The 57671-nt window shown below is 34.3% G+C and carries 56 protein-coding genes and 1 riboswitch (1 of these 57 running past the window's edge); of the genes, 18 read left to right on the forward strand and 38 right to left on the reverse strand.

Translation table 11 applies throughout. The features are described 5' to 3' along the window. Nucleotides 1-197: 197 nt before the first annotated feature. From CD041_RS04185 to CD041_RS04195, 3 genes are all read right to left on the reverse strand, one after another. On the reverse strand, nt 198-3644 hold the full coding sequence (locus CD041_RS04185; RefSeq protein WP_070815440.1) for a pyruvate carboxylase: 3447 nt from the start codon (nt 3642-3644) through the stop codon (nt 198-200). A gap of 550 nt (nt 3645-4194) precedes the next feature. Beyond that, the gene (gene ftsW / locus CD041_RS04190; protein WP_002478357.1) at nt 4195-5433 is read right to left on the reverse strand and encodes a cell division peptidoglycan polymerase FtsW; all 1239 of its coding nucleotides are present in this window, start codon (nt 5431-5433) and stop codon (nt 4195-4197) included. Nucleotides 5434-5733: 300 nt separating this feature from the next. Next, nucleotides 5734-6012 (reverse strand): Fpa/YlaN family protein, encoded by a 279-nt coding sequence (locus CD041_RS04195; protein WP_002459406.1) that lies wholly within the window; start codon nt 6010-6012, stop codon nt 5734-5736. A 143-nt stretch (nt 6013-6155) separates the two neighbouring features. On the opposite strand from CD041_RS04195, the gene CD041_RS04200 reads away from it, so the two are divergent. Both CD041_RS04200 and CD041_RS04205 read left to right on the forward strand, forming a co-directional pair. Beyond that, nucleotides 6156-6641, forward strand: a complete 486-nt coding sequence (locus tag CD041_RS04200; RefSeq protein WP_002459407.1) for a hypothetical protein — start codon at nt 6156-6158, stop codon at nt 6639-6641. A 1-nt stretch (nt 6642) separates the two neighbouring features. Next, entirely contained in the window at nt 6643-6879 is a 237-nt protein-coding gene (locus CD041_RS04205) for a DUF2197 domain-containing protein (protein WP_080606598.1), read from the forward strand. Between the two features lie 45 nt (nt 6880-6924). On the opposite strand, the gene typA is transcribed toward CD041_RS04205, so the two are convergent. Then, nucleotides 6925-8772 (reverse strand): translational GTPase TypA, encoded by a 1848-nt coding sequence (typA, locus tag CD041_RS04210; protein ID WP_002459409.1) that lies wholly within the window; start codon nt 8770-8772, stop codon nt 6925-6927. A gap of 98 nt (nt 8773-8870) precedes the next feature. On the opposite strand from typA, the gene CD041_RS04215 reads away from it, so the two are divergent. After that, nucleotides 8871-9068 carry a DUF5325 family protein gene (locus CD041_RS04215; protein WP_002478359.1) on the forward strand — a complete coding sequence of 66 codons (198 nt, stop codon included), beginning with the start codon at nt 8871-8873 and terminating at the stop codon, nt 9066-9068. 173 nt (nt 9069-9241) lie between these two features. Here CD041_RS04215 and CD041_RS04220 read toward each other — a convergent pair whose 3' ends face one another. Next, entirely contained in the window at nt 9242-10057 is an 816-nt protein-coding gene (locus tag CD041_RS04220) for an inositol monophosphatase family protein (protein ID WP_002459411.1), read from the reverse strand. A gap of 182 nt (nt 10058-10239) precedes the next feature. On the opposite strand from CD041_RS04220, the gene CD041_RS04225 reads away from it, so the two are divergent. Both CD041_RS04225 and CD041_RS04230 read left to right on the forward strand, forming a co-directional pair. Beyond that, nucleotides 10240-10851: a YktB family protein gene (locus tag CD041_RS04225; RefSeq protein WP_002493059.1), complete on the forward strand. Its 612-nt coding sequence runs from the start codon at nt 10240-10242 to the stop codon at nt 10849-10851. 260 nt (nt 10852-11111) lie between these two features. After that, entirely contained in the window at nt 11112-12464 is a 1353-nt protein-coding gene (locus tag CD041_RS04230; protein ID WP_002459413.1) for an Nramp family divalent metal transporter, read from the forward strand. Between the two features lie 262 nt (nt 12465-12726). Here the strand turns inward: CD041_RS04230 and CD041_RS04235 are convergent, their stop codons facing one another. From CD041_RS04235 to CD041_RS04295, 13 genes are all read right to left on the reverse strand, one after another. Further along, a complete protein-coding gene (locus tag CD041_RS04235; RefSeq protein WP_002478361.1) occupies nt 12727-13182 on the reverse strand; it encodes a DUF4064 domain-containing protein in 456 nt (151 codons plus the stop codon). 131 nt (nt 13183-13313) lie between these two features. Next, nucleotides 13314-14360 (reverse strand): lipoteichoic acid stability factor AuxB, encoded by a 1047-nt coding sequence (gene auxB, locus CD041_RS04240; RefSeq protein ID WP_002478362.1) that lies wholly within the window; start codon nt 14358-14360, stop codon nt 13314-13316. A gap of 72 nt (nt 14361-14432) precedes the next feature. After that, on the reverse strand, nt 14433-15506 hold the full coding sequence (locus CD041_RS04245) for an ABC transporter substrate-binding protein (RefSeq protein ID WP_070647962.1): 1074 nt from the start codon (nt 15504-15506) through the stop codon (nt 14433-14435). Continuing rightward, nucleotides 15503-16315: an ABC transporter permease gene (locus CD041_RS04250; RefSeq protein ID WP_002459417.1), complete on the reverse strand. Its 813-nt coding sequence runs from the start codon at nt 16313-16315 to the stop codon at nt 15503-15505. The genes CD041_RS04245 and CD041_RS04250 overlap by 4 nt, the downstream gene beginning before the upstream one ends. 5 nt (nt 16316-16320) lie before the next feature. After that, a complete protein-coding gene (locus CD041_RS04255) occupies nt 16321-17118 on the reverse strand; it encodes an ABC transporter permease (protein ID WP_002493062.1) in 798 nt (265 codons plus the stop codon). Next, on the reverse strand, nt 17111-18205 hold the full coding sequence (locus CD041_RS04260; protein ID WP_002478364.1) for an ABC transporter ATP-binding protein: 1095 nt from the start codon (nt 18203-18205) through the stop codon (nt 17111-17113). The genes CD041_RS04255 and CD041_RS04260 overlap by 8 nt, the downstream gene beginning before the upstream one ends. Before the next feature lie 14 nt (nt 18206-18219). Next, nucleotides 18220-18759 carry a helix-turn-helix domain-containing protein gene (locus CD041_RS04265; RefSeq protein WP_002478365.1) on the reverse strand — a complete coding sequence of 180 codons (540 nt, stop codon included), beginning with the start codon at nt 18757-18759 and terminating at the stop codon, nt 18220-18222. A gap of 328 nt (nt 18760-19087) precedes the next feature. Then, nucleotides 19088-19375 (reverse strand): UPF0223 family protein, encoded by a 288-nt coding sequence (locus tag CD041_RS04270; RefSeq protein WP_070647961.1) that lies wholly within the window; start codon nt 19373-19375, stop codon nt 19088-19090. Between the two features lie 203 nt (nt 19376-19578). Then, nucleotides 19579-20985 (reverse strand): dihydrolipoyl dehydrogenase, encoded by a 1407-nt coding sequence (gene lpdA / locus CD041_RS04275; protein WP_080606599.1) that lies wholly within the window; start codon nt 20983-20985, stop codon nt 19579-19581. 3 nt (nt 20986-20988) lie between these two features. After that, a complete protein-coding gene (locus CD041_RS04280; RefSeq protein ID WP_002478366.1) occupies nt 20989-22293 on the reverse strand; it encodes a dihydrolipoamide acetyltransferase family protein in 1305 nt (434 codons plus the stop codon). A gap of 212 nt (nt 22294-22505) precedes the next feature. Then, on the reverse strand, nt 22506-23483 hold the full coding sequence (locus CD041_RS04285; protein WP_002459424.1) for an alpha-ketoacid dehydrogenase subunit beta: 978 nt from the start codon (nt 23481-23483) through the stop codon (nt 22506-22508). A 3-nt stretch (nt 23484-23486) separates the two neighbouring features. Beyond that, on the reverse strand, nt 23487-24599 hold the full coding sequence (gene pdhA / locus CD041_RS04290; protein WP_002459425.1) for a pyruvate dehydrogenase (acetyl-transferring) E1 component subunit alpha: 1113 nt from the start codon (nt 24597-24599) through the stop codon (nt 23487-23489). A 166-nt stretch (nt 24600-24765) separates the two neighbouring features. Beyond that, on the reverse strand, nt 24766-25395 hold the full coding sequence (locus CD041_RS04295) for a YkyA family protein (protein WP_002459426.1): 630 nt from the start codon (nt 25393-25395) through the stop codon (nt 24766-24768). A gap of 137 nt (nt 25396-25532) precedes the next feature. Between CD041_RS04295 and def the strand changes: the two genes are divergently transcribed. The 3 genes from def to rnjA all read left to right on the forward strand — a co-directional run bounded on the left by def (nt 25533) and on the right by rnjA (nt 28416). Continuing rightward, on the forward strand, nt 25533-26084 hold the full coding sequence (def, locus tag CD041_RS04300; RefSeq protein ID WP_002478367.1) for a peptide deformylase: 552 nt from the start codon (nt 25533-25535) through the stop codon (nt 26082-26084). A 434-nt stretch (nt 26085-26518) separates the two neighbouring features. Continuing rightward, nucleotides 26519-26737, forward strand: coding sequence for a DNA-dependent RNA polymerase subunit epsilon (locus CD041_RS04305; RefSeq protein ID WP_002459428.1), 219 nt, complete (start codon nt 26519-26521; stop codon nt 26735-26737). Then, nucleotides 26737-28416 (forward strand): ribonuclease J1, encoded by a 1680-nt coding sequence (gene rnjA / locus CD041_RS04310; protein WP_002478368.1) that lies wholly within the window; start codon nt 26737-26739, stop codon nt 28414-28416. The genes CD041_RS04305 and rnjA overlap by 1 nt, the downstream gene beginning before the upstream one ends. A gap of 97 nt (nt 28417-28513) precedes the next feature. Here rnjA and CD041_RS12065 read toward each other — a convergent pair whose 3' ends face one another. The 3 genes from CD041_RS12065 to CD041_RS04320 all read right to left on the reverse strand — a co-directional run bounded on the left by CD041_RS12065 (nt 28514) and on the right by CD041_RS04320 (nt 30745). Further along, complete coding sequence (locus tag CD041_RS12065) at nt 28514-28687, reverse strand: transposase (RefSeq protein WP_142380824.1); 174 nt, start codon at nt 28685-28687, stop codon at nt 28514-28516. A 313-nt stretch (nt 28688-29000) separates the two neighbouring features. Next, nucleotides 29001-29660, reverse strand: a complete 660-nt coding sequence (locus CD041_RS04315; protein WP_002459431.1) for a potassium channel family protein — start codon at nt 29658-29660, stop codon at nt 29001-29003. A gap of 68 nt (nt 29661-29728) precedes the next feature. Beyond that, nucleotides 29729-30745 carry a cytochrome d ubiquinol oxidase subunit II gene (locus CD041_RS04320; protein ID WP_070647960.1) on the reverse strand — a complete coding sequence of 339 codons (1017 nt, stop codon included), beginning with the start codon at nt 30743-30745 and terminating at the stop codon, nt 29729-29731. 310 nt (nt 30746-31055) lie between these two features. Here CD041_RS04320 and CD041_RS04325 point away from each other — a divergent pair, with 310 nt between their 5' ends. After that, nucleotides 31056-31289, forward strand: coding sequence for a glutaredoxin family protein (locus CD041_RS04325; protein ID WP_062077479.1), 234 nt, complete (start codon nt 31056-31058; stop codon nt 31287-31289). A 95-nt stretch (nt 31290-31384) separates the two neighbouring features. Here the strand turns inward: CD041_RS04325 and ptsP are convergent, their stop codons facing one another. From ptsP to auxA, 5 genes are all read right to left on the reverse strand, one after another. Continuing rightward, nucleotides 31385-33100: a phosphoenolpyruvate--protein phosphotransferase gene (gene ptsP / locus CD041_RS04330; protein ID WP_002478372.1), complete on the reverse strand. Its 1716-nt coding sequence runs from the start codon at nt 33098-33100 to the stop codon at nt 31385-31387. A 2-nt stretch (nt 33101-33102) separates the two neighbouring features. After that, the gene (locus tag CD041_RS04335) at nt 33103-33369 is read right to left on the reverse strand and encodes a phosphocarrier protein HPr (RefSeq protein WP_002459436.1); all 267 of its coding nucleotides are present in this window, start codon (nt 33367-33369) and stop codon (nt 33103-33105) included. A 151-nt stretch (nt 33370-33520) separates the two neighbouring features. After that, nucleotides 33521-34063 (reverse strand): hypothetical protein, encoded by a 543-nt coding sequence (locus CD041_RS04340; protein ID WP_002478373.1) that lies wholly within the window; start codon nt 34061-34063, stop codon nt 33521-33523. 54 nt (nt 34064-34117) lie between these two features. After that, on the reverse strand, nt 34118-35290 hold the full coding sequence (locus CD041_RS04345; protein WP_070647959.1) for a class I SAM-dependent rRNA methyltransferase: 1173 nt from the start codon (nt 35288-35290) through the stop codon (nt 34118-34120). Nucleotides 35291-35992: 702 nt separating this feature from the next. Next, nucleotides 35993-37285, reverse strand: coding sequence for a lipoteichoic acid stability factor AuxA (auxA, locus tag CD041_RS04350; RefSeq protein ID WP_070647958.1), 1293 nt, complete (start codon nt 37283-37285; stop codon nt 35993-35995). A 145-nt stretch (nt 37286-37430) separates the two neighbouring features. Here auxA and graF point away from each other — a divergent pair, with 145 nt between their 5' ends. The 4 genes from graF to CD041_RS04365 all read left to right on the forward strand — a co-directional run bounded on the left by graF (nt 37431) and on the right by CD041_RS04365 (nt 40790). Then, nucleotides 37431-37565 (forward strand): glycopeptide resistance-associated protein GraF, encoded by a 135-nt coding sequence (graF, locus tag CD041_RS12195; protein ID WP_002459440.1) that lies wholly within the window; start codon nt 37431-37433, stop codon nt 37563-37565. Between the two features lie 252 nt (nt 37566-37817). Further along, nucleotides 37818-37917: riboswitch (TPP riboswitch) on the forward strand. A gap of 79 nt (nt 37918-37996) precedes the next feature. After that, a complete protein-coding gene (locus CD041_RS04355) occupies nt 37997-38572 on the forward strand; it encodes an ECF transporter S component (RefSeq protein WP_002459441.1) in 576 nt (191 codons plus the stop codon). Between the two features lie 12 nt (nt 38573-38584). After that, nucleotides 38585-39988: an ABC transporter ATP-binding protein gene (locus CD041_RS04360; protein WP_070647957.1), complete on the forward strand. Its 1404-nt coding sequence runs from the start codon at nt 38585-38587 to the stop codon at nt 39986-39988. Continuing rightward, nucleotides 39981-40790: an energy-coupling factor transporter transmembrane component T family protein gene (locus CD041_RS04365; RefSeq protein WP_070647956.1), complete on the forward strand. Its 810-nt coding sequence runs from the start codon at nt 39981-39983 to the stop codon at nt 40788-40790. The genes CD041_RS04360 and CD041_RS04365 overlap by 8 nt, the downstream gene beginning before the upstream one ends. 313 nt (nt 40791-41103) lie before the next feature. Here the strand turns inward: CD041_RS04365 and purD are convergent, their stop codons facing one another. The 11 genes from purD to purE are packed head-to-tail and all read right to left on the reverse strand — an operon-like array spanning nt 41104 to nt 52337. Further along, nucleotides 41104-42351: a phosphoribosylamine--glycine ligase gene (gene purD / locus CD041_RS04370; protein WP_080606600.1), complete on the reverse strand. Its 1248-nt coding sequence runs from the start codon at nt 42349-42351 to the stop codon at nt 41104-41106. A 22-nt stretch (nt 42352-42373) separates the two neighbouring features. Beyond that, nucleotides 42374-43852 (reverse strand): bifunctional phosphoribosylaminoimidazolecarboxamide formyltransferase/IMP cyclohydrolase, encoded by a 1479-nt coding sequence (gene purH / locus CD041_RS04375; RefSeq protein WP_070647955.1) that lies wholly within the window; start codon nt 43850-43852, stop codon nt 42374-42376. Nucleotides 43853-43867: 15 nt separating this feature from the next. After that, nucleotides 43868-44434, reverse strand: a complete 567-nt coding sequence (gene purN, locus CD041_RS04380; protein WP_037545988.1) for a phosphoribosylglycinamide formyltransferase — start codon at nt 44432-44434, stop codon at nt 43868-43870. After that, nucleotides 44434-45465 carry a phosphoribosylformylglycinamidine cyclo-ligase gene (gene purM / locus CD041_RS04385; protein ID WP_070647954.1) on the reverse strand — a complete coding sequence of 344 codons (1032 nt, stop codon included), beginning with the start codon at nt 45463-45465 and terminating at the stop codon, nt 44434-44436. The genes purN and purM overlap by 1 nt, the downstream gene beginning before the upstream one ends. Continuing rightward, nucleotides 45458-46942: an amidophosphoribosyltransferase gene (purF, locus tag CD041_RS04390; RefSeq protein WP_002459448.1), complete on the reverse strand. Its 1485-nt coding sequence runs from the start codon at nt 46940-46942 to the stop codon at nt 45458-45460. The genes purM and purF overlap by 8 nt, the downstream gene beginning before the upstream one ends. Beyond that, nucleotides 46921-49110 (reverse strand): phosphoribosylformylglycinamidine synthase subunit PurL, encoded by a 2190-nt coding sequence (gene purL, locus CD041_RS04395; protein ID WP_080606601.1) that lies wholly within the window; start codon nt 49108-49110, stop codon nt 46921-46923. The genes purF and purL overlap by 22 nt, the downstream gene beginning before the upstream one ends. Next, nucleotides 49103-49774: a phosphoribosylformylglycinamidine synthase I gene (gene purQ, locus CD041_RS04400; RefSeq protein WP_002478380.1), complete on the reverse strand. Its 672-nt coding sequence runs from the start codon at nt 49772-49774 to the stop codon at nt 49103-49105. Before purQ ends, purL begins: the two co-directional genes overlap by 8 nt. A gap of 1 nt (nt 49775) precedes the next feature. Beyond that, nucleotides 49776-50036 carry a phosphoribosylformylglycinamidine synthase subunit PurS gene (gene purS, locus CD041_RS04405; protein ID WP_002459451.1) on the reverse strand — a complete coding sequence of 87 codons (261 nt, stop codon included), beginning with the start codon at nt 50034-50036 and terminating at the stop codon, nt 49776-49778. Then, complete coding sequence (purC, locus tag CD041_RS04410; RefSeq protein ID WP_002478381.1) at nt 50036-50740, reverse strand: phosphoribosylaminoimidazolesuccinocarboxamide synthase; 705 nt, start codon at nt 50738-50740, stop codon at nt 50036-50038. Before purC ends, purS begins: the two co-directional genes overlap by 1 nt. Then, a complete protein-coding gene (purK, locus tag CD041_RS04415; RefSeq protein WP_002478382.1) occupies nt 50741-51868 on the reverse strand; it encodes a 5-(carboxyamino)imidazole ribonucleotide synthase in 1128 nt (375 codons plus the stop codon). Next, nucleotides 51855-52337, reverse strand: coding sequence for a 5-(carboxyamino)imidazole ribonucleotide mutase (gene purE, locus CD041_RS04420; RefSeq protein ID WP_002478383.1), 483 nt, complete (start codon nt 52335-52337; stop codon nt 51855-51857). Before purE ends, purK begins: the two co-directional genes overlap by 14 nt. A 210-nt stretch (nt 52338-52547) precedes the next feature. Between purE and folD the strand changes: the two genes are divergently transcribed. Beyond that, nucleotides 52548-53405 carry a bifunctional methylenetetrahydrofolate dehydrogenase/methenyltetrahydrofolate cyclohydrolase FolD gene (folD, locus tag CD041_RS04425; RefSeq protein WP_002478384.1) on the forward strand — a complete coding sequence of 286 codons (858 nt, stop codon included), beginning with the start codon at nt 52548-52550 and terminating at the stop codon, nt 53403-53405. Between the two features lie 81 nt (nt 53406-53486). Next, a complete protein-coding gene (locus CD041_RS12290; protein ID WP_225306461.1) occupies nt 53487-53708 on the forward strand; it encodes a hypothetical protein in 222 nt (73 codons plus the stop codon). Here CD041_RS12290 and CD041_RS04435 read toward each other — a convergent pair. Continuing rightward, the gene (locus CD041_RS04435) at nt 53691-54836 is read right to left on the reverse strand and encodes a globin domain-containing protein (RefSeq protein WP_002478385.1); all 1146 of its coding nucleotides are present in this window, start codon (nt 54834-54836) and stop codon (nt 53691-53693) included. The two genes, CD041_RS12290 and CD041_RS04435, sit on opposite strands and share 18 nt — an antisense overlap. A 258-nt stretch (nt 54837-55094) precedes the next feature. Here CD041_RS04435 and CD041_RS04440 point away from each other — a divergent pair, with 258 nt between their 5' ends. The 3 genes from CD041_RS04440 to qoxB form a co-directional block, all read left to right on the forward strand. Further along, complete coding sequence (locus CD041_RS04440) at nt 55095-55412, forward strand: DUF5011 domain-containing protein (RefSeq protein ID WP_002459457.1); 318 nt, start codon at nt 55095-55097, stop codon at nt 55410-55412. Nucleotides 55413-55713: 301 nt separating this feature from the next. After that, on the forward strand, nt 55714-56826 hold the full coding sequence (qoxA, locus tag CD041_RS04445; protein ID WP_002478386.1) for a cytochrome aa3 quinol oxidase subunit II: 1113 nt from the start codon (nt 55714-55716) through the stop codon (nt 56824-56826). Next, a protein-coding gene (gene qoxB, locus CD041_RS04450; RefSeq protein WP_002459459.1) for a cytochrome aa3 quinol oxidase subunit I crosses the window boundary here: on the forward strand, nt 56826-57671 show its start. Its footprint extends 1143 nt past the window's final position; only the first 846 of its 1989 coding nucleotides appear in the window; its start codon is at nt 56826-56828; the stop codon falls past the right edge of the window. The genes qoxA and qoxB overlap by 1 nt, the downstream gene beginning before the upstream one ends.

A 57671-nucleotide genomic window follows, 5' to 3' on the forward strand; every position in this document is an offset into this window, starting at 1 on the left:
GAGAGAAATACGAAAAGTATTTCGTCGATCAAAGCAAGTTGGGGTGGCTGAGACGGCACCCTAGGAAAGCGAAGCCATTCAATACGAAGTATTGTGAAAATAGAGAACAGCAGCAAGATATTTTCAATTTAAAAATATCTTGCTGCTGTTTTTCTGAGATGTATGTCCCAGACCCTTTTTGTGCCTTTATTATTATGTTATTTTTTTTCAATTTCGATAAGCAGATCACCAGTAGCGATGGCATCACCATTTGCCACAGTGACTTGCTTAATTATACCATTGAATGGTGCTTGTATTGTTGTTTCCATTTTCATAGCTTCAGTTATTAATAACGGTTGATTTACAGAAACTTCATCTCCTACAGCAACTTTAACTTCTGTCACAGATCCAGGCATTTGCGCACCAATATGACTTGGGTTCGTCTTGTCTGCTTTAGGTTTTACATTCACATTTGTTTTAACATTTTCATCTTTAATGTAGATACGTCGTGCTTGACCATTCATCACAAAATAGATTGTACGATTGCCATTTTCATCTGGCTCACTAATCGTTTCCAATTTAATAATCAAACGTTTACCAGTATCAATTTCAATTTCTACTGTTTCTCCATGACGCATTCCAAAGAAGAAAGTAGGTGTATCTAGTAATGATAAATTACCATATTGCTCTTTAGTCGCTATATATTGTTCGTATACTTTAGGGTACAATACATAACTAATTAAATCTTGATCAGTCACTTCTTCTTGTTGTTTATTAGCCAATTCTTTACGCACTGTATCAAAGTTTACATCATCCAGATATTCACCTGGTCGTGCGATTAACGGCTGCTGACCTTTTAAAATAACATCCCGCAATTGCTTATTAAAACCATTAACTGGTTGTCCAATTTCCCCTTTAAAGTAAGAAACTACTGATTCAGGAAAATCAAGTTTATGACCATCTCTAATCACGCTTTCTTCGTCCAAATCATTTTGAACCATATAAAGTGCCATATCCCCAACAACTTTTGATGAAGGCGTAACTTTAACGATATCACCAAATAAGAAGTTAACGCGGCGATACATATCTTTAACTTCGTCAAAGCGTTCTCCTAAACCTAAACTTTTAGCTTGTTGACTTAAATTTGAATATTGACCACCTGGCATTTCATGTTGGTAAATTTCAGTATTTGGAGATTTAATATCACTTTCAAAATCAATATAATAATCACGCACATGCCCCCAGTAATGACTCAACGTTTCAAGTCCAGCGATATCAGTACGCATATTACGATCAAAGCCATTTAAAGCATAATATAAAGAGTTCGCGCTTGGTTGACTTGTTAAACCACTCATTGATGCGACTGCTGTATCAATAATATCTACCCCAGCATCAATTGCCTCTTTGTATGTCAACAATCCGTTGCCACTTGTATCATGTGTATGCAAATGAATAGGCATATCAACAGCTGCGCGCAATTCGCCAATTAATTCATATGCTGCTTTAGGTTTCAACAAACCTGCCATATCTTTAATCGCTAATATATGGAAACCTTCACGTTCTAATTGTTTAGCTAAATTTACATAGTATTCTAACGTAAAGACATTAGAACGCTCCGGATTTAAAATATCACCTGTATAACAGATGGTACCTTCAGAAATCTTACCTGCTTCTTGCACCGCTTCATTGGCTACCTTCATTTGATCAACCCAATTTAATGAATCGAAAATTCTAAAGACATCTACCCCAGCTTTGGCGCTTTCAGCAACAAATTTCTTGATAACATTATCGGGGTAATTCTTATACCCCACCGCATTCGACGCACGCAACAACATTTGGAATAATACATTTGGAATTGCTTCACGAAGACGTTCTAATCGCTCCCATGGGTTTTCTTTAAGGAAATTATATGCAACATCAAAGGTTGCGCCACCCCACATTTCAAGTGAAAAACTATCTTTAAAGACTTCAGCTGTTTTTGAAGCAATATTCATTAAATCTTTTGTACGTACTCTCGTAGCTAAGAGAGATTGATGTGCATCTCTAAAAGTGGTATCAGTAATTAAGACATCATCTTGTTGACGCACCCATTGTGCAACATGATTTGGTCCATGCTGATCTAACAATTGTTTAGTACCAGACAAACTATTGATTTGTTTCTTTGCAATACGTGGTATAGAAGTCGTTTCATAATCTGGTTTAGGTCTTTGCTGAACATTTGGGAAGCCATTGATTGTAACATTGCCAATGTATTCAAGTGTTTTTGTTCCCCTATCCAGTGTCGGTTGTATATCAAATAATTCAGGTGTTTCCTCAATAAATTTAGTTGTATAATCACCGCTTCTAAATTTTTCATTTCTCATCACATTAATCAAAAATGGAATATTCGTTTTCACACCACGGATACGCATCTCACGTAATGATCGTTCCATTTTTTCTTCTGCTTGTTTAAAAGTCACGGCATGCGTTGATAATTTGACAAGCAATGAATCATAATAAGGTGAAATTTCAGCACCTTGGAATCCATCACCAGCATCCAATCTAACGCCAAAGCCACCACTTGAACGATAAGCAATGATTGTACCTGAGTCAGGCATAAAATCATTAGTAGGATCTTCTGTTGTAATGCGGCATTGAATTGCATATCCTAAAGTATGAATATCTTGTTGTTGTGGTAAACCAATTTCCTCACCAAATAAGCTTGCACCATCAGCCACTAATATTTGAGTTTTAACAATATCAATACCTGTAATCATTTCAGTGATCGTATGTTCTACTTGGACACGAGGATTGACTTCAATAAAATAAAAGTCTTCACCTGAAACTAAAAATTCCACCGTACCGGCGTTTACATATTTGATTTTAGTCATTAATTGTAAAGCTGCATTACAAATTTTCTCTCGCAATTCTTTTGACAAACCAACAGATGGCGCTACCTCAACAACTTTTTGATGGCGACGTTGTACTGAACAATCACGCTCATATAGATGCACAATATTGCCAAATTCATCTCCAATAACTTGTACTTCAATATGTTTAGGATTATCAATGTATCTTTCAATATATACTTCACTATTGCCAAAAGATTTTTCAGCTTCAGATTTAGCACGATGAAAGGCATCTTCTAATTCGTTCGCTTCCCTAACGATACGCATACCTTTACCGCCACCACCACTTGTGGCTTTAATCATTAACGGATAGCCCGCCTCATCCGCAAATGCACGAGCACTTTCAAAGTTTTCTATCGGTCCATCTGTCCCTGGTATAACAGGTAAATCCGCATTTATTGCAGTTGTTCTTGCTTTAACCTTATCCCCAAACATATCTAAATGATCTAGATGAGGTCCTATAAATTTAATGCCTTCTTCATGGCATCGATGTGCAAAATGTTCATTTTCACTTAAAAAACCATACCCTGGATGTATGGCATCTGCACCAGCTTCTTTAGCTACAGCTATAATGCGTTCGATGTTCAAATAACTTTCAGCTGGTCCCAAATCTTTACCAACTAAATAGGACTCATCAGCTTTATATCTATGTAAAGAACTTTTATCCTCATTAGAATAAATTGCGACCGTTTTAATATTTAATTCAGTTGCTGCTCTAAAAATTCTTATTGCTATTTCACCGCGGTTGGCAACCAGTAACTTTTTAATGTGTTTCAAAGCAGTGACACCCCTCTTATTATTTGAAAATTCTAACTAATTAGATAATAAAATTTTATCTTAATTTACGCTAAAAAGCCATTAATATTTTGTGAAAATATGCTAACAATACACAAACTAAAACTGACCATAAGCGAATAAGTAAAAGTTATTATATATCATAATTTAATTTTATCATCATTCAGTATTTGTTGCTATACTGTATCTAAAACTTAGTAAAATAATCATAAATGATTAAAACCAGCTAGGACATACATCTCTCCAAAATAGCATTAAAGGTAGTTTGACATATAAAGACAGACTTCAGCATCCCCAACTTGCGTTGTCTGTTGGCTTTCATTTCGAAAGCCTCTTTGTTGGGGCCCCACTTTTAAGTGTTTTGGTGAAGGGCTTCGTATTTTGTCTTAATGGTACTTTAATGATAGAAATAATGAAGAAGTCAATTTCTATTGAGTTTCAGTAGAAATTGACTTCTTCAACTTGTCAGAGGCTTCTATGTCGCAACATCTTGGATGATAAATGATTCAAATAGCTATAAAGATAGATGTTACTACATTATGCGTTTTGGCATACTTTTTTGACGTTGTTTGCGTAATTTATCTTCTTTCTTAATTTGTTTACCAATCATAAGCAATAAGCCAAGTGCAATGCTTAAACTAATCATTGACGAACCACCAAAACTAATAAATGGCAATGGCACACCTGTCAATGGAATGGTTGCAGAAATGCCTCCTAAATTAACAAATGTTTGACTGCCAATATAGCTTGCTACACCAACACATACAAGTTTATTGAAATATGATGTCGTTTTATTTGCAAGTATAAAAGCTCTATAGACAATAAAAAATAATAAGCCTATAACGAATAAACCACCGACTAATCCTAATTCTTCACAAATTATAGCAAAGATGAAATCGGTATGTGGTTCAGGTAAATAACCTAACTTCATCACACTGTTGCCTAGTCCTCGACCAAATAGACCTCCATTACCTATAGCTATAAGTGAGTTAGAAATGTGATAACCCGTTCCAGCCGATGATGCGAACGGATCAACTAATGTACTAAAACGCGCTTGTAAATAGCCAGGCAAATGTCCTGATAATGCCACTATAAGTAATACTATGAAAAAAGCTGCAGCAATAGCCGTTAAGATGATAAAGAACTTTCCTTTGAAAAACTTTTCAAAGCCTAAACCTGAATATAACAATATCGAACCAAATATAATAATAATCAATAATGTTTGCCCAACATCGCGCTGTAAAAAGACAAGCGCTAAACAGAATAAAACTAATCCCACAGGTGCAAATATTAAAGTAAAATCTTTTTTTACTCTAGGCATTTTTCTATCAATAATAAAAGGGATATACATAATAATGGCAATTTTAAGTAATTCTGACGCTTGTAAGTTCATAAATCCGAGGTTAATCCAACTTTTTGAACCATTAATGTTCTTCCCAATAATGAGCGTTAAAAGTAGTAATAGTATGATTGTTCCCATAATACCTACCTGCACTTGAGGGTTTTTCAAGATTTTGCCGTTTAGCAAAAATGCAATGACAAATACAATCGCAAAACTCAAAATAACATAGAGTAATTGTCGATCGTAAAAATACGTACCAGCTACCTCGACGCCACCAGTTAACGTTCCTTTAGTGGCAGCAACCATACTTGCACTATATACCATAACTAATCCAATCAGGCACAATATCACATAAGCTATTAATAATGGATAATCGATAAATTTAGATGTTTTACCAATCTTTCTCATTAAATTTTTAAAATTATTCATAAAGTTGATCATCCAATTCTAAATTTTAAACTAGTTATTCCATCTGAAAAATTTATATTTTAAAATTATGTAAAGAAATCTTTCTAAACTATTATATACTTCAAGCGAGCTATTTCTCAAATATTAACTGACTATAGCTCATAAACAAAATCAAACACAACATTCATCATACTTAACATAAAAGTGACTGAGAATATTAAGTTCAATTAATACTCCAGTCACTTGTCATCAACCCGCATGTATGTATCTTGTTAGTACGCAACACTTAATTATATATAAGTTATTAAAAACAACCATTTATTATTTAACATCTGTAAATGCTTCATGTAATTTTGAAAGTTCTTTCTCAAGTCTTAACATTAAATCTTTGCCATCTTCTTTATCAACAAGCCCAAGTTGAACAGCAAAATCAACTTCTTTTTGTAGGCCAAACATTTGAGTATCGAGAACTTCTTCATATAATGGGCAAGATGGTAACGTTAAATTATCTATTTGAACTTTGATAAGTTGTAATATTCTATCTGCATCTTTGTTTAATTGTTCATATGCCACACTTTTTAAATTAGTTTGGTTCGCCATCACATACTCCCCCTATCCTTAAATATCTTCATGTAAAAAGTTTATCTTACTACATACCAAAAAGCAAGTGAATTTCAGTAAAGGAAATTTTAAATTTATGCTAAAATGAAATCGTAGTTTAAATTTAGGGAGTGGAACATATAATGATACAGATAACAGGTGAAGTTAAATATCCGATTACATTGGATAGTACAACTTGGATTTTTGATGATCGTAAAGTCAGTATTTCTGACCTTGAACAAGGCGTTTTTGACGGATCTAAACCCATTGAATTTGATGATAATAGAGAATGGAATCGTGCCATACTTGAAGGTCAAACAAACCCACCAACACTTAATTCTGAGATTAAATATAAAAAACGTGCCGTCTTAGAGGACTCTTTCGTCATTAATATGACTCCGTTTTTCAAAAATGCTGAACCGCATAATAATGCAACAATGATTCGCTTAATTGATAAAAACCAAGATGCTATCGATGTTCCATTAGATTTACTCCCCTATTTATTTTTCCAATTCGCTAAAGATGGTAAACGTCTCTATGAAGACAATGCTGTTGATAGTTTTGTTTATATACAAAATAAAGGATATGATTACCAGTTTAAGCATATAACTCATATCGAGGTGATTTAATTTGCGTGAAGTGCAATGTATCATTTGTGATCGCAAAGTATTTATTGATGAAGCAACCGTTGAAGCTAAGCGATTACAAAATAATCCTATACGCACGTTTATGTGCGATGATTGTAAGAGTCGACTGGATAAACCTAAACAACGACCTTATACACAAGAGACTCAAAGAAATGCAACAGATAAACGCTGTCACAAACAGCCGAAAAAGTCGCTCAAGAAGAATAAAAAAACTGATTGAAGTCAATACTTCAATCAGCTTTTTTATATCACTTACTAATCTATTTTATTCGTTATCTTGCATCATTTGTTTTACACGTTTTGCTTCTTTTTCGCGTGCTGCTTTGTTTAAAATTTTCTTTCTCAAACGAATACTTTGCGGTGTTACCTCTACTAATTCATCATCATTAATATACTCTAACGCTTCTTCCAACGTTAAAATTCTAGGACGATTCATTGTTTGTGTTTGATCTTTTGTTGCAGATCGCACGTTTGTTTGGTGTTTTGCTTTTGTTATATTTACAGTTAAATCATTTTCACGATTGTGTTCTCCAACAATCATACCTTCATATACTTCAGTACCTGGTTCCATGAAGTTAACACCACGATCTTCTAAACCTATAATGGCATATGCTGTTGCTTGACCTTGATCCATTGAAATCAATGCACCATTACGACGACCACCAATTTGTGCTTTCACTCGCGGTCTAAACTCTTCAAATGTATGATTGATAATACCGTATCCACGTGTCATAGACATGAATTCAGTTGTGTAACCAATCATACCACGTGCTGGAACCATAAAGATTAAGCGCGTTAAACCATTATCCGTTGTTGTCATATCAACCATTTCGCCTTTACGTGCACCTAATGATTCAATCACAGCACCTGCATTTTCAGAAGGTACTTCACATTGAACACGTTCAAATGGTTCACTTAATACACCATCAATTTCTCTTAAAATAACTTGTGGTTTAGATACTTGAAGCTCGAACCCTTCACGTCTCATATTCTCAATTAAAATAGATAAATGTAATTCTCCACGACCAGCAACAATCCATGTATCAGGAGAGTCAGTTGGTGATACTTTTAAGGAAACATCTGTTTCAAGCTGTTGTTCTAGACGTTCTTGAATTTGACGTGCTGTCACAAAATCTCCTTCACGCCCAGCAAATGGTGAATTATTCACCTTAAATGTCATTTCTAATGTAGGCTCATCAATACGTAACACCGGTAATGCTTCTTGATTATCCGTTGGCGTAACCGTTTCACCTACGTTAATGTCCTCCATACCAGAAACAGCAATTAAATCACCGGCTTGCGCTTCTTCAATTTCCTCACGTTTTAAGCCGAAATAACCAAATATTTTAGTCACACGGAAATTTTTTACACTGCCATCTAATTTAATTAATGAAACATTATCACCTACATGCATTTTCCCTCTGAAAACTCGCCCAATACCAATACGGCCAACGTAATCATTATAATCCAATAATGCTACTTGGAATTGTAATGGTTCATCACTGTTATCAATTGGTGCTGGCACATAATCAATAATTGTTTCATATAGTGATTGCATATTTTCATCTTGTTTCTCAGCATCAAGACTCGCTGTACCATTTACAGCTGAAGCATAAACTACTGGGAAATCTAATTGCTCATCGTTAGCTTCTAATTCGATAAACAAATCTAGAACTTCATCTACTACACCTTCAGGTCTAGCAGATGGTTTGTCAATTTTATTAACAACCACAACTGGTTTTAAATTTTGTTCTAATGCTTTTTTCAATACAAAACGTGTCTGTGGCATCGTACCTTCATACGCATCTACTACTAAAACGACACCATCAACCATTTTCATGATACGCTCTACTTCACCGCCAAAATCAGCGTGTCCAGGTGTATCTAAGATGTTAATTCTTGTTCCTTTATAGTCGACTGCAGTATTTTTGGCAAGAATTGTAATACCACGTTCTCTCTCTAAATCATTAGAGTCCATCGCTCTCTCGTCAACATGTTCATTCTCTCTAAAAATACCCGACTGTTTAAGTAATTCATCTACTAATGTCGTTTTACCATGATCGACGTGAGCAATAATTGCGATATTACGTACATCTTCTCTTCTATTAGTCATATTATTATTTCCTTTCTTAGGTAAACTCCCACTTTTAATTACAACTTTTTTATTATATCATACTATTAAGAAATGATAAGCAAAAGGTGGGGTGGGGTATGCAAAATCAAAAACAAAAATCAAAATCTATATTTTGGATATTATCAATCTTAGCTGTTATATTTTTAGTGTTATTTAGCTTCAGTGTTGGTGCTGGAAGTGTTCCAATGATGATTTTAACACTTATATTACTCATTGCAATATTTGGTATAGGCTTTACACTTAAGAAAAAATATCGTAATAATCATTGGCTATAAACTTCAGATGAATATTAGAAGAGCCTGGAACATCATTCTTGTTCTGGGCTCTGAACTCTATATTGGCAGTAGTTGACTGGATTAAAGATACGCTTATACCAAGTTTTTTCAATCCTAGTCAACCATGCTGGGGCGGGACTTCGAATTTATAATGCATTCTGTTCCGCTCTCTTTTATTTGTAATATTTAGCATGTAATTCTGTTAAAGTTTGTTGATGTGGTAAAAAGAACTGTTGAAGAAGTTCTTCGTGAACTGTTTGATTAGCCATTAAAACAGAATCAGGATGTGTAATCTCTAAAGTTTCTCCTAACAAATTACTTCCCTTGCCACCAACTTCATTTAGTATAATTAACCCGCCAGCAAAGTCCCAAGGTTGCAATCTTGGTGTAATGTATGCTGCTAGTTGTCCTTTAGCTACAGCAATAATTTCAAGTGCAGCACTCCCGTATGCACGGGAACTTCTAGCACGATTTACAACTGGCTGAAAAATCGGCCCAATGATAGGCTTTGTTACCCAGTTAGGATTTATACCAATTAAACTTGATTTTAATTCTGATGTACCAATTGCTTCAAGACGATGATTATTTTCAAAGGCTCCCTCATGTACTTTTGCATGATATAAAGCATCTTTCATAACATCATAAACAAATCCTGCATAGGCTTCTCCGTTGTAATAAATACCAATAGAAATCGCAAAATTTTCACGTTGATGCACAAAATTAAGCGTGCCATCAATAGGATCGACAACCCATACTACTCCATCAATATTTCTGATGTTATGTCCATGTCCTTCTTCTCCAATCACCTTATGTTCAGGATAGTTGGAGTGAATTGCCTCATAAATATATGTTTCTGTTGCTTTATCAACATTAGTTACTAAATCATTCGGATTTGATTTCGTTTCAATACTTAACTTTTCTTTCATCATTAATCTAACATTATTGCCTGCTTCTAGTATTAAACTTTTCGCAAAATCATATAGTGCCACGGTACCATCTCCTATTATCTATCATTATACATGATTCCACCTACATTGTTATATACAATACAATTTTGTTTTCCTTTTCAATAGATCTTTAAACGTTATTTCTATAATCAACTTCGAAGTCGAATAGTGTGGACTTATGCTACAATAGTAACAACCTTATTCCATTATAAAGGAGTTAAACAATGACTAAGTATACGTTTAAACAAAAAGATTTTAAAGCATTTGATGTCGACGGTTTAGATGCACGCATGGAAGCTCTAGAAGCGCATGTTAGACCTCAATTACGTGCTTTAGGAGATTATTTTGCTGATTATTTTACATCTCAAACAGGTGAAACATTTTATTCACATGTAGCAAAGCATGCACGTCGCAGTGTTAATCCACCTAAAGACACATGGGTAGCATTTGCAACGAATAAACGTGGTTATAAAATGTTGCCTCATTTTCAAATTGGGCTATTTAAAGACCATCTGTTTATCATGTATGGCGTTATGCACGAAACTAAAGATAAAGCCCAACGTGTTAAGACATTTGATAAACACTTCGATACGTTAACACATTTACCTGAAGATTATCGCATTTGCCTTGATCACATGAAACCTGATAAACCACTTATCAAAGACTTATCCGTCGACGAATTACATGAAGCAATTGATAGAGTCAAAAATGTGAAAAAAGGCGAATTCTTTGTTGCACGTACACTTGCACCAAACGATAAACGCTTAAAAAGCGATCGAGCTTTCCTAAATTTTGTTGAAGAAACATTTAACGAATTTATTAAATTCTACGCATAATTTTAGCCATATAATTATTCTAACCTTGCCACTGACAATGAATCATTTCAAATGTCAGTGGCAGTTTTTTAATTGCGTTTTATTGTTTATGCATTCAACCGATATAGTTGATACTATAACTAGGTGTTATCGTACTGACCAAAAAAATATATATTTTCTTAAATAAGCATAATTTTTTTCTAATAATAAAAAAAGTTTAGGTTGACCTAATTTTTATTTTAGGTTAATATTTATACATCTACTATTAAGGAGTTTTATGAATGAATAAGAGAGACACTACACATCAACCTAAACATCTAAGCTTAGATGAAATTAATAATACGATTAAATTTGATTCAAATGGTACATCAAGCCAAAAATTTCTAGCATTTTTGGGCCCTGGCCTATTAGTTGCTGTTGGTTATATGGACCCCGGAAATTGGATTACTTCAATGCAAGGTGGAGCACAATTTGGATATACCTTATTATTTATTATCTTAATATCCAGTTTATCTGCTATGCTACTGCAAAGCATGACACTGCGTCTAGGGATTGCGACCAGTCATGATTTAGCTCAAATGACAAAACATTATCTTTCAAAACCAGTGGCAATTATTTTCTGGATTATTGCAGAACTTGCCATTATAGCAACAGATATTGCAGAAGTTATAGGTAGTGCCATCGCACTAAATTTGTTGTTAGGCATCCCATTGATTGTTGGCGCGATTATTACAGTCTGTGATGTATTTTTATTACTATTTATAATGAAATTTGGTTTTAGAAAAATCGAAGCCATTGTTGGAACATTAATTTTTACTGTATTAGCCATTTTTGTCTTTGAGGTATTTATCTCTTCTCCAAGTACAACAGCTATTTTAGAAGGATTTGTTCCTCATAAAGAAATCATTACAAATCATGGAATTTTATATATCGCGTTGGGTATTGTTGGAGCTACAATTATGCCACATAATTTGTATCTACATTCATCTATTGTCCAATCACGCCAATATGATAGACACTCTATAAAAGAAAAAGCACAGGCAATTAAGTATGCAACAATTGATTCTAATCTACAATTATCCGTTGCCTTTGTAGTTAATTGTTTATTATTAGTATTAGGTGCATCACTATTTTATGGCGTTAACCAAGATCAACTAGGTGGCTTTTATGATTTATACCATGCATTACGGACACAACCTATTCTTGGAGCTGCGTTAGGTGCTATCATGAGTACACTTTTTGCTGTTGCCTTGTTAGCTTCAGGTCAAAATTCGACCATTACAGGAACATTAGCAGGTCAAATTGTTATGGAAGGTTTTTTAAATATTTCATTACCTAACTGGTTAAGACGTCTTGTCACTCGAGCAATTGCTGTTATTCCAGTTATTATTTGCCTCATCATTTTTAAAGGTAATGAAGAGAAAATTGAACAATTACTAGTATTTTCACAAGTATTTTTAAGTATTGCCTTGCCGTTTTCACTTATACCGTTGCAGCTATCTACAAGTAACAAACAGCTAATGGGACCTTTCGTAAATAAATCATGGGTTAATTATTGCTCATGGATACTTATCATTGTTTTAAGTGTATTAAATGTTTATTTGATTATCGAAACATTTAAAGAATTTATATAAATGGCTCCTAATTTAAAATAAAACTCGATCTATAGGACATGCTAAAGACCGAGACTCGGTAAAAATTTTTCAAAGCGAAAGATTACAAACCCTTTCATTTGGGATTGGTTATGAACGTTCTTCTAGGAGAACCAAGCTATTCAATATGAAGTATCAAGATAAAAAAGCTCGTAGATGATTGTGAAAAATCATTTACGAGCTTTTATTTTATAAATTATGTCTTAAACGCTATTAATATACACGTAATGCTTCAACTTTTCATTTAATAGATATATGGATTTTCTTTCTTTTCTGCATGTTTATATTGTTCTGCATGCCAATCGGAATCATTTTTATATTGGTTTCTTTTAACAATCAACAACACAATAACGATTAACCATAAAATCATTGCAATGATGTTCATACTAAATAGTCCTATTAAAACTGCAGAAATAAATAGAAATATTGCAATAAGTGAACGATTTTTTATCAATGTTGTCGCAGCGATTCCCAATATAGTTGAAAATGCTAAAATGCCTATGAAAAACACCATAATAAAATGAATTAGCTCTGGGGTCACTGTAACGTTTTTACCAGCAAATTGTTTCGCCATTTGTTCATATTCTTTCACATTATTCTTTTCATCTGTTAAAAGCATGGATAAGATATTAAAAAGCAAAAAAATTAGACTTAGACCATTTGCTATCCATGCAATGACCAGCTCTTTCTTTGTCTTCAAATAGCAACTCTCCCTTATTGTACTCAATATCTATCATACTAAAAATATATGTTAAAAGCGAATACATTATAATAATAAAAAGCGGAACATCAGTCTTTATTGACTTGATGCTCCGCGCTTTACTTCATAGTTTATTTTGAATCATCAAGATGACTTTCTTGCTGATCTTTTGCACTATTTTCATGATTAAATATTTGTTTACGCTCTTCATAGTTCATACGTCGCTGATTTACTGCGCTTGGCTGATTTTTACGTTTTTCTTTCATACGCTGATTATAAGCTTTTCGTTTTTCACGTTTTCTTGCTTTAATTTCAGCTTTTTCTTGTTTGCGTTGCGCTTTTAACTCTTTTTTATCTAATACCGGTTCTTGTTGGACAACTGCTTCATTAAATGGGGCAGCTCCTTCATCGCTAAATTCATCTTGATATTTATTCTTATGATATTTTGCCTGTCTTGAGAGTACTTGTGGTGCTTCATCTTCATCGTCTGTTGATTGATAGTCACTCATAATCGCACGTTTAGGATATTGATCGTATTTATCATCTTCGTTAAATGATGAATTGCTCGTTTCTTGTGGCATGTGATATGCCATGTCGTCGTTAGGCTGATGACGTTCATAATCATCATATATCGGTGGCTGTTGTTGATAATCCGGCTCATTATAGCGATAATCAAAGTTATCATCATAACCAGGATAGCCATATGCAGGTACTATTTCTACCTTATTCTTTCTTGCAAACATCATAATAGCAATGATAAAGAAGAAAATAGGAATGATTAATGTCACAAATAAAAGTACGAGTGGTAGCGTAACAACAGATGCAACTAAAAATAATATTCCTGATAATATTCTAATATTCATTGAAATCAGTGCTAAAAATGAGATGAGCAAACAAATAATAAAATATACTATCACTGCCCAAATACCGTTTTGTAACCAAATTACAAACTGAGTTGTATTAAAACCATTATTACCTAATATTTGTTGAATTAAATCATTGTTATTTAATGTGGCTTCTAAATTCTGTATTGACGTATCATTACTGAATGAAACTAATGCAATAAACATAGTAATAATTGTCATTAGCAACAAGAAAATCCAGCTAAACCAACCAAGTATTTTTTCAGTTAAACGACTTACAGGCCGTTTGATTTGAGTATACTGTTCTCCTGACATTTATTACAACTCCCTTACCATCCTTATCAAATAATTATATCGAATTTTAACTTAAATAACTACAATTTTATGCTACTTTAACGACATTTTAAAATTCAAAAAGCTTTCATTATAATTCCCAAGTGTTCGCTGACCAAGATCTTTATATACTTCTAAGCGGGCTTGTTCTTGTTGTGTTGGATAGAAACGATAATCGTTTCTAATTTCATTAGGTAGTAACTGACGTGCTGCTTTATTTGGTGTCGCATAGCCTACCCATTCCGTATTTTTCTTGCTATTTTCCGCATCTAAAAGGAAGTTTATAAATTGATATGCGCCCTCTTTATTTTGAGCTGTCCTTGGTATCACCATATTGTCGAACCATAGATTGGAGCCTTCTTTAGGAACAACGTAATTATACTTATCGCTTCCTTGCACAAGTGGTGCAGCAACACCACTCCACACTACCGCGATGTTACCTTCATTTTGCTGCAACATCATTGTTACTTCATCACCAACAACGCCTCGAACTTGTGGCCCTAGCTTTTTCAAATCTTGTTCAGCTTGTCGTAAATGTTGTGAATTGGTGTCATTTAAACTATAACCTAATTTATTTAAACTTAATCCTATAATTTCTCGCGCCCCATCGACAAGTAATACATCATTACGATATCGTTCTTGATATAAATCAGACCAATGATTAAATGACGCGTCTGGATATGCTTGTTTATTGTATAATATACCCACTGTACCAAAAAAATATGGAATAGAATATTGATTTCCCTTATCATAAGACTTGTCTAAATAATCTGGGTCTAAATTTCGCATATTAGGTAATTTATGATGATTCAATGGCACAAGTAAGTTTGCACGCTTTAATTTTTGTACCGTATATTCACTTGGAAAAGCAACGTCATAGTGAGTACCACCATTTTTTATTTTGGCTTCCATCGCCTCGTTAGAATCAAACGTTTCATATATAACTTCTATCCCCGTTTGATTTTCAAATTGTTTAATCAATTCAGGATCAATGTATTCTCCCCAATTATAAACATATATTTTTTTGCCAGATTTTGCTTTTTCATGTCCACTAAAAAGATGACTTATCCCTAGACAAAGTAATCCAATAACCAGCGCGCCGCAAACTAATTGAAGAAACTGTTTCATCGTAGCATACCTCTTTTCAATCTAGGTTTACGCTTTAAGGAACGCTGGATACCATAATAACCAACTATACCAATGACGATAACAACAAATAACAGTGTTGAGATCGCATTTACTTCCATACTTATTCCTTTTCTAGCCATGGCATAGACTTCAACTGATAGGACACTAAAACCATTCCCAGTCACAAAAAAGCTAACCGTAAAATCGTCTAATGAATATGTTAAAGCCATAAAAAAACCACCTATAATCGCAGGCATTAAATTTGGAATAAGTACGCGACTTAAAATTTGTGATTCTGTTGCCCCTAAATCTCGTGCAGCATTTAATATATTGTGATTCATTTCATAAAGTTGTGGTAAAACAACAATAACTACAATTGGAATACAAAACGCAATATGCGATGCTAAAACAGTACCGAAACCTAATCCGATTCCCGTAAAATGTCCAAGCGCAGTAAACATAATTAAAAATGAAGCACCGATAACTACATCAGATGACACCATAAGTACATTGTTTAATGTCAATAATGTTACTTTAAGTTTCTTCTGTCTTAAATAGAAGAGTGCTATCGCACCAAATGTTCCTATAACAGTTGAAATTGATGCAGCCAATAGCGCTACTGCTATTGTATTAAAAATAATTGCCATGAGTTTGTCATTTTTAAATAAGCTTTGATAATGTTCGAACGTAAAATGCTCAAAATGTATCATATTTCCACCAGAATTAAATGAATAAAACATTAGAAAAAATATTGGGACATATAAGATGACCAATAAGATACTTATATATAATTTGCCATACCATTTCACATTGGTCACCTTCTTTCATCGTTAGATTTCGTAATGATAAGGATGAGTGCCATAAATACAATTAAGACGATTGCAATCGTAGCTCCCATACCATAATTTTGAATCACTAAAAACTGTTCTTCAATAGAAGTACCTATGTTGATTACTTTGTTACCTGCAATTAATCGCGTTATCATAAATAACGATAATGAGGGAATAAAAGTAACTTGTACCCCTGTCAAAACACCTTCTTTTGTTAGTGGCAATATCACTTTTCTAAATGTTGTAAATGGGTTTGCACCTAAATCACTAGATGCTTGAATTAGATTTACAGGTATTGATTTCATACTGTTGAAAATCGGCAATATCATAAAAGGAATATAAATATAACTAGCTACAACTAAAAAGGCAGCTGATGTAAATAGCATGTCTACTTTTGGAACATTTAATATTCCAAGTACTTTATTAATCAGCCCATCGTGACTAAGCAAACCAATAAAAGCATATGTTTTTAATAACAGATTAATCCAAGTTGGAATAATAAGTATTAATAACCAGAAATTAGGATTTTTAGCGTTTCTAATAAAATATGCAGTTGGGTAACTGATGAACAGCGTGATCATAGTAATTAATGCGGCATAAAGAATTGAGTCCCAAAACATTTCAAAATACTTATACTGAAATATTTGTTGATAATTAGTGAAACTAAAATGTCCATTTATATCGGTAAATGAAAAATATATTAACAATAATACAGGCAAAATTATGAAGATAATCATCCATAATATATAAGGCACTAATAGTATCTTTTTAATATTACTCATCATCAGTATCCTCATAGCTTTCAATACGTTTATCAAATTCCTCTTCAGTTTCTCCTGGAACCATGATATGAATAGATTCTGGTTCAAAATATAAACCAACTTCACTACCCACATCCGCCTTTTTAGTAGTTTGTATAACCCATTCATAGCCCTTTCGATCTACACAACAAATTTCATAATGCACACCTCTAAAGAGCAAAGAATCCACTGTAGCTTTAAACAAACCAGCTTCGGCTTCTATTAAAGAGATATCTTCTGGACGAATCACAACTTCAACCTTTTTACCAGAAGGAATCCCCATATCAACACAATCAAAATCCTGCCCATAAATATTAACTACATAATCTTTGACCATGGTGCCATTTACAATATTTGATTCGCCAATAAAATCAGCTACAAAACGATTCACAGGTTCATCATAAATATCTGTTGGTGTACCAAATTGTTGTATTTTTCCGTCTTTCATCACAAAAATGTAGTCACTTAATGCTAAGGCTTCTTCTTGATCATGCGTAACAAAAATAAATGTAATACCCAATCGTGATTGTAATTCTCTGAGCTCATATTGCATTTCAGTACGTAGTTTTAAGTCTAAGGCTGATAATGATTCATCTAACAATAATATTTCTGGCTCATTAACAATCGCTCGAGCTATAGCTACACGTTGTTTTTGACCACCACTCATATCATTAATACTGCGCTGTTCGTAACCTGATAACTTTACTAACTTCAAGGCATCTGTCACTTTTTGATCAATATCTTTTTTAGATAATTTCTTAAGCTTTAAACCAAAAGCAATATTATCATAAACATTGAGATGCGGGAATAACGCATAATCTTGAAAAACGGTATTGACCTTACGTTTATTAGCCGGTAAATTTTCGATAGAACGATTTTGATAAATAATCTCTCCACTGTCTGGTGTCTCGAACCCCGCAATAAGCTTTAAAATAGTCGTCTTACCACATCCTGATGGACCCAATAAAGTATAGAAATAGCCTGATTCAATATCTAAGTCCATATGGTCAAGAATATTTAAATCATCATAGCCTTTACTCACTGATTTAAATGATAATAATGGTTGCATAACGTCATAACTCCTTATAAATATGATGCAGTTGCTACAATCAATATCGTAACGTTCTGCTTGCTGTTATTGCATAATTGATGGACATCATTTGCCCTGAAATAAAGTGCGTCTTCTGCATTTGCACGATAAAGTTGGTTCCCGAGTGACAAAGTAATTTGCCCTTCTAAACAATAAATAAAGGTATCTGAATTAGAAGGCTGAAAATGTTTATATGATGCACCAGGCTTTAACGTAAGCATGAGTGGTTCCATGTCATACTCATTTGAATTTGTGACTAACCATTTTAAAATATAGCCCTTGTCATATTCATCATAAATTGTTTGATCTTCAGCTGTATAAAGCACCTTTTCTTTAGTTTTCTCCTGAAAAAAATCACTTGGCCGCGTACCTAAAACTTCTAATATATTTAGAAATGTCTCCATACTTGGAGACGCATGTTGACTCTCAATTTGAGAAATATATCCCTTCGTTAAGTCAGTACGTTCAGCTAATTCTTCCTGTGTTAAATTTTTGAGCATCCTTAAATTTTTCAATTTCATTCCAATATCCATCTATGTAACCACCTAAAAATAGCTGTATCATGTTTAGTAATATTAAACATTTTGTTTAATGCTTAATAAAAATAACAAAATACAGCTCATGTTGCAATACTTTTTATAATTATTTAATTATGAATGGAAAAAAATAATGCATAATAAGATTCTTAGTATTATCTCAGCTTGTTTTGCTTGTTGGATTTCTGACCGAACTTCTCCAAGTTGGGGCCACCCCAACTTGCTTTGTCCGTGGAAATGCTTGTTGCATTTCTTTTTGTTGGGGCCCCACCCCAACTTGCGTTGTTCGTTGGCTTTCGTTTTGAAAGCCTCTGTGTTGGGGCCCCTATGTTCTTGTGTTGTTTTTTTGTTGTATGTGTGTTGGTTTATTTTGTGTTGTTGCTTCTTTAATGACTTGGTAGCTGTTGTAACCGCTGTTTTGCTCGAATTCTTTAAATATTTGTTTTTCTTCTGCTTTTCCAGGTACAATTTGTTTAAAATTTCGATAGTGCGCTATAACTTGATTGGATAACACAGATGACTCATAATAGCGCTCTATTTGATTAAAAAAGGCAATCACCTTTAACATTTCATCATGTGTCCAGTCCATATCTAAAGGATATTGATATTCCATTAATTTACCTCCTTAAGTAATATAGCAAAAAAGAGAGCGGGACAGAGTTCATTTTGAATTCGTATTCCCGCCCTGGCAAGGTTGATTTAAATTGAAAAAACTTAGTATAAGCGTGTTTTCAATTCAGTCAACTGCCGCCAATATATAGCTTAGAGCCTAAAACATAATGATGTCTTAGGCTCTAAACGATTTATAAATCACTATTACATAGTGTGGATTGGTAATCCAATAGCTTTTTCAGCTGCTTCCATAGACATTTCACCTAATGTTGGGTGAGCATGTACTGTTAATGCGATATCTTCAGCGTTCATTCCTGCTTCAATAGCTAAACCTAATTCAGAAATGATATCAGAAGCACCATTACCAGCAACTTGTGCACCGATAAGTGTGTCATCTTCTTTTAATGTGATCAATTTAACGAAACCAGTAGTATCATCTAATGATAACGCACGGCCATTTGCTGCATAAGGGAATTTAGAAGCTTTGTATTCTAAACCTTCCTCTTTAGCTTGAGCTTCAGTGTAACCAACTTGAGCTAATTCTGGTTCAGTGAAGCATACAGCAGGCATACCAATATAATCAACTTCTGAAGCTTGTCCAGAGATAGCTTCAGCAGCTACTTTAGCTTCATAGCTTGCTTTATGAGCAAGTGGTAAACCAGGAACGATATCACCAATTGCATAAATATTGTCGATAGAAGTACGGCTTTGTTTGTCTACTTCTAATAATCCACGATCAGCAAATTTAAGACCTAATTCTTCTAAGCCTAATTCGTCTGTATTTGGACGACGGCCAACAGTTACTAATACGTAATCAGCTTCGATTGTTTGTTCTTCACCTTTAGCTTCATAAGTAACTTTAACGCCATTTTCAGTTTCTTCAGCATTTTTAGCCATTGCTTCAGTAATGATCTCAATACCTTTGTCTTTCATGCCTTTTTTAACAGGTTGTGTCATTTGTTTTTCAAATCCACCTAAGATGTCTTTCGCACCTTCAAGGATTGTAACTTCAGAACCGAAGTTAGCAAATGCAGTACCAAGTTCAGAACCAATATAACCGCCACCAACAACAACTAATTTACCTGGAACTTCTTGTAAGTTCAACGCACCAGTTGAGTCGATAACACGTTTACCAAATTCAAAGTTAGGAATTTCTATTGGTCTAGAACCAGTTGCGATAATAGCGTTTTTGAAGTTATAAGTTTGAGCACTTTTTTCATCCATAACACGTAAGCTATTGTTATCTACGAAGTAAGCTTCGCCTTTAACAATTTCCACTTTATTACTTTTTAATAAGCCTTCAACACCACCAGTTAATTTGTTTACAACTGATTGTTTGAATTCTTGAACTTTGTCAAATTTAAGTGATACGCTTTCAGCGATTACACCTAAGTTTTCAGAGTGTTGTGCTTCAACAAAGCGATGAGAAGCGTGTAATAATGCTTTTGAAGGAATACAACCAACGTTCAAGCATACGCCACCTAAGTTACCTTTTTCTACGATTGTAACTTTTTGTCCTAATTGTGCTGCGCGAATTGCTGCAACATAGCCACCTGGGCCTGCTCCAATAACAATAGTATCTGTTTCAATTGGGAAATCTCCAACTACCATGTTTTACCCCTCCATTAATAATAATTCTGGATTATTTAATAATCGTTTAATATGGTTCATTGCATTTTGTCCAGTTGCACCATCAATTTGTCTGTGGTCAAAGCTTAATGATAATGCTAATACAGGAGCTGCAACGATTTCGCCGTCTTTAACGATTGGTTTTTGTGCAATACGGCCAATACCTAAGATAGCTACTTCTGGGTGATTGATAACTGGAGTGAACCATTGTCCACCAGCAGAACCGATATTACTGATAGTACATGTAGCACCTTTCATTTCTTCAGAAGTTAATTTACCGTCGCGAGCTTTAACAGCTAATTCGTTAATTTCATCTGAAATTTGGAAGATAGATTTACGATCTGCATTTTTAACTACTGGCACTAATAAACCTCTGTCAGTGTCAGCTGCGATACCAATATTCCAATAATGTTTGTGAACAATTTCGCCAGCTTCTTCATTGAATGAAGTATTAAGTGCTGGATATTTTTTAAGTGCAGAAACAAGTGCTTTAACTACATATGGTAAGAATGTTAATTTAATACCTTGTTCAGCTGCAATTTCTTTGAATTTTTTACGGTGATCCCATAAGTCTTGAACATCAATTTCATCCATTAATGTTACGTGAGGTGCAGTGTGTTTAGAGTTAACCATTGCTTTAGCAATTGCTCTACGCATTGCAGGGATTTTTTCAGTTGTTTCAGGGAAGTCGCCTTCTGGAACCGATTGAGTTTGAGGTGCAGAAGTCTCTTCAGAAGTTGAAGCAGCTGCACTTTCATTAGAAGCAGATGCAGCTTGAGCACCGCCACCATTTAAGTGGTTGTCAATGTCTTCTTTTGTGATACGGCCATTTTTACCTGAACCAGCAACCGCTTTAATATTAACACCTTTTTCACGTGCATATTTACGAACTGAAGGCATTGCTTTAATTTTTCTGTTTTCGTCTACTTCTTCATCTTGTGAAGCTGATGCTGCTGGCGCTTCTTCAGTTTCAGCTTTAGCTTCTTCTTTAGCTGGCTCTTCTTTAGCTGATGAATCGTCATCATGACCTTTAAATTGCATTTCTTCAGCATCAGGTGCATCAATTTTAACGATGACGTCTCCTACTACTGCAACAGTTCCTTCGTCTACTACCACTTCTTCAATTGTACCGCTTACTGGAGAAGGGATTTCAACTACGGATTTATCGTTTTGAACTTCAGCTAACACATCATCTTCTTCAATAGTGTCTCCGGCTTTAACAAACCACTTTACAATTTCACCTTCGTGGATACCTTCACCAATGTCGGGTAATCTAAATTCAAATGCCACGTTCTTGTCCTCCTAATAATGTCATTTTCAATTATTTCATTAAATTTATAACATGAGGTTGAGACATCAGCTTAATATGCAACTAGAAAAGCTTTTTTAATGCGTTTTACCAGATGATACAAAACCCTTAGTTGTCCCGACCTCATAGTTCATTTTTACACATCTAAATCATTTATTCAAAAGTAAGTCTTGCAATTTTTTACAACAAATTATTAGAACTCTAATGTTGCTTTTGCTTGTTCAACAATATCATTTTTGTTTGGTAACCAAACATTTTCAGCTTGAGTGAATGGATAAACTGTATCAGCAGCAGCAACACGTGCAATTGGTGCTTCTAATGATAAAATTGCTCTTTCTTGTAATTCAGCAGCAACATTTGCGCCAACACCTGATTGACGTTGTGCTTCTTGAACAACAACAACGCGTCCTGTTTTTTCAACAGAAGCAACTAGCGTATCCATATCTAATGGCTGAACAGTACGTAAGTCAATCACTTCTACTGAATGACCATCTTTTTCAAGTTCTTCAGCAGCTTTAACGGATTCTTGAACCATTGCACCATAAGCGATTAAAGTGATATCTGTACCTTCTTTAACAACTTTAGCTTTGCCAATTTCAATTGTATATTCTTCTTCAGGTACCTCTTCACGGAATGAACGGTATAATTTCATATGTTCTAAATAAACAACTGGGTCATTAGATCTAATAGATGAAATTAATAAACCTTTTGCATCGTAAGGGCCTGAAGGAATAACCACTTTAATACCAGGTGATTGAGCTAAAATACCTTCCAAGTTATCAGCGTGTAACTCAGGCGTATGTACCCCACCACCAAATGGTGTACGAATAGTTACAGGAGCTGTTTTTGTACCACCTGAACGGAAACGAGTACGCGCGATTTGTCCAGCAACTTCGTCAAACACTTCAAAAACGAAGCCAAGGAATTGAATTTCCATAACTGGACGATATCCTTGAGTAGTTAAACCAAGAGCCAAACCACCAATACCTGATTCAGCTAATGGAGTATCGAATACACGGTCTTCACCGAATTCTTTTTGTAAACCTTCAGTAACACGGAATACACCGCCGTTAACACCAACGTCTTCACCGAAAATTAAAACATTTTCGTCATTTTGCAATTCAGTTTTAAGCGCATTGTTAATCGCTTGAACCATTGTCATTTGTGCCATGGCTTATTTCGACTCCTTCTCTTTGTAAATTTCATATTGTTCAGCTAAGTTTTGAGGCATTTCTTCATACATGATGTCCATTAAGTCAGTAACTTTTTGTTTTTCAACTTTGTCTGCCTCTTTGATTGCTTTTTTAATATCATCTTTAGCACGTTCGATTACTTCGTTTTCTTTATCTTCATTCCATAAACCTTTATTTTCAAGGAATTTTCTGAAACGTACTAATGGATCTTTTTTCTCCCATTCTGCATCTTCATCTGAAGTTCTGTAACGAGTTGGGTCGTCACCAGCCATTGTATGTGGTCCATAACGATATGTCATTGTTTCAATTAAAGTAGGACCTTCACCTGCAACTGCACGATCACGTGCTTCTTTAGTTGCTTGATAAACTGCTAATGGATCCATTCCATCAACTTGAATACCAGGAATACCTACAGAAATTGCTTTTTGAGCCAATGTAGTGGCAGCTGTTTGCTTACTACGTGGTGTAGAAATCGCGTAGTTATTATTTTGAATTACAAAAATTGCAGGCGCTTTATAAGCAGAAGCAAAGTTTATACCTTCATAGAAGTCACCTTGTGAAGATCCACCGTCACCTGTGTAAGTAATCGCTACTGCTTTTTTACCACGTTTTTTAATACCAAATGCGACACCAGCAGTTTGAATGTATTGCGCACCGATAATAATTTGTGGACTAAAGGCATTTACACCTTCAGGGAATTGATTTCCTTTGAAGTGACCTCTTGAGAATAAGAATGCTTCAGTTAACGGTAAACCGTGCCAAATAATTTGTGGTACATCACGGTAACCAGGTAAAATAAAGTCTTCTTTTTCTAAAGCATATTGTGAAGCTAATTGTGAAGCTTCTTGTCCTGCTGTAGGCGCATAGAAACCTAGACGTCCTTGTCTATTTAATGAAATAGAACGTTGGTCAAGAATTCGAGTCCATACCATTCTTTCCATCAATTCTACAAGTTGTTCATCTGTTAAATCAGGTACTAAGTCTTCATTTACGACATTACCATCTACATCCAAAATTTGAACCATTTCAAATTTCGATTGCGTCTCATTTAAAACTTTTACTGCATCGAATTGGGCTTGTAACTTAGGAGCCATTCAATTCACCATACCTTTCCCATATAATAGAAATTCATTTTATCCATTTGTATTGTATCATAAATAAATAGACCTGTTAATCAATTTGGAAAAGTTCTGTGTTACTAAAAAAGAATACAGATTGTCCATCTGTATTAGTCCATTTAGACAATCTGTATTAGTTAAATCATTCGCTTATTTTGTCAATATCTCCTTTTTCTTTATTGACCTTATTCAACGCTTTTATGTATGCTTCAAATTTTTGCTTAAATGTTTTTTGAGCCTTGTTAATTGCTTCTCCCTTTTCTTTTTCTTGTTGTTGCATAACCGTTTTTTGTTTCAACAATTTAAAGTATGATCGTTCTTTATCTAAAATATTACGATATGCTGCGGCATAATCATCGTGCTTTTTGTATTTATCTTTGAGTGCATCATCAAGTTCCTTGAGTTCTTTTCTTTTGGAATCATCTTTAATTTGATTAATATGCTTGCTTGCTTTTTTGAATTCTTTATTTGAAGCATTCATAGCTTTGACTTCTTTATTAAATTCTTTGCTTCTTTCATTGATATTACTAATCATCTTATCAGCAACTTTAACACGTGTGTCTGGATTATTAGTTACAATTTTTTTATAATACTGTTGCTTTTGCTTTTCTAAATCATTTAATTTTTGACCAGTTGAGTTTATAACTTGTTCATTGCTAGAGGCTTGTTGTATCGTATCTTCATAAGCTCTCACTTCTTTTCTATCCGTTGTACATCCGGCCAGCAAAAGAGTGGATGCAAGCAAGACACCCAAAGCTCGATATAATTTCATTTATAGTCCCTCCCGAGATATACTCACTGTAATGATTGTAATGATATAGAAAGTATTTTTATAAATCAAATCAAATAGCGTATAATAAATGCTATTCAATATAATAGATTATAATTAATAAAGGAAGGTGTATATTCATGTTAACTATGAAAGATATAATTAAAGACGGTCATCCAACATTACGTGCCGAAGCTCAAGATGTTGATTTTCCACTGTCTGATGAAGATAAACAAACTTTAAAATCTATGCGTGAATTTTTAATTAATAGTCAAGACGATGAAATTGCTAATCGATATGGCTTACGATCAGGTGTTGGCTTAGCAGCACCTCAAATAGATATTTCAAAGAAAATGATTGCTGTCTATTTACCTGATGATGGAAATGGTCGTTCTTACGATTTAATGTTAGTCAATCCTAAAGTGGTAAGCTATAGTGTTCAGTACGCGTATTTACCTACTGGCGAAGGTTGCCTAAGCGTTGATAAAAACATACCTGGTCTCGTTCATAGACACTACCGAGTAACAGTGAAAGCTAAAGACATTGATGGTAAAGATGTTAAACTTAGATTAAAAGGATATCCTGCTATTGTCGTTCAACATGAAATTGATCATTTAAACGGTATCATGTTCTATGATCATATTGATGCCGAACACCCTTTAACGCCACTACCTGATTCAATAGAAGTATAATTTAGGAACTGCTAAGCAGTATATTTACAATATTATATAGTCATCAATATATCATGGTAACATCATCACAGCTAGTATTTTTAAAACGAGATACTAGCTGTTCATTTTGGCCATAAAGCTTAGTTTTTTTATAATAATTATCAGTATATTATAAACTGCTTTATTTATTCCGTTACTTCATGTAAAATAATGAATAACTGGAATTTTAGTAAAGTACTTACTAATTTCAATACATGAACGACGAAATATACCCTAGAAAATATAACGGGCAGTAAGATTTTAATTTCAATTAAAAGGCTTGTATGTTGTGACATTTTATATCATTAATTAAAAAACGAGCAGGACATTGGTACTTAGTTTAGCTACCCTGTGTATGTACTAGGTTCTTATTTAAATTCATTTAAAAGTTAACGTATTAGGAGGAAATAGATAACATGGCAATATTTAAAGTATTTTATCAGCATAATAAAAACGAGGTTATCGTACGAGAAAACACTCAAACTATTTATGTTGAAGGCGAAACAGAAGAACAAGTTAGACGCTATTTAAAAGATCGTAATTATAACATCGAATTTATTACAAAATTAGAGGGCGCACATTTAGAATATGAAAAAGAACATTCTGAACATTTTAATGTGGAGAACGCTGAATAATGAAACAATTACATCAAAATGAAGTAGGTGTATATGCACTTGGCGGTCTTGGAGAGGTAGGTAAAAATACTTACGCCGTTGAGTACAAAGATGAAATTGTCATTATCGATGCTGGAATAAAATTTCCAGATGACAATTTATTGGGTATTGATTACGTTATTCCCGATTACACTTATTTAGAACAGAATCAAGACAAAATTGTCGGTCTGTTTATAACACATGGTCACGAAGACCATATAGGTGGTGTGCCCTACCTATTGAAGCAAATTAATGTGCCTATATATGGTGGCCCATTAGCTCTAGGCTTAATTAGAAATAAATTAGATGAACACAATTTATTAAGAAATGCGGAATTGATTGAAATTACAGAAGATAGTGTAATTAAATCTAAACATTTTGAAGTATCATTCTATCTAACAACACACAGTATTCCCGAAGCATATGGTGTTATTGTTGACACACCTGAAGGTAAAATTGTTCACACGGGAGACTTCAAATTTGACTTTACACCTGTAGGAGCGCCTGCAAATATCGCTAAGATGGCGCAACTTGGTAAAGAAGGCGTATTGTGTCTGTTATCAGACTCTACGAATGCGCTCGTCCCGGACTTCACATTAAGTGAACGTGAAGTTGGCCAAAATGTGGATAAGATTTTTAGAAATTGCAAAGGCCGTATTATCTTTGCAACATTCGCTTCAAATATTTATCGTGTCCAACAAGCGGTAGAAGCAGCAATTAAGTACAACCGTAAAATTGTGACATTTGGTCGTTCAATGGAAAATAATATTAAAATTGGTATGGAGTTAGGCTATATTAAAGCTCCACCTGAAACATTCGTTGAACCTAATAAAATTCATCATATTCCAAAACATGAATTATTGATTTTATGTACAGGTTCTCAAGGTGAACCAATGGCTGCATTATCAAGAATAGCTAATGGTACACACAAACAAATTAAAATCATCCCAGAAGATACAGTTGTATTTAGCTCCTCACCTATACCAGGTAATACTAAAAGTATTAATAGAACCATCAATGCATTATATAAAGCTGGTGCAGAGGTTATTCATAGTAAAATATCTAATATCCATACATCTGGACATGGTTCTCAAGGTGACCAACAATTAATGTTACGCTTAATACAACCCAAGTTCTTCTTACCTATTCATGGTGAGTACCGCATGTTAACAGCACATGGTCAAACTGGTGTGGATTGCGGTGTACCAGAAGAAAATGTCTTTATTTTTGACATTGGTGATGTACTTGCTTTAACGCATGATTCAGCACGTAAAGCTGGTCGCATTCCATCCGGTAACGTCTTGGTTGATGGTAGTGGTATTGGTGATATTGGCAATGTAGTTATTCGTGACCGTAAACTTCTTTCTGAAGAAGGTCTCGTGATTGTTGTTGTTAGCATTGATTTCAAAACAAACAAATTATTATCTGGACCAGATATTATCTCACGTGGCTTCGTCTACATGCGTGAATCTGGACAATTGATATACGATGCACAACGTCGCATCAAAACTGATGTTATTTCCAAATTAAATAGTAATAAAGACATTCAATGGCATCAAATTAAATCATCTATCATTGAAACATTGCAGCCTTATTTATACGAAAAAACAGCGCGCAAACCAATGATTTTACCTGTGATTATGAAAGTCAATGAAGAATGATGTTTAGACCATACTAAGGGTCTCAGACATTAAGTTCTTAAACAATGTAAAAAAGCCAATTTCTATTAAAATTATTTGATAGAAATTGGCTTTTCCCTTATGTATTAGATAATATACAGCTCGTTATCATTTTAGGGTGGTAAGATGTAGCCCCACGATGGTGTTTGAATTCATTATCTGGAATTATTTCAACAATTTCATTTACATATCGAGAAATATCATTTGTAGGAATAAGTATTGAAGTTTCCATTGGTAGTGTAAGTTGAGTCATGTTATATCTTCATACATAAGGCACCTCGTTAATTTAGTTTAGTGAAGTTTATTAAATGATACGAAAGTGCCTTATTTTTTTAAAGTATGTTGATGTAAAATTACATATAAATGCGACGTATTTTGGCGAGACTCTTGAGGAAACAGGACGAGCTGAAGACTACAGGCTGAAGCTGTCCCCTAAGAAAGCGAGCCAACAATACGAAGTATTGAATAAAAAGAAGCGCTCAGATGAGTTGAATTCAATTCATCTGAGCGCTATTTTTCTGAGATTTATATCCCAGCCTCTTTTTATGTTTAAAATAGATTATTTCTTAGCGAACAATTTTCTTTTCAAAGCGATTTAAATCATTATCATGTCCAATCATGATTAAAATATCGCCAATTTCAATATTGATATTTGGGTCTGGTGATACAATAATTTCTTTACCCCGCTTTATTGCAATGATATTGATTCCATATTGAGCTCGAATATCTAAATTGACAATGGACTGTCCAGCCATCTTTTCACTCGCCTTAAGTTCAACTAGTGAATGTTCATCAGATAACTCTAAATAATCAAGCACACTGGCACTTGCTACATTATGTGCAATACGTCGTCCCATATCCCGTTCTGGATGTACTACCGTATCTGCCCCAATTTTATTTAATATTTTAGCATGATAATCATTTTGGGCTTTAGCCGTTACTTTCTTAACACCTAGTTCCTTTAATATCAACGTTGTTAAAGTACTAGATTGAATATTTTCCCCTATGGCTACGATGACATGATCAAAGTTTCGAATACCTAAACTTTTCATTACTGCTTCATCCGTAGTGTCAGCAATGACCGCATGTGTTGCAATATCACTATATTCATTAACTCTAGCTTCATCGTGGTCAATCGCCATAACATCCATATCAAGTGCGTTTAGTTCTCTAACAATACTTCCCCCAAAACGTCCTAATCCAATCACAACGTACTCTTTATCCATAGTAAGTATACTCCTATCATGATAGAAATGAGGATAGGTATAATAAGAACCCAATCCTCACTCAATCTTTATTTCTGATTTTTGACAATCCCTTTATTGTCTGTTGCTAATCTCAATAATAATATTAACGATGGAATAAGTAAAAGTAAACCTAAAATAATAACAATCATAAGTGTTAATCCTGTAGCAACACTAACTGTAGTATCTGTTATTTTAACAAATGGATATACAATATAAGGTAACTTACTCAACCCGTAACCGAAAAAAGCAAAAAACAGTTGTAATATCATCATAAGCATTGCGATTCCATGGTATTTTTTTAACAAAGCTAGAGACATCGCAATGATAAAACATAGTAAACTTAAAGTAAACATCCACCAATAATTATATATCGCATTGGTAAAATGATTCGCATTTTGAATTCGTAATGATAGAAAAACAAATAATGAGACCATAATCATTGGCATACTCCAAAGCAACAGCCACTTTCTTACAGTTAAATATACGTGTGTATCTTTTAATTTTGCTGCAGAATATGTTAAAAAACCTGCTGAAATATACAACACTGTTATCACGGCTAAAAAGACTACTGACCAAGCAAACGGACTAATGACCAGTTGTACCCAATTCAAATCAAGGTGTGCGCCATCTTCTACAATATAACCGCCTTCTGATATAGTGAGAACAGATGCTAATGCAGCCGGAATTCCTAATCCAGACAAACAATATATCAACAGCCATGGTAGACTTATGTCAGCTCTTTTATTGATAAAAATATAACTGCAACCTCTGATGATTATACAGATAAGTGCTATTGAACCAGGAATTAAAATCATTGTATTCAAATAGTGAATTGCTGATGGAAATAAAGCAATCATACCTACATAACAAAACACGCAACATATATTAATTAAGCCCCAAATGGGATTTATCATATATTTATAAAGTACTTTTGACTTCTTCTCTTCACCAGACATGTGCATATAAAAAGCAAAGCAGCCTGTTCCAAAATAAATACCCGCAGCAATGACATAAAAAAATAAACAAATCCAAAGCACCAGCATACTTATCCCAGTGTATGCCATTACTGCTCACCTCTTTCCATTAGAACAGAATTAAATACATCATATGTAAAACTACAAGGACACTTACATGCCACTATAGTGTTTAATTCATTGTTATATGGTGCTAATAATACATATCTCTTTTTAACTAAATTCATGCTTAATATCACCCTCACGTTGATTTCATAGTATAAACAATTAGATATATAGTATATAAATATATGCACTATAAAAAAATCATTTTGTCCTATTTTCACATATTGTTCATAAGTTGATTTTTGAGCGTTATTTTTATATAGTAAATCCAGTATAAAAATGAAAGGATAACTTTATGGCACACATTACACTTTATACACAAGACGATTGTCCACCTTGTTCCTTTATTAAGAATTATTTACATGAACATCAAATTCCTTTTGAAGAAAAACATATAAAACATCAAGCTTATCGTGTGGAAATGTTAGATTATGATGCGTTTGCAACACCGTTTATATTGCTTAATGACGAACCAATGTATACTGTAGATATTGATAAAATTAATCACGCATTCAACATAACAGTATAATCAGTTAGACACTGACTATCGTTTTTATTTATAAAAAGATGAACCTTACTGACAATAATTGCCAATAAGGTTCTTCTTTATTGTGAAATTAAATTTTATCGAGCTATATTGTGAACTAATTCTTTTACTTGTTCTTGTGTTGAACAATTAATCGCTCTATTAGCTAATTCCGTCATTTCATTTTTACTTAATCCATTAATTTGACGTCTTGCTTTTAAGATAGATGTTGCACTCATAGAGAATTCATCTAAACCTAAACCAAGTAATAATGGAATTGCTGTTTCATCGCCAGCCATCTCGCCACACATACCAGTCCATTTACCTTCTTTATGAGAAGCTTCAATCACTTGTTTCACTAGACGTAAAATAGCTGGATTATATGGTTGATAAAGGTATGATACACGTTCTGACATGCGGTCAGCAGCCATTGTGTATTGAATCAAATCATTAGTACCGATACTGAAGAAATCAACTTCTTTAGCAAAGATATCAGCTAATGCAGCTGTTGATGGGATTTCTACCATTATTCCGAGCTCGATATCATCTGACACGTCATGTCCTTCATTTTTTAGATTTTCTTTTTCTTCTAAAAGAAGCGCTTTGGCATCTCTAAACTCATTAATAGTAGCAACCATTGGGAACATAATATTTAATTTTCCATATGCTGAAGCACGCAAAAGAGCGCGCAACTGTGGTCTGAAAATATCAGGTTGATCTAAGCACAATCGAATCGCACGGTAACCTAAGAATGGGTTCATTTCTTTAGGCAAATTAAGATAAGGTAGTTCTTTATCTCCACCAATATCTAATGTACGGACTACGACGCGTTTATCTTTCATCGTTTCAAGCACTTTTTTATATGCTTCAAATTGCTCATCTTCAGTTGGCATTTGATCTCTGCCCATATATAAAAATTCTGTTCTATATAAGCCAATGCCTTCAGCACCGTTTTCAATAACGCCATACAAGTCATCTGGCGTACCGATATTCGCTGCAAGTTCAGCATGAATACCATCTAAAGAAACCGTTTCAGCATCACGTAGTTTTTGAAGTTCTTTTTTATCTTCAAAGAAACGTTCACGTTTATGTTGATATGCGATCAGTTCATCTTCAGTTGGATCAATAATAACATCACCAGTTATACCATCAACAATAATCATATCTCCTTGTTTAACTTGGTGTGTGATTGATTTTGTACCAACGACAGCAGGGATTTCAAGTGAACGACTCATAATTGCTGAATGACTTGTTCTACCGCCAATGTTTGTCACAAATCCTTGAACAAAGTCTTTATTTAATTGTGCAGTATCTGAAGGTGTTAAGTCATTCCCCACAATAACGACACTTTCATCAATAATACTTGGGTTAGGTAATTCCACGCCTAGAATATGTGCAAGTAAACGTTTAGATACGTCTCTAATATCTGCAGCACGCTCTTTCATATATTCATTATCCATTGATTCAAAAATCGTAATGAATTGTGATGTCACTTCATTTAATGCTTGAGGTGCATTCACTTTCTCATTAGAGATTTTATCTTCAATTGGTTGAATTAATTCAGGATCATCTAGGACTAATAAATGCGCATCAAAAATAGCTGCTTTGTCAGCACCTAATTGTTTTTCTGCATTATTTCTAATTTTAGTCAATTCAATTTTAGATGCTTCTACAGCATTTTTAAATTTATTGATTTCAGCATCTATATCAGTGATTTTTTCATTGGTGAATGATAAATCTGGTTCAACAAGTAAATATGCTTTTGCAATAGCAACCCCATCTGAAGCTGCAATGCCGTTGATTAAGTTAGACATAATTATTCAGTTAAACCTTCTTTAGATAAGACATCACTGATTGATTGAATTGCATCCGCTTCATCGCTACCATCTGCATAAATAGTGATTTCTGCGTCTTTACCTACACCTAAGCTCATTACACCCATGATTGATTTTAAGTTAACTTTTTTACCGTTATATTCTAATTGAATATCTGAATCAAATTTAGAAGCAGTCTGAACTAACATTGTAGCTGGACGTGCATGAATTCCTGTTTCATCAATAATTACATATGATTTTTGTTCCATAGTAAAAGTCTCCTTCTTACAGTTAGAAAATTCATTTTTCAGTCATCTAACGTATTTTTATACAATAACACTACCAAATTATATTAATAAATTCAATTCGTATATAGTGAGATATTGTTGTATATGTTGATTATACTACATAAAGTTACATTTAAATAATATCCTTGATTACTTTTTCACATTTTTCAATATGATCTTGTCCCAATTTGTTCATAAAATAATAACTAATAGATGCTGAAATTGCTTGACCTACTAATGGAAACCATCGCGTTTGTTTGGCAGCTGCTCGCTTAGCCATGTCCTTAATAACAATTTTAAGCACAGCACTTGATACTTTTTTGCCGATGAATTGACTACCTTGAATAGCAGCCGCAGCAAAAATACGTTCTCTTAAATCATCTCCAAGTGTGTTTACTTGTTTATGATCTAATCCATATAGTTTGTTTACATCTTCAATAATATCGCGCATCAATTTAATATCTACACCAAAGTCCAATCCAGGAATAGGTACAACAGAAGCCGTTGAAGACATCAAAGATTTTCTTTTAACGATTGCCTCTGCCCTTTCACGACATCTAGCTAACTCATCCTGTGTCGTTGGCATGGCATTTTTTTCTTTAATATCCTCTATTTTAAATACTTTTTGACCTACTTTAGTCGTTATTCGATTACTTAAATTTTGTCTAATCCCCATGAAATATCACCTTTCATTTTGTGTCATGACGGTATTATACCCACTTCACTAAATTTAATTCTTGATTTGAATAAAAACTGCTTTCAAATATTTAGACGGTTTATAATGCGGATGCGTTTTAAAGTCCTTCGGCAAACCCATGACTTCTTTAATTTCATAATCTACATTCGCCTGTTCTAAAGTCGATTTAATGACAGATTTAAATGCTTTTAATGAGAAGATACTTGAGTTTGTGCATAATAACAATACACCATTTGGCGCTAGAACGCTTAATGCACCATTTATGAGCTCATCATAATTTTTTTGTACGGAAAAAGTTTTCTTTTTATTACGTGCAAAACTTGGCGGATCAATCACAATCGTATCATAAAAGCGATTGTGTCTATGCGCATATTTATAAAAATCAAATGTATCCATTACATAAATGAATTGTGTCTTAGGATCTATGCCGTTAAGACCAAAATTTTCTTCCGTTAAAGCTCTAGAACGATTAGCCAAATCAACACTTGTCGTTGATTGTGCATGATTAGCTGCAATAACTGAAAAAGCTCCTGTATAGCTGAATAAATTAAGGACATTTTTTTGTTCAGCATATTGATCACGTAACTTTTTACGCACTTCTTTTTGGTCTAAAAATATTCCTGTCATTAATCCATCATTTAAATCAACATTGTAAAATGTAAAATTCTCTTCAATAACTATCGGAAATTGTGGTGCTTCTCCTTTGACGAAACCACCTGAATAATCAGCATCTTTAAATCTCATTTTTTCGTAAATAGATTTGTAAGGGAAAACTGTTTCTATCGCTTGCAAAATTTCAAATTTAAATTTGTAGATACCTTTTGAATACCATTGAACAAGTAAATGACCGTTATAATTATCAATCGTTAAACCGCCAATTCCATCTCCTTCTGCATTAAACAAGCGAAATGCATTTGTACCATCAATATGAAAATAGTAGTCACGTTCAGCTAAAGCATCTGTGAATAATTGTGTGAAAAATGAAGTAGTAATCTCTTCACTTGGATTATAACTTAACACCCATCCTAATCCTTTATGTTGCCGTCCTACATATGCTGTGGCAATATAACGACCTTGATCAGTTGTTAACTGAAATAAATCGCCCTCTTTTAAATGATCCTGGCGAAAAATATCTTCTTCATCTACTAAAGGATAATGATTTAAATATTTTTGTTCTTTCCCTTTATTTATAATAGCAGTCTTCATAAACGTTCTCTGCCTTCCTTTATTAAAATATGTTAGGCTTTATCACTGTTTCTTTTATATTAACAAATTTATAGATATCATCATAAAAAAGAGATTGGCCTGTAAATCGTTTCTAATCAAAGAAAAATGGCAATTTCCATCCAAATCGTGGCAAAACTACCATTTTTATAATTGATACATTATATTTTAGTTTGTAAAGCGTTTATTCTTAATTATATTTAGCAATCATTTATTAAATTATACGTGAGTGTGTTATGTTTTAAAACTATTCTGGAGCAAGACAGCATTCATAATGAAATTTTAGTTCCACCCCGGCAAGATTGTGTAGGATTGAAAAAGCCTGGTATAAGCGTATTTTCAATCTGGTCAACTACTGCCAATATAGCGTTCATAACCTATAACATCAATGATATCCTAGACTCATTGATGACAAGGTTCTTGAAAGAATAAGCCAAGTTAAAAACTAGGATCCTATCAAAAAATTTCAAGCACTACCAGCTTGTGTAGACTCAAGCTGTACCTTAGAAAAATGGAGAAAATGGAGAAATATGATATTTAACATAAACTAAGCTCTAAGACAATTCTTCAATTTTGAAATCATCTTAGAGCTATGCCTTTGTATTTAAATACTGACCTTTATTATTTTAGCATTCATATTCCAGCCACTATCAGAACGACATTCGTTGGTCGATCATATATCATTTATGGCTCATCTCTAACTTGTAAACTAAATGCTACAATAACTGCTATCAACATAATGATTAATGTTGGCGTAATAAATACGGATAATAGTAATCCATGAATCATGATGTTGATAAATTCTGTAAGTAATTTAAAGAACAGAATACTAATCATAAACAGTTGCAAATAATAAAATTTACCGCGTAAATAGTGTGTCAACGTCGTTGCAATATACACAATAATAATAAATATTAGTATAAGCAATGTAACCCATTCAATGACATACTGTGTTTGAGATATTTTCCACTCACCAGAAACAAAAAGCGAATTTCTATTGTTAAATTCAATAAAGGTAAATAAGAAAATAATAATACCACAAAAGATTTCTACAAATACTGGCTTTACCCATTTTGGCTTACGCATCCAATTTGGAATATCATCTTCTTCAATATTAATGATATTTTTAACTTTGTTTTTGAATTTGTCTCTTTTCGTTCTAATTTTATCTAAATCGACACTTCTTCTAGTCTTACGTGCATATTCTGTTGTCTTATCTTGAAGTTGCTTTAAGTGAACTTTCGTTTGATTTGAAACATTGCCTTTTGATGTTCTAGATAAATCATATTCTTCACCTAACTCTTCTTTTGTTAATGGTAGCGCACGTCTTAAGAATAAAAAGTTCCAAATAGACATTTGCCCTAACAACCACATAATAATGAAGAAAGTATTTACACTTAAAATATCAATAGGTGCAATTTCATTAGCATCTACTTTGCCGTATAAAGAAATTTGTGTAATAAGGTAACTAATACCATATGACAATATAATCCACAAATAATGATTCTTTCTATTGTTTGGATTTAATTCATCTTTATATACAATATAACCAATATGAATGACAAATGGGAAAATAAAAATAATTGCCCAGAAACCATAAACTTGCGTCATTAATAAAATCGTAATGATAAAGAAAACGATTCCGAATATTAAATAAAAAATTGAAATATCATAATCATACTTCGTTGTTCTAAATAATGTGTAGCCAATAAAGATGACTAAGACACCAAAAAGGATAATGATTATAGCACTTATAATAGGAAAAGCGCCTATAAACCTACTCATCACTCTAATAATTTCACTAAAAAATGCATTCAGGAAGTCCCATACCGAAAAAATCTTTAAATCAACTTTTTCCTTTTGATTAAGTTCTTTAATTAAAGGCAAGTTAATCAAAATAATGAGACCTGTGAAAAGTGAAACGAAACCGATGATATAACTGAAAATAATCTCGGTGTGTTTCTTAAGAAAAGACATACTGTTCACCTCAAAAGTTATTATATATGAAGAAGCCCGACTTGTCTTTAATATTTCATTAAATACGACTATAGACTTAGCAAAAGTTTAACAATAAATGGTCAGGGTATACAACAAATATAATCACTATTAAGGAGTGTTATTTATGTCAAATGAAGAATTAAATAAAAAATCCGCAGAAAAAGCTAAAGAAGCTGAAGAAAAGCTTAAAAAGGAAAAAGAAAGTACAGAAGATAGCATAGAACAAACTAAAAAAGATGTTCAAGACACATTAGACTAAACGTAATATAATTTATTTCGCAGTGCACATTGCTTCTTATATTAAATTTAAATATGTTAAGTTAAATCTATGGGAGCGGGACAGAATTCATAATAACTTCTGTCTCGCTCCCAAATTTTCATTGTTAATCATTAATGATAGATGTGAAAGTGTATGTAAGATGCTTTTTTATTTCTTAACCACTTTTATTATAATTTATTGAAATTGCCTTGACATCAAGTACCAAAAAGCATACATTTAAATTAAATTACATAAACGCACTAGGGGTGTTTAAACTGAGATGAAGCCTTGCTTCAAACCCTTCGAACCTGATCTAGCTTGTACTAGCGTAGGAAAGTGACGATAAATTGCAATGCTTATCGTTTAAGCATTTATTTTTTAACGCACATCTTTCTACGTGAAGGTTGTGCGTTTTTTAGGAGGCAATTTTTATGTCAAAAGGTTTAAAATTATCTGAAATACTAGTTACAGTGTTAATCGCTGTTATTTTTGCCATCATTTATAACTTGTGGTGGTTTCCATATGAATTTGCAAAAGTTGCTGGTTTACACCTTGAACAACTGACTTATGGTGTATGGTTTATGGCCGCAATCGTGGCATACTTAATCATACCTAAACCAGGAATTGCAATCATCGCTGAATTTGCAGCTGGTGCTGGGGAAACAATTGTTATGGGTAAATTTGATATTCCTACTATTATTTATGCCATACTGCAAGGTGTTGCATGTGAAATTATTTTTGCTATCTTTAAATATCAATCTCGTAGCGCTGTAGTAGCTATGTTAGCCGGGTTACTTACTGCACTTATTTCATTCCCAGTTGATTACTTTTATGGCTATTTAAATGAAGTTGCTGGTTGGAACTTACTTCTATTTATCGTTTTCCGCGCCATTAGTGGTATCATCCTTGCTGGTTTATTATCTTACATCGTCGTCAAAGCGCTGGATCAAACCGGTGTTACAAAATTATTCCGCCCAGCATCTAAACAAGATTATGACAACCTATAAGGGGACATTGACGTGTTAAAAGTTACAAATTTACGTTTGAAATATCCAAACGGAGAACGCAAAATTTTTGATCATCTTAATATTGAAATTAAAGACAAAGAAAAAGTGCTTTTACTAGGTCCATCTGGATCTGGTAAAAGCACCTTGCTTAATGTATTAAGTGGTATCGTACCCAATTTGATTGATTTGCCAATGAAATATGATGAGCTTGAAATCGACCCTCATAGTGGTGTGATTTTTCAAGACCCTGATACACAATTTTGTATGCCTAAAGTTTATGAAGAACTAGCGTTTGTTTTAGAAAATAAGCAAGTACCGCAACATGAGATGAATGCTCAAATTGAAGCTGCTTTGAACTCTGTAGACTTGAAAGTAACAGATCAAACATTTGTCAATCACTTAAGTGGTGGTATGAAACAAAAGCTTGCGATCGTAGAAACAATCCTTCAAGATGCAAGTACACTATTTTTAGACGAACCAACTGCGATGCTCGATGTCGAAGCAACTGCAGAACTATGGAATAAACTTATTGAACTATGGGCAGATCAAACTGTACTTATTGTCGAACATAAAGTTGAACATATTTGGAATCATGTCGATAGAGTAATACTTATGGATTATGAGGGACATATTATTGCAGATAACACTCCGGACTATGTATTAACACATTGTGAGGATTTATTAACTGAATTTGGCGTGTGGCATCCAAAAGCCTGGGAACATGCACCAACTCGACAACTGATATCAACAGAAAAATCTGAGCCACGCTTTAATTACAAAAATGGAGAAATTATCCGAGGAAAGAAAACATTAATTCAAATCCCTGAAATATCTATTGGTACAGGCGAATGGATAACGATAACTGGGAAAAACGGCACAGGTAAAACCTCATTAATAGAATCGATTCTTCAATTAATAAAGTATAAAGGCCAAATGTATTATAATGGCACAGTCATTAGTAAGATTAAACAAGCAGCCCAACATATGTATTTGGTATACCAAAATCCTGAATTACAATTTATTACCAATTCTGTTTATGATGAGATACATATTCATTATAATCACCAAGATCCACAAGTTGCAGATGATAGAACAAATGAACTACTTACATTGTTAAATTTAGACGCCGTCAAACAGCAACACCCTTTCGAACTTTCCATGGGCCAAAAACGACGTTTAAGTGTAGCAACTGCATTAAGTTCTAAAGCGGATATCATTTTACTAGATGAGCCGACATTTGGATTGGATAGTCATAATACTTTCCAACTTATTGAACGCTTCCAGCAACGCGTGAAGCGTGGGCAAACGATCGTTATGGTTACACATGACCCAGAAATCATCAAACGTTATCCTACACGTCGTTTACATGTGGAAAATGGACAACTTCTTGAAATGGCAGGTGTTACACATGTTTGAACGATGGAAAAAACGCTATACCTTCATGGATGATGTGAATATTATCACTAAATTACTTTTAGGTATTACCCTGTTTTTCTTTGTTATTTTTATTCACAATTTTGATTACATGCTTTATATTTCAGCATTAATGTTCATCTTTTTAATGCTTTTTAATGGTACTGAGTTAAAAATTACACTTGCTTTCTTATTTGCTACAATCTTATTTGCACTCATGTCATCATTATTTATGATTTTATATGGCAATGGCGAACATTTTATTTTTAAACTAGGAATTATTCAAATAAGTACAGAAAGTATTGTCAGAGGACTTCATATTTCATTGCGTACTATTACAGTTTCAATGTTTGGTATTCTTATTGCACTAACCTCTCAAATCGTCATGATTTTTTACAGTTTAATGCAACATTTAAAAATAAAACCGAAAATCGCTTATGCGTTTATGGCAGCTATTCGTATGGTACCTCTGATTATCTCATCACTTATTCAATTACGCCGTTCGTTAAAGATGCGTTATCAAATGATAGATAAGTCGAACTATAAAGGTTTAAAACGCTTTAAGCATTTATTAATTCCGATACTCAGTCAAAACATCCGTCGTGCCCATCAACTTTCAGTAGCTATGGAAACGAAAGGATTTAAAGATGGTCCCAGAACATATTACTACAATGCGCCATTTTCCTATAAGGATGTCTTATTAGTGCTTTGTTTTGTAGGTATTATCCTATTATCATTTTATTTATCAGCACACTTCCCTATTACAGGCATTCAAGATGCTCGCGTATCCGGGAAGCTTAGCTAAATATTGTTTGAGCGCTGGGACACAAATCCCAAAATAATAGCACAAAGATGGTTTGACATAAATCATCTTTGTGCTTCTTTATATTCAAAACACCATATTATACGATTTCGCATTCCTAGAGTGTTGTCTCAAACTGTTTATTTTATGAGGGAGCGGAACAGCATTCATTATGAATTCTAGTCCTGCCTCGGCAAGGTTGACTAGGATTGAAACAAGCTTGGTATCAGCGTATTTTCAGTCAACTCTTGACAAAATATATAGTTCATAGCCTAAAACATAATGATGTCCCAAACTGAATTCACATTATTAATCATTAATTTTCTTTAGCAATTGCTTTATTACCGATATCACGTCGGTAAAATAGATTGTCACTTTTTATGTGCTTGACCTTTTGGTATGCTTCATGTTGTGCCTGCTGTATTGTCTGACCTTCACCAATGGCTAAAATGACACGTCCGCCTGATGTCACGAAATCCGCTTCATCCTTTGTTAAACCACTTACAAAATAAGAATTATCTAAAGTAAACCCAGAAACTTTGTGCCCTTTAACATAAGTACCAGGGTAACCTTGTGAAGCCAACATTACTCCAACAACGAAACCTGGTTTCCATTGAACATGAATCGGTTCCTTATTTGCTAAAGCGATAATTTGCGCCATTAAATCACTTTCTAAATGTGCAAGTAATACTTGTGCTTCAGGATCACCAAAACGCGCATTAAATTCAATCACTTTTGGACCTTCAGAAGTTAGTATTGCACCAATATAGAGTAAACCAAAGTAATGATAGCCTTCCAGTTTCATTGCTTTGGCTATAGGTTGCGCAATATCTTTGTTGGTTTGACTTAGTACCTCTTCAGAAATATGTGGTACTGGGCAATAGGCACCCATACCCCCTGTATTAGGTCCTTTATCATTATCATAAGCACGCTTATGATCTTGCGCAATGCAATCAAACGGTACAGCATAATCACCATTAATAAAGGTCATTAATGAAAATTCTTCACCTTCTAAAAACGCTTCAAAGATAACTTTACCTTGCGCTTTGGGATACAGTTCTTCTACTGCTGCAATAGCATCTTTTCTAGTTTCCGCAATAATGACACCTTTACCTGCTGCTAAACCGTCTTTTTTAATGACTATCGGTAACTCACAATCTTTTACGTAAGTTAATGCTTCACTTTTACTATTTACTTCTTTATATTCTGCTGTTGGTATATGATATTTCTCCATTAATTGCTTAGCAAATAATTTTGAACCTTCAATTTGTGCAGCATCCTGATTGGGACCAAACACCTTAAATCCATGTTGTCTTAGTAAATCTGACAAGCCATCTATCAATGGTTGTTCAGGACCTATAATGATCCATTCAATTTGATGTGCTTGAGCAAATTTTAAAATTTGCTGGTGGTCACTTTCTGCAATATCTTTATGAATATCAGCAATTTGACTCATCGCATCATTTCCAGGTATCACATCTATATGATTGACAAGTGGTGACGTATTGAGCTTTGAGACTAATGCATGCTCTCTTCCGCCCGAACCAATAACTAGAATGTTCATATATTTCTCCCTTCCTATTAGTTTAATGTCTGAAATGACGAGTTCCTGTCATTACCATCGCTATACCATATTTGTTTGCCATGTCGATAGAATCTTGGTCTTTAATTGAACCACCTGGTTGTATTATTGCTTTAATGCCATGTTGCGCTGCTAATTCTACTGTATCTTCCATTGGAAAGAACCCATCTGATACCATCACCACATTATCATTGATTTCAATTGCACGTTCTAAAGCAATCTTTGCAGCACCTACACGATTCATTTGTCCAGCACCAATACCAACTGTTTGTTTGGAATTACTTAAGATGACCGCGTTACTTTTTACGGAAGGAATGACTTTCCAACCTAGCAGCATGGCATCCCATTGATCATCAGTAGGTACTGCATGCGTTACAACTTTCATATCCTCTTTTGTAATTTCATCATTATCTTTGTCTTGCACTAAGTAACCACCTGAAACAGAGACAAATTCTTCTTCACGTTTATCAATTGTCATAGCAATTTCTAATAACCGTATATTTTTCTTTTTTGTCAAAATATCTAAGGCTTCATCTGTAAATCTTGGCGCAATGACTACTTCTAAAAAGATAGCATGCAATGTCTCAGCTAATTCTGCAGTGACCGTTCTATTTAAAGCAATAATCCCTCCGAAAATGGATTGATTATCTGCATCGTAAGCATTTTTAAATGCGATTTCTATATTTTCACCAATTCCTACGCCACATGGGTTCATATGTTTAACAGCAACAGCAGCTGGCTCTTTAAATTTCTTTACTAATGATAAAGCAGAATCTGCATCTTTAATATTATTGAAACTTAATGCTTTACCATGTAACTGTTTCGCACCAGCAATGGTATGTTTACTACTTGATGTACGTACAAAACGTGCAGATTGTTGAGGATTTTCACCATATCTTAATTGTTCACTGGCTCCTTTAAAGAAACTAACAATCGCATGATCATATTCATTTGTATGAGCAAACACTTTTATCATTAATGCTTTACGAAAATTTTCGTCTAAACGATGCGCTTTAATACGCTCAATAACTTCATTGTAATCTGATGGATGAACAATCGTTGTTACATGTTTAAAGTTTTTTGCTGCGGCGCGTAACATGGTTGGCCCACCAATATCTATGTTTTCAATCGCTTCCTCTTCTGTAACATCTGGACGAGCTACGGTATTTTGAAAAGGATATAAATTAACAACAACCATATCGATTAAATCAATGTGCTGAGCTGCTAATTGTTCAAGATGTTCAGGTTTATCCCGATCGGCCAAGATACCTCCATGCACAGCAGGATGTAATGTTTTAACTCGTCCATCCATAATTTCAGGAAATTGAGTTAAATCAGAAACTGAGTTAACTTGAACGTTTGCTTCTTCTAGTACACGTTTAGTTCCACCGGTTGAATATAATTCATAGTCTAAATCACTTAATGCTTTAGCAAATTCCACAATGCCACTTTTATTTGAAACACTTAAAATTGCTTTTTTCATGATTAACTTAACTCCTTATTTAATAACCTTAGCTATAACACTAGGATAAAGTTCATATTCTAATTGTTTGACACGTTCTTCCAAATTTTCTTTGGTATCATCCGGTTTGATCTCGCATTGTTTTTGTTCAATAATTTCTCCCGTATCCATGCCACTATCGACATAATGAACTGTTGATCCTGTAACATTATCACCACTATTAAAAGCCTGACCAATAGCATCTTTCCCCTTATATTTTGGCAATAATGATGGATGAATATTTAAAATCTTACCTTCGTATGCGTCTAACAAATCAGGACCAATTAGCCTCATATAACCTGCGAGAATAATCCATTCAACTTCTTCACGCTCTAGTATACGAATCAAATGGTGTTCATAGGCAGATTTTGAGTCAAAATCTTTTGGTTCGTTGATATTAACTGCTACCTTTAACTGTTTTGCGCGTTCAATACAATACGCATCGTGATGATCAGTATAAAGTGAAGTAATTTCTATATTGTTGAGTTCTCCTTTATCCACTTTTAAAACAATATTTTCGAAATTACTGCCCGATCCAGAGGCAAAAATAGCTACCTTAGTCACTATTCTACCCCCTTGAGATAAATAGGCACATGTGCATCTTCTATAACATTGCCTATGTGATAAGCAGGGACATCGTGTTTTTTTAGGACATCTAGTGCTTTAGCAATGTCATCTTGACTAACGATGACCGTATACCCTATTCCCATATTAAAAATGTTATACATTTCATCCGTAGAAATTTGTCCTTGTTGTTGTAACCAGTCAAAAATAGGAGGTGTTGGGAATGTATTCACATCAATTTGCGCAGCTAAACCATCAGGTAACACTCTAGGAATATTTTCATAAAATCCACCACCAGTGATATGATTCATCCCCATGATTGTTACTTTATCTTTTAAATCAAGTATCGGTTTCACATAGAGTCGCGTAGGTGTTAAGAATGTATCTAAATATGTTTGACCATTGAAGTCATCGTATAAATCAATGTCAGTCTGTTTAATTAATTTACGTACTAAGCTATAACCATTTGAATGTATCCCACTAGAAGCTAAACCAATAATTGCATGACCTGCTTTTATATTTGAGCCATCAATGTATTCTGCTTTTTCAACAGCACCGACAGCAAAGCCAGCTAAGTCATACTCACCTTCATGATACATTTCTCCCATCTCCGCGGTTTCACCACCAATCAGTGCGGTATTTGTTTGTTGACATCCTTCGCTGACTCCTTTTACAATCTGCTCAATAACTTCTGGAACAACTTTATTTGCCGCAATATAATCTAAAAAATATAATGGTTCTGCTCCAGTTGTAAGAATGTCATTCACACACATGGCTACGGCATCAATTCCAATGGTGTCATGTCTGTCATAATCGATAGCTAACTTTAACTTTGTTCCTACACCGTCTGTACCTGACACAAGCATAGGCGCTGTCATCTGCAATTGTGATAAGTCAAATGTCGCACCAAAACCACCTAAGCCACCTAAGACTTCTTTTCGTAGTGTTCGCTTTACATGTGCTGACATTCTTTCTACTGCTTCATATCCTGCTTCTATATCTACTCCAGATTGTTCATAAGCTTTAGACATTTTTATTTCCCTCTCGATCATAATAGTGTTGGTGATTCTCGATATATGCTTTTTGTCGTGGGCTCAAGTGCTTAAAATAATTTTCTTCATAATCATACAAACCAGCTGGATAATCACCTGTAAAACTTTCTAAACATAGACCACTATATGGCGCATCATAGTCTAAGCCAATAGCTTCTATTAAACCATCAACGCTTAAATAGGCTAATGAGTCGGCACCTATATGGTCACAAATTTCTTCAGGTGATTTACTCGCTGAAATCAACTCAGCAGTAGTTGAAACATCAATACCATAAAAGCTTGGAAACATAAATTCTGGTGATGCGATCCTTACATGTACTTCTTTAGCACCGGAATCTTTGAGCATTTTGACTATACGTTTAATAGTTGTGCCACGTACAATTGAGTCATCGACTAAAATAATTTTTTTACCTTCTACAATGTCTTTGACAGCTGATAGTTTGACACGTACCCCTTGTTCTCTCAATTCTTGAGTTGGTTGGATGAACGTTCTAGCGACATATTGATTTTTAACTAATCCCATTTCATAAGGCAGCTGGCTTTCTTCAGCATAGCCACTAGCTGCTGATAATGATGAATTAGGTACACCAATAACCATATCTGCTTCTACAGGATTTTCTTGAGCTAATTTCTTTCCAGAAGCTTTACGAACTGCATGCACATTCTTACCAGCTATTGTAGAGTCTGGACGCGCAAAATAAATATATTCCATTGCTGAAATCGCAGTACTTGTGTGTTTTGTATATGATTTTATTTTTATACCTTCGTCATTGATAACGACATATTCTCCTGCGTGAACATCTTGGATAAATTCTCCACCTAAAACATCAATAGCGCATGTTTCACTTGCTAATATATAAGTTCCATCTTGCATTTTACCGACCGCTAATGGTCTAATGGCATTAGGATCAACTGCACCATATAAAGCATCCTTCGTCAAAATCGTAAAGGTAAAACCACCTTTAATTTGGCGTAGACTTTCTTTTAGTGCTTCTTCAAATGTTGGTGCTTTACTTCTACGAATTAAATGCATAATCACTTCAGTATCTGAAGACGAATGAAATATTGCCCCATGCTTTTCTAAGTATTGTCGTAATGATTGTGCGTTGATCAAATTTCCGTTATGACATACTGCAACGCTCATATCATAAAAATGATAGAGAAATGGTTGAATATTCTCGATACCTTTATTGCCTGATGTTGCATAACGTACATGACCTATAGCGTTACGACCTGTTTTTAATTGTTCCATTTGCACTTCTTTGATTGCTTCAGTTAACAGCCCTACACCACGTTCACCTTTTAATGTGTTACCATCTGTGACAACAATTCCAGCGCCTTCTTGACCGCGATGTTGTAAACTATGCAATCCCATATATGTCAATTGAGCTGCCTCTGCATGGTTCCAAATTCCAAATACGCCACACTCTTCGTTTAATCCACTGTAGTTAAACATTGCGCAATAGCTCCTTCCCATTGTGCTTTTATATCAGAAGCTCTCTTAGAAATTGATGTATGAGCAGCTGCAACATTAAATTCATCCGTATCTGTAAGTTGACCTATTTCAATTGCATGCTCAATATTTAATTCTTGTCCTGCTTTAACAGCAATCACATAACGTCCTTGCGTTTCACTGAATAACTGTGCATCTGAAAGATTTACTTTAGCTTTTAATCCAAGACTATAATGCGCACTGATTCTAGCGAGAGTAATTAACAATCCACCTTTGCCAACAGTCTGTACGTGTGAAGCCACACCATTTCTAATTGCCTTTTTAACGGCTTCACCCTTTGTCACTTCATCGCTTAAATCAATCGCTTCAAATTCATGATTCACTTTGCCGTATAACAATTTTTCAATTTGACTGCCACCGAAATCATCCCTAGTATCTCCAACTAAGTACAATTTATGTCCTGCTTGAGGATGGAAATCATTTAAATATTCGATATTTTCAATTAGCCCTACCACACCAACAACTGGTGTTGGAAAAATAGATGTACCACGTGTTTCGTTATAAAGCGAAACATTACCAGATACTACTGGTGTTTTTAAAATTTCACATGCTTCTGACATCCCTTTTGTTGAATCTATTAATTGTTGATAGATTTCTTTTTTCTCAGGAGAACCATAATTTAAGCAATCTGTCATTGCAAGTGGCGTGGCACCAACAGCAATTAAATTGCGATAGGCTTCTGCCACTACCATTTTTCCACCTTCATATGGTTGATTAAAGACATAACGTGCTTCGCCATCAATGGTAGAAGCAATCGCTTTTTGGGTACCTTCAACACGAACAACTGAAGCCTGTAAACCTGGTTTAATGATTGTATTGGCACCCACTTGTTGATCATATTGTTCATATAAATAATGTTTTGATGCAATTGTTGGATGTGTGAGTAACTGGTCAAATACCTCTTGAACATTGATAGAATTATAATCATTTTTAGAAGTATTATATGCCTTTTCTTCGCCTTCAAGCACATAAACAGGTGCTTCATCAGCTAGTGATTGCACTGGAATATCTGCAAATACTTCATCCTCATATTTAAGTATAAAACGGTCTGTATTTGTTACTTCACCAATAACAGCACTATCTAATTCATGTTTATCAAATAAATCTAAGAATTTTTGTTCCGTACCCTTTTCAACAACAAGTAACATTCTTTCTTGTGTTTCAGAAAGCATCATTTCATAAGGAGATATGCCAGGTTCTCTAGTCGGCACTTGGTCTAAATTTAATATTAAGCCACTGCCACCTTTAGCTGCCATTTCAGACGATGACGATGTTAATCCGGCTGCTCCCATATCTTGAATACCTACGAGCTCTTTGTATGTAATTGCTTCTAGGGTAGCTTCCATTAATTTCTTACCTACAAAAGGGTCGCCAATTTGAACTGAAGGACGTTTACTTTCACTTTCTTCCGTCAATTCTTCAGACGCAAACGTTGCACCATGAATACCATCACGACCTGTTTTCAAACCAACATATATAACTGAATTTCCTTCGCCTTTAGCCGTCCCTTTTTGAATCATATCATGGTCAATAATACCTACACACATCGCATTAACTAATGGATTGCCATCATAACGATCATCAAATTCAATTTCACCTGCAGTAGTAGGAATACCGATACAGTTACCATAGCCACCTATACCGCGAACGACCCCTTTTAGTAGTCGTTGATTTTGTTTCACTGATAATTCACCAAAACGCAAACTGTTTAATAAATTAATAGGTCGTGCACCTATTGACACAATGTCACGAATAATCCCACCTACGCCAGTTGCTGCACCTTGATATGGTTCAATTGCTGAAGGGTGATTATGTGATTCAACTTTAAAAACGACCGCTTGGTTATCACCAATATCAACTACACCAGCACCTTCACCTGGTCCCATCAATATACGCTCACCTGTAGTGGGAAATTGTTTTAAAAATGGTTTAGAATGTTTATATGAACAATGTTCACTCCACATAACAGAAAATATACCTACTTCAGTAAAGTTTGGTTCTCTACCTAGAACATCACAAACTTTAGTGTACTCAGCATCACTTAAACCCATATCTTGATATAATTTTTCAACTTTAATTTCTTCAATACTAGGTTCAATAAACTTAGACATGTTGTTCCCTCCAACTATTAACCATTGCTTCGAATAATTTTACGCCACTATCAGTACCAAGAATTGTTTCAAGTGCACGTTCTGGATGAGGCATCATACCACACACATTCCCTTCTTTATTCACGATGCCAGCAATATCTTTATATGAGCCATTAGGATTGTCTTGATACGTTAATATGATTTGGTTATTGGTTACTAATTCTTCATATATGTCATCAGTGCAATAATAGTGCCCTTCACCATGTGCTACTGGATATACTACGAGATCATTGTTTTCATATAAGTTAGTAAAAGGCGTTTGATTATTAACAATTTTTAAGGTTTCATTTCTACTAATAAATAAATGGGAATCGTTATGAAGTAAAGCTCCTGGTAATAAGCCAATTTCAGTTAAAATTTGAAAACCATTGCATACACCTAATACTGGTTTACCTTCACTTGCTAAACGTTTAACTTCATCAATTACTGGGGCTACGCTAGCCATGGCGCCTGAGCGCAAATAATCTCCAAATGAAAATCCTCCTGGTATAAGTACACCATCAAAACCTTCAAGTGATGTCTCACGATAATCTACATATTCAGCTTCAGCACCTGTTTTAATCGCCGCGTTATACATATCTCTATCACAATTAGAACCAGGGAATACGAGAACTGCAAATTTCATATCATGCATTCTCCTTTTCATCAACGATTTTATAGCTGTATTCTTCAATGACTGTATTGGCAAATAACTTTTCACTAAGCGTTGTAATGATGTTATCAACTGCTTCATCCGTAGCTTCATCAACAGACATATATAATACTTTGCCGACGCGGATATCATTGACTTGCGTATAACCTAAGTCATGTACAGCACGATTTAATGCTTGACCTTGAGTATCTAATACTTGTGGTTGTAAAGTAATATGAAGTTCAATCGTTTTCATTATTTAACTTCCTCCAATTTATTTAAAAATGTTTGATATGTGTCAATCAGTGAGCCTGTTTCATTTCTGTATACATCTTTGTCAAAATTCGTACCTGAATCCTTGTCCCATATACGACAAGTGTCTGGTGAAATTTCATCTGCTAATAAAATTTTTCCATCTTGTGTTTTTCCAAATTCTATTTTGAAATCCACAAGCTGTAAATCCATTTCATCCATAAGTTGTATCAGTACATGATTGATATCCTTAGCCATTTGTTTTAATGTTTGTATTTCTTCATCGTTGGCAATGTTTAATAGTTTGACATGGTCATCAGTAATTAGCGGATCATTTAAGTCATCATTTTTATAAAAAAATTCAACTAGTGGTTCGTTAAATTGATATCCTTTATCTAAACCTAAGCGTTTCGTGATGGAGCCCGCTGCAACGTTACGAACAACAACTTCTAATGGAATAATCTTTACTTCTTTAACTAATTGTTCTGTCTCAGATAATTGTTTAATAAAATGACTCTCTATACCTTTATGGCTTAAATAATCAAATATAATAGATGTAATTTGATTGTTTAAGCGACCTTTGCCTTTCATGGTATCTTTTTTCGCACCATTGCCAGCCGTTACTTCATCTTTATACTCAACACGCAATTGATTTTCTACTTCAGTAGAAAATACTCTTTTTGCTTTACCTTCATATAATAATGCCATTTATAACTCTCTCCCTTCGAATTGTTTAAGCATGGTAGCTTCAGTGGCATTTACATCATCTGTTAGTATCGTCATGTGACCCATCTTGCGATCTGGTTTACGTTCAGCTTTGCCATAAATATGAACATGCCATTCTGGATGTTGACCAAAATCGTCTTCTAATAAATCTAAATCTCGACCAAGTAAATTCATCATAACGGCAGGCTTTAGCAGTTCTATAGTCTGAGGTAATGTCTGACCAGTTATCGCAAGAATATGCGTATCGAATTGAGAATAATCACATGCTTCAATAGAATAGTGACCTGAATTATGTGGCCTTGGTGCAATTTCATTAACATATAATTGATTTTGTTTATCGATAAAGAATTCCACTGTAAACGTGCCAACAAAATGTACAGTATCGATGATTTTGTTTACTTCTATTCTTGCTAGTTGTTCTTTGTCACTGCGTGCTGGAACAATTGTTTTAAATAATATTTGATTGCGATGTTCATTTTCTTGTAATGGGAAATACGTCGTTTGTTTTTGATTACCGATTGTGACAGTTAATGATACTTCGCGTTCAATGTCGAGGTATTGCTCAGCTACACATTCTTGTTGCGCAATAAGCTGTTTGGCTTCTTCTATCGCCGTATGATCTTTAACTAAAATTTGTCCTTTCCCGTCGTAACCACCAAATCGTGTTTTGATGATAAAAGGATAGCCTAACTCTTCTATGGCATTGTATAAATCATCTATATTGTTTATTGATAAAAATGGAACAATATGAGCCCCGGCTCGCTCTAATGTTTGTTTTTCGGTTAGTCGATCTTGAAGTAATTCTATTGCTTGGTAACCTTGAGGAATATTAAATTGTTCAGATAACGTCTTTAATTGTTGTGCTGAGATATTTTCAAATTCATACGTAATGACATCTGATTTTTCACCAAGTTCTTGTAAAGCTTGTGTATCATCATAGGCAGCAGTGATAAACTCATTAGCAATATGATGGCATGGGCAATCTGTATTTGGATCTAAACAAATAACTTTAAAACCCATTTTTTGAGCAGATTGGGTCATCATTTTTCCTAACTGTCCACCACCAATAATGCCTATAGTGTCGCCAAACTTTAACTTATTGAAGCTCATGCTGCATGTCCCCTACTTTCTTAACGAGTGTTTTTTCATAATTTTCTAACTTTTCAAGTACTGACTTGTGACTGATACTTAGAATTCTCGCAGCTAAAATACCCGCATTTTTAGCACCAGATTTCCCTATAGCTGTTGTAGCAACAGGAATACCTCCTGGCATTTGAACAATTGACAATAGCGAATCTAGTCCTTTTAAGCTTTTTGATTCGATTGGCACACCAATCACCGGTAAGGTTGTCATTGATGCTACCATACCCGGTAAATGCGCTGCACCACCAGCTCCCGCAATAATGATATCGTAATCATTAGCGCGCGCTTGGTTTGCGAAATCGTACATTAATTTTGGTGTACGATGTGCCGAAACAACTTTCTTATCAAACGGAATACCAAATTCTTCTAACATCGCACAACTTTCTTGCATAATCTTCCAATCTGAAGAACTACCCATAATGACTGCTACTTTCAATTTGTACACCCTTTCAAAAGTTTGAAATATAGAGACGATTAGTTGTATATTACAGATATAGCATAACAATCATTGAAGTCTTTTTCAATCAAAAATCGAACTTTAATTCGATTTTTACAATTAATTTACGTCTTTTGGCACAAAAACGACGTGATTAATCGTTTAAAGTTAAGCTATAACTATGTTTGAGTAAACAAGGAGGAATTTTTTGTGGTTGCAAAAATTTTAGATGGGAAACAAATTGCTAAAGATTACAGACAAGGCTTGAAAGATCAAGTTGAGCAATTAAAAGAGCAAGGTTATACTCCAAAACTATCTGTGATTTTAGTAGGTAATGACGGTGCAAGCCAAAGTTATGTTAATTCAAAAAAGAAAGCTGCCGAAAAAATTGGTATGATTTCTGAAATCGTACATTTAGCTGAAGATACGTCTGAAGAAGATGTATTAAAAGAACTTGACCGTTTAAATAATGATGATTCAGTCAGTGGCATTCTTGTCCAAGTGCCGCTTCCAAAACAAGTAAGCGAACAAAAAGTATTAGAAGCAATCAATCCTGATAAAGATGTTGATGGTTTCCACCCGTCAAATATAGGCAAACTATATATTGATGAGCAAACTTTTGTACCTTGTACACCACTGGGCATTATGGAAATCTTAAAACATGCCGATATAGATTTAGAAGGCAAAAATGCTGTAGTGATTGGCCGCAGCCATATTGTAGGACAACCGGTATCTAAGCTATTATTACAAGCGAACGCAACAGTAACTATTCTACATTCTCGTACTAAAGATATGCATGCACACCTTAAAGAAGCAGATGTCATTGTCAGTGCAGTCGGAAAGCCAGGACTCGTCACAAAAGAAGATGTTAAAGAAGGTGCTGTCATTGTTGATGTCGGTAATACTCCTGATGAAAACGGTAAACTTAAGGGAGATGTCGACTATGAAGCTGTAAAAGAAGTTGCAGGAGCGATAACACCTGTTCCTGGAGGCGTAGGCCCATTAACAATTACAATGGTATTAAATAATACATTATTAGCCGAAAAACTTCGTCGTGGCATTCAATAATTAGTACTCAAATTATAGAAAAGGCTGGGACATAAATCTCAGAAAAATAGCACTCAGATGAATTGAATTCAACTCATCTGAGTGTTTCTTTTTATTCAATACTTCGTATTGTTGGCTCGCTTTCTTAGGGGACAGCTTCAGCCACCCCAACAAAGAGAAATGCTTTTCGCATTTCTCTTTGTTGGGGCCCCTGTCTTCAGCTTGTCCTGTTCCCTCAAGAGTCTCGCCAAAATACGTCATATTTATATCTTAGCAAGGCGTTTTCTAGATCGTTTTTATCCAATATTATACTTCAACACTTAATTTAGGCACAAATGTTTCAAAATGAATCTGACTTTCATTTACACCCATTTCTCTTAACATACTAATCATTGATTGTAAAAATTTAGTACCTCCACAAACATATACTGCAGTTTGTTCATCAATATGTTGTACTAAATCAGCTTGTTTTAAATATCCTTGCACTGAGCGATCATATAATTCATAGCTTGCATCTGTAGCATTATCACTATACTGAGATAATATATTAACAAATGGCGTATCATCAGTATCTGCAGTTACTTGAATAAAATGTGATTGTTTATCATTATCGATTACTTGTTTAAACATTGGAACGAGCGGTGTTACACCAATACCTGCACCTAAAAACAAATGTTTGTCTCTGTTATTATCTACTTTAAATGGTCCCACCGGCGCGGAGAGATTAATATCGTCCCCTTCATGCAGTTCATCATGCAAAATAGTAGACACTTCACCTTCATGGTGGGTAGAAACATCTCTTTTAACTGCAAAGGTTAAATGCTGTGGTGTTCCAGCTACAATTGAATAATGACGTTTAGCTCGGTAAGGCATTTTATCACTTGAGACATCGACCGTAATATATTCACCAGGTTCAAAGCGACTTAAATCATATTGCGATGATTCAACAGTAAATGCTTTAATATCGGAAGATAATTCTTCAATTTTAACAATTTTAAATGGTTGAAAGCCTTCCCATAACATATGACTGTATATCTCTTGCTCTACATCAATAAATACTTGTGCTATTTCTCGATAAGCATTTTTCCATGTTTGTATGATTGGACTACTATCATCAAGTCCGACAACATCTTTAATAGCAGCAATTAAATTTTCTCCTACAATATCATATCCTGCTGGTGGTACTTGTAAAGCACAATGTTTATAAGCAATTTCTTTTACCACTGGCATAATCCGTTCTAAATGTTCTATATTAATAGCTGCTGCTAATACACTTTGTGCTAACGCTGTGGATTGAAATCCTTTTTGTTGATTGGTTTGGTTAAACATATTTTTTAACTCTGGATGTTGCTTAAACATTCTGTTATAAAAGTTTGATGTAATTTCTGTTCCTTTTTCTTGCAATACGGGTACTGTTTGTTGAACAATATCCATTTCTTTCTCAGTTAACATAACTTCAACTCCCTTAATGATACAAACTTATTTCCACTTTTTATTCTAAACCTTAGATTGGACCTAATTCACTATTATGCAAAATAATTCACAAATTAGTCATTTTACAAAACCTTAATAAATATTTTTCTAGATGTTTATTTAATTTAAATTTTATTTATTGTATATTAGGACTATAGTACGATGAATTATAAAAACTAAACGTGTATAGTGAAGATAAATAGATAGACGACTTAATGACTCGGAGGTAAACAAAATATGAATAAACTAATACAGTCACTTTCAGCGCTTGGTGTCTCCGCTACCCTTGTTACCCCAAATTTAAGTGCAGAAGCAACTACTAACCACGCACCCGAATTAAAGGGAGTAAATGATATAGTTATTGAAAAAGGACAACAATACCATCCTTTGAAAGGTATACGCGCGTATGATAAAGAGGATGGAGATTTAACACATAAAATTCAAGTTGACGGCCATGTTGACACAACAAAAGCAGGAAAATATAAAGTTAAATATGAAGTCGTTGATTCGGATGGCGCACTTGAAACTTCAACCCGATATATCGAAGTTAAATAATAGATACATAGACAGAGCGTTTTAACTCTGTCTTTTTTAATATTCTGGAAACCGCTTAACCCCTACAAATGATAACCGTTCTCAACTATTCCCTTGATCTGCTATTCTTCCCGCTAAAATATTAGGTTTCACAGAATGGACACATAATTTTAACAAATCTCGGACTTCCCGCCACAACTCACATTATTAGTCTTTCCCTACATATAATTTTAATTTTTTTCTTATAGGTACTTGTAAATATTGCGTAATAAACTAAAATTAATGATAAGCCCTACATTTGTAGTATTAGGAGGTCAAAAAAGTGTCAAAATTTAAGTCTTTGCTTCTAATGTTTGGGACACTGGTATTGCTTAGTGGTTGTTCCAATTTAGAAGTTTTTAATGCAAAAGGGCCAGTAGCAAGTAGTCAGAAGTTCTTGATTATCTACTCAATCGTCTTCATGCTTGTTATTGTTGCTGTTGTACTTACGATGTTCGCCGTTTTTATCTTTAAGTACAGTTATAATAAAAATGACGAATCTGGTAAGATGCACCACAATGGTTTAATTGAAACTATTTGGTTTGTGGTACCAATCTTAATCGTAACTGCTTTAGCTATTCCAACAGTTAAAACTTTATACGATTACGAAAAACCACCTCAAAAGGACAAAGATCCTATTACAATCTACGCAGTAAGTGCTGGATATAAATGGTTCTTTGCTTATCCAGATCAGAAGGTCGAAACGGTGAATACATTAACTATTCCTAAAGACCGTCCGGTAACATTCAAGCTTCAAGCGATGGATACCATGACAAGTTTCTGGATTCCACAATTGGGTGGTCAAAAATATGCCATGACTGGCATGACTATGGATTGGACTTTAACAGCCGATCAATTAGGTACTTTCAGAGGACGTAACTCTAACTTCAATGGTGAAGGTTTCTCACGTCAAACATTTAAAGTTCACTCTGTAAGTGAAAAAGATTTTGATTCATGGGTTAAAGAAGCACACAGTAAGAAAACGTTAGATCAAGATACCTTTGATAAACAACTCTTACCAAGTACTTCTAATAAAGAACTCACATTCAATGGTACACATATGGCATTTGTTGACCCTGCAGCTGATCCAGAATACATCTTCTATGCTTATAAACGTTTTAATTTCGAGCTAAAAGATCCTAACTTCACAGATGAAAAAGATCTTTACAAAGATGTAACTGATAAACCAATCAAGCCTGCACGTAAAGTTAAAGTTACAAATGCTAACTATGCACGTCATGGAATGAAACCTATGATTCTTGGCAACGATGATCCTTATGAAGGTAAATTTAAGGATGAAGAAAAACACAATCATAAGGAAATGGAAAAAATCTCAAAATCTGCTAAAGACGAAAATGCGTCTAAGCACGATGATGATCATGGAGGTGGACATTAATGAATTTTCCATGGGATCAATTACTAGTTAAAGGTAACTGGATGATTACAGCTGCACAAATTGGTGCACCATTCTTAGTCATCGCTGTTATTGCGGTAATTACTTATTTCAAATTATGGAAATATCTATACACTGAATGGTTCACATCCGTAGACCATAAAAAAATCGGCTTAATGTATTTAATCTGTGCAGTATTAATGTTCGTTCGTGGTGGTATTGATGCACTGTTAATTCGTACGCAATTAACTGTACCAGACAACAAGTTCTTAGAATCAAACCACTATAATGAAATTTTTAGTACACACGGTGTTATCATGATTATCTTTATGGCTATGCCATTTGTGTTCGGTTTATGGAATGTTGTTATTCCATTACAAATTGGTGCGCGTGATGTAGCCTTCCCAGTTATGAATAACATTAGTTTCTGGTTATTCTTTGCTGGTATGATTTTATTCAACTTATCATTTATTATTGGTGGTTCACCAGCTGCTGGTTGGACAAACTATGCACCACTAGCTGGCGAATTCAGTCCTGGTCCAGGTGTAAACTACTATTTGATTGCAATTCAGCTATCGGGTATTGGTACACTGATGACCGGTATCAACTTCTTCGTTACAATTCTTAGAGCGAAGACGCCAACAATGAAATTTATGCAAATGCCAATGTTCTCAGTGACAGCATTTGTTACAACATTAATTATCATTTTGGCATTCCCAGTATTCACTGTTGTATTAGCGTTAATGACAGCTGATAGAATCTTTGGAACACACTTCTTTACCGTTGCAGACGGCGGTATGCCTATGTTATGGGCAAACTTCTTCTGGGTATGGGGGCACCCTGAAGTA

Origin of the sequence: Staphylococcus lugdunensis (genome assembly GCF_002901705.1) — a bacterium.
GTDB classification, from domain to species: domain Bacteria; phylum Bacillota; class Bacilli; order Staphylococcales; family Staphylococcaceae; genus Staphylococcus; species Staphylococcus lugdunensis.

Coding starts and splice junctions, on each gene's coding strand:
- ftsW (WP_002478357.1), bottom strand. CDS start 5,433: ATGAATAATTTTAAAAATTTAATGAGAAAGATTGGTAAAACATCTAAA.
- CD041_RS04195 (WP_002459406.1), bottom strand. CDS start 6,012: ATGGCGAACCAAACTAATTTAAAAAGTGTGGCATATGAACAATTAAAC.
- CD041_RS04200 (WP_002459407.1), top strand. CDS start 6,156: ATGATACAGATAACAGGTGAAGTTAAATATCCGATTACATTGGATAGT.
- typA (WP_002459409.1), bottom strand. CDS start 8,772: ATGACTAATAGAAGAGAAGATGTACGTAATATCGCAATTATTGCTCAC.
- CD041_RS04215 (WP_002478359.1), top strand. CDS start 8,871: ATGCAAAATCAAAAACAAAAATCAAAATCTATATTTTGGATATTATCA.
- CD041_RS04225 (WP_002493059.1), top strand. CDS start 10,240: ATGACTAAGTATACGTTTAAACAAAAAGATTTTAAAGCATTTGATGTC.
- CD041_RS04230 (WP_002459413.1), top strand. CDS start 11,112: ATGAATAAGAGAGACACTACACATCAACCTAAACATCTAAGCTTAGAT.
- auxB (WP_002478362.1), bottom strand. CDS start 14,360: ATGTCAGGAGAACAGTATACTCAAATCAAACGGCCTGTAAGTCGTTTA.
- CD041_RS04245 (WP_070647962.1), bottom strand. CDS start 15,506: ATGAAACAGTTTCTTCAATTAGTTTGCGGCGCGCTGGTTATTGGATTA.
- CD041_RS04255 (WP_002493062.1), bottom strand. CDS start 17,118: ATGAGTAATATTAAAAAGATACTATTAGTGCCTTATATATTATGGATG.
- CD041_RS04260 (WP_002478364.1), bottom strand. CDS start 18,205: ATGCAACCATTATTATCATTTAAATCAGTGAGTAAAGGCTATGATGAT.
- CD041_RS04265 (WP_002478365.1), bottom strand. CDS start 18,759: ATGGATATTGGAATGAAATTGAAAAATTTAAGGATGCTCAAAAATTTA.
- CD041_RS04270 (WP_070647961.1), bottom strand. CDS start 19,375: ATGGAATATCAATATCCTTTAGATATGGACTGGACACATGATGAAATG.
- lpdA (WP_080606599.1), bottom strand. CDS start 20,985: ATGGTAGTTGGAGATTTCCCAATTGAAACAGATACTATTGTTATTGGA.
- CD041_RS04285 (WP_002459424.1), bottom strand. CDS start 23,483: ATGGCACAAATGACAATGGTTCAAGCGATTAACAATGCGCTTAAAACT.
- pdhA (WP_002459425.1), bottom strand. CDS start 24,599: ATGGCTCCTAAGTTACAAGCCCAATTCGATGCAGTAAAAGTTTTAAAT.
- CD041_RS04295 (WP_002459426.1), bottom strand. CDS start 25,395: ATGAAATTATATCGAGCTTTGGGTGTCTTGCTTGCATCCACTCTTTTG.
- def (WP_002478367.1), top strand. CDS start 25,533: ATGTTAACTATGAAAGATATAATTAAAGACGGTCATCCAACATTACGT.
- CD041_RS04305 (WP_002459428.1), top strand. CDS start 26,519: ATGGCAATATTTAAAGTATTTTATCAGCATAATAAAAACGAGGTTATC.
- rnjA (WP_002478368.1), top strand. CDS start 26,737: ATGAAACAATTACATCAAAATGAAGTAGGTGTATATGCACTTGGCGGT.
- CD041_RS12065 (WP_142380824.1), bottom strand. CDS start 28,687: ATGACTCAACTTACACTACCAATGGAAACTTCAATACTTATTCCTACA.
- CD041_RS04315 (WP_002459431.1), bottom strand. CDS start 29,660: ATGGATAAAGAGTACGTTGTGATTGGATTAGGACGTTTTGGGGGAAGT.
- CD041_RS04320 (WP_070647960.1), bottom strand. CDS start 30,745: ATGGCATACACTGGGATAAGTATGCTGGTGCTTTGGATTTGTTTATTT.
- CD041_RS04325 (WP_062077479.1), top strand. CDS start 31,056: ATGGCACACATTACACTTTATACACAAGACGATTGTCCACCTTGTTCC.
- ptsP (WP_002478372.1), bottom strand. CDS start 33,100: ATGTCTAACTTAATCAACGGCATTGCAGCTTCAGATGGGGTTGCTATT.
- CD041_RS04335 (WP_002459436.1), bottom strand. CDS start 33,369: ATGGAACAAAAATCATATGTAATTATTGATGAAACAGGAATTCATGCA.
- CD041_RS04340 (WP_002478373.1), bottom strand. CDS start 34,063: ATGGGGATTAGACAAAATTTAAGTAATCGAATAACGACTAAAGTAGGT.
- CD041_RS04345 (WP_070647959.1), bottom strand. CDS start 35,290: ATGAAGACTGCTATTATAAATAAAGGGAAAGAACAAAAATATTTAAAT.
- auxA (WP_070647958.1), bottom strand. CDS start 37,285: ATGTCTTTTCTTAAGAAACACACCGAGATTATTTTCAGTTATATCATC.
- graF (WP_002459440.1), top strand. CDS start 37,431: ATGTCAAATGAAGAATTAAATAAAAAATCCGCAGAAAAAGCTAAAGAA.
- CD041_RS04355 (WP_002459441.1), top strand. CDS start 37,997: ATGTCAAAAGGTTTAAAATTATCTGAAATACTAGTTACAGTGTTAATC.
- CD041_RS04365 (WP_070647956.1), top strand. CDS start 39,981: ATGTTTGAACGATGGAAAAAACGCTATACCTTCATGGATGATGTGAAT.
- purD (WP_080606600.1), bottom strand. CDS start 42,351: ATGAACATTCTAGTTATTGGTTCGGGCGGAAGAGAGCATGCATTAGTC.
- purH (WP_070647955.1), bottom strand. CDS start 43,852: ATGAAAAAAGCAATTTTAAGTGTTTCAAATAAAAGTGGCATTGTGGAA.
- purM (WP_070647954.1), bottom strand. CDS start 45,465: ATGTCTAAAGCTTATGAACAATCTGGAGTAGATATAGAAGCAGGATAT.
- purF (WP_002459448.1), bottom strand. CDS start 46,942: ATGTTTAACTACAGTGGATTAAACGAAGAGTGTGGCGTATTTGGAATT.
- purL (WP_080606601.1), bottom strand. CDS start 49,110: ATGTCTAAGTTTATTGAACCTAGTATTGAAGAAATTAAAGTTGAAAAA.
- purQ (WP_002478380.1), bottom strand. CDS start 49,774: ATGAAATTTGCAGTTCTCGTATTCCCTGGTTCTAATTGTGATAGAGAT.
- purS (WP_002459451.1), bottom strand. CDS start 50,036: ATGAAAACGATTGAACTTCATATTACTTTACAACCACAAGTATTAGAT.
- purC (WP_002478381.1), bottom strand. CDS start 50,740: ATGGCATTATTATATGAAGGTAAAGCAAAAAGAGTATTTTCTACTGAA.
- purK (WP_002478382.1), bottom strand. CDS start 51,868: ATGAGCTTCAATAAGTTAAAGTTTGGCGACACTATAGGCATTATTGGT.
- CD041_RS04435 (WP_002478385.1), bottom strand. CDS start 54,836: ATGTTAACTGAGAAAGAAATGGATATTGTTCAACAAACAGTACCCGTA.
- CD041_RS04440 (WP_002459457.1), top strand. CDS start 55,095: ATGAATAAACTAATACAGTCACTTTCAGCGCTTGGTGTCTCCGCTACC.